The sequence below is a fragment of the Bifidobacterium sp. 7101 genome, from assembly GCF_000499285.1.
Taxonomy (GTDB): domain Bacteria; phylum Actinomycetota; class Actinomycetes; order Actinomycetales; family Bifidobacteriaceae; genus Bombiscardovia; species Bombiscardovia apis_A.
The window spans coordinates 115,343-173,013 of record NZ_AWUN01000005.1; the positions used below are offsets into that span (position 1 = coordinate 115,343).

Genomic DNA, 57,671 nt, shown 5'->3' on the forward strand with positions numbered 1-57,671 from the left:
CCGCAGGACGAGCATGAGGATGGTCCAAATCAGCGCAATGACCAGACAGAAGCAGGGCATCCAAACCAGCTCCTGGGGAGAGCCCCAGCGGTCCACCTGGTTCTGTGCATTCCAATGAAGCGGGACGTTTTCATTCGGCAGACGATTGACCACTAAGCAGCTTACGCCCAGCATGATCATCCCCGGCAACCACTGAGCCACGACCAGGGTCGGGACGAACCGACCCGCTTTGCCACCATTCGCCATGAGAGTCTCCTTAGGACTCGGAAACCGCCGTCGAACCAGTTTCCTTGCTCACAGTCTGCGGCTCGGGCAGACTTCTCTTGTCGCTGGCGCTTGTCCGCAGGCGGTAGAGCCACTGAATGGTACTGTCCAGCACGCTCAGATTGAGTTCATAGATAACCCTGGTGCCCTGTTTGTGGCCGACAATCAGGTCGGCTTCTTTCAACTTCCTCAGATGATAGGACAGCTTGGATGGCGTCATTCCCAGCTTTTCTGCCAGACGTCCGGCCTCCATGCCGCCCTGTTCCAAGAGATCCAGCACACGACGACGCAGTGGATCAGCCAGAGCCGCTGTTGTTTCTTGAATAGCCATAAGTCTCCTTTTCGGTGATTTTCTCTAGTATTTGCATGCTAACATTGTTTCAACCAATATTGTATGTATTCTTCGACTTTTATGTGCTTTTCACTCACTGAGCGCAAAATAATTGACAATCGCTTGGATTGGCGTTTTGTATGGCAACATTAAACTGTTGAATATACCTACTTTTCTGAAGTAAAGGCTGATTGGTAAGTGCTTTGGCTCTAACCCACCGGTCCAGACCTGATCTGAAGTCATGTTAGTATGAAAACTTCTACGAATAGGAGAACTTGCTGCGTGGGCGAAACTGGAATAAAAGTCAACATTGGTAAGGCCGCCATTTTCGATCTCGACGGCACACTTCTGGATTCTATGGGAGTCTGGAAGGAAATCGACCAACGATTCTTCGCCCGTCGCAACATCCCCATGCCGGACGATTACGCATCTGCAGTGGCCTCCATGCAGACCGGCGCCATCGCAAGGTACACCATTGACCGCTTCCACCTTGACGAGCGCCCAGAAGATCTTGTGGAGGAGTGGAACGAGGACGCGCTCCTGCTCTACGCCACAGCTGTGCAGCCCAAGCCCCACGCACTCGATTACCTGCAAGCGCTAAAAGTCAGCGGTGCCGCCCTGGCGGTGGCAACCAGCCTCCCGCCGCGTCTGCGACAGGCTGCTCTGAAGCACGCTGGGATGACCGATTGTTTCGACCAGGTCTGCAGCGTGGATGACGCCAAAAGCATCGGCAAGGAGGAGCCGGAAATCTACCTGTTGGCTTCGCGGATGCTGGGCGTTCCACCTGAGCACTGCACAGTGTTCGAGGATCTTCTGGTCGCTGTCGATTCGGCCAAGCGCGCTGGGATGAAGGTCTGGGCCATGTACGACCAGTCCTCGGCCAAGGATTGGGATTCCATCCGCTCTGAGGCCGATGGTGCTATCACTGACTTCGCCCAGGCGCCTGCCATTCTCTGACTCGCTCCGCACCAGCTGGAGCCAGCTGTTACCATGAAAGCGTCAAATAATTTGGTGGAGGCTTTATGGGCAATTCAGGCAAGGTAAATGCCGGTTGCTCAAAGTGGCTGTACTCACGTTTGCTCGCTCGTCTGGGATTGCAAAATTGGTGGCCGGCAGAGACTGACTTCGAGATGATGATCGGAGCGGTGCTGGTCCAGCATACGGCCTGGGGGAACGCGGCCATGTCCATCGAGCAGCTGCGCAAGGCCGATCTGCTCGACCCCTGCAACATGGCCGACGTCGACCTGGCAAGGCTGACGAACTTGATCAGATCAAGCGGCTTTATGAAAGCCAAGGCACGCACATGCAAGGCCCTGGCTCAGTGGCTGCTGGCTCATGGCATCCGCACGGCCGATGTGGAGGACTGCGCGGATGAAGGTCTGCGTGACGACCTGCTCACCATTACCGGGGTTGGACGCGAGACGGCGGATGTCATACGGCTCTATGCCTTCGGCCAGCGCTGCTTTATCTGGGACGCCTATGCACGCCGGATGCTGGACGGTCTGGGGTGGGCCTCCTTGCGGTCATACCAAGAGGGTGAAGAGTACGAGGCGGATTTTATTCGGGTTGATCAATGGCCACTGAACGATCTGCGTGAATATCACGGGCTGATCGTTCAAGCGGGCAAAAACCATCGCAACCCCCAGGCCTACGCTGCCTTCCTTAAGGAACTTGCCGGTCCTGAAAGCTCCTCCAAGTGAGCTGAATCGTTGCGGTTCGCCCTATGACGTGCATGCCAAGATGCATACGATTTGTTACAAGGTGTGTCACAAGGTGTATGACAATACCTCAATACGCGACCTCATACATAGCAAGTCTTATACGGCCTATAAAGCACCTATATATGACTGCAACTAATGACCGTATTCCCATGCGACCATCTTGTCCGTACCTCTGTGAATCGCGCACAATAAGGATTTAACTTGACTTCAAGCGGATTGAACTCCGTAGACTATGTTTCATCCGCATACTTGGCAGACGGATACGCCAGGTAGTGAAGAATGGGGAGCATGAGCATGAAGGCAGCAAAGTTTGTGAAGCCAGGCCGCATCGAGCTGGAGGAAGCGCCGATGCCGACCATCGAAAAGCCCGGAGATGCCGTGATTCGGGTCATCCGGGCCTGCGTGTGCGGATCCGACCTGTGGTGGTACCGTGGGATTTCCTCAATGCCCTCAGGCAGTCACGTAGGGCACGAGGCCATCGGCCTGGTCGAAAAGGTGGGCTCCGATGTCACCCACGTCAAGCCAGGGGACTTCGTCATAGCGCCTTTCACCCATGGTTGCGGGCACTGCGCCGCCTGCAGGGCCGGCTTCGACGGTGACTGCCTTGATCCAGACAGGCGGGGGAGCGGCGGCTATCAAAGCGAGTATCTGCGATTCACCAACGCGGACTGGGCCTTGGTGAAGATTCCAGGCCAACCTGAGGACTACAGCGACGACATGCTTGACTCTCTGCTGACCCTCTCCGACGTGATGGCCACCGGTTATCATGCAGCCGCTACAGCCCAGGTCAAAGAAGGCGACACGGTCGTGGTCATGGGTGATGGGGCGGTGGGTCTGTGCGGAGTCATTGCGGCCAAGCTGCGTGGGGCCGAACGCATCATCGCCATGAGCCGGCATGAGGACCGACAGAAGCTGGCTCGTGAATTCGGGGCCACTGACATCGTGGCTGAACGCGGCGACGCTGCTGTGGAGCAGGTCATGGCTCTCACCGACGGAGCCGGAGCCGATGCCGTCCTGGAATGCGTGGGCACCGAACTGTCCACCGACACTGCTGTCAGAGCAGCCCGGCCCGGCGCAGTAGTCGGCAGGGTCGGCGTACCGCAGCAGGCTACCATGGACACCTCTAAACTCTTCTGGCGCAATGTCGGGCTGCGAGGAGGCACGGCCGCAGTCACCACATATGACAGGCATCTGCTGCTTGAAGAGGTGCTCAAGGGCAGCATCCAGCCAGGCAAGGTCTTCACCAAGCGCTTTGACTTGGATCACATCCAGGAGGCCTATGAGGCCATGGACCAGCGCACCGCCATCAAATCCCTGCTGCTTGTTGGCGAATGAGGCTGCAGCAGTAATCAGCTGACCTCGGCGCCGCTGACATAGTCGGTGGCGCCGCGTAAGCATGCCTGCCTAAACATGCCCCTTTTTTCGAAAAATCAGGGCCGAGTCAGGGATAATTCAGGGTAAATCAGGGTATTTCATCCCTTCTTCGCTGATATCAATGGAATTGACTGATGACGACAAGGATGACCGTCATACAGGGTCAAGCGACGAACGAGGGCACATGACATCTGCGAGGCGAATCAGCATTACTGAGCGTAGATGCCTCGGTCTGGAAGGTCGTCGATGATCATCCAAGGGAAAGATGCTACTATGAATAACCCCAACGTAAGCGTGAGCAGAGGACCGACACCAACGATTGAAGCTATGGGGCTGTCCATGGTGGTCTCCCCGCGCCGTGGCGATTCACTGACCATTCTCAATGACATCGCATTCACTGCCTATCCGGGGGAGATGACCGGCATCATCGGGCCGTCAGGCAGCGGCAAATCGACGCTGCTGTACTGCCTGGCTGGGCTGGAGAAGGCCACTAGTGGAACTGTGCTTCTGCTGGGCAAGGACATAACCCGTCTGGGGCTGTCGGCCATGACCAAGTTCAGACGCCAGCATCTAGGCTTCGTATTCCAGTCCTACAACCTGATCACCAGCATGACGGTCGAACAGAATCTGGCTCTGCCATTCACCCTTCGCGGAACCCGCTTTCCCAGAAAGACGGCGGATTCCCTCTTGAAGTACTTTGGCCTGATCGATCAGAAAAAGAAAAGCGTCACCCTACTGTCGGGCGGCGAGCAGCAACGTGTTGCCCTGGCCCGCGTCCTGTTATCCGACGCAGACGTGGTGTTCGCAGACGAGCCGACTGGCGCCCTGGATCAGGAATCCGGAGAAAAGGTCATATCGGTGCTGAAGGAACTTGCCAACCACGAAAAGAAAACCATCGTACTGGTGACGCATAACAATGAGGTGGCGGGTCAGTGCGATCGGCTGTTTGCCGTGCGCGATGGCCGTATTAGCCAGTCATTCTCTGCGAAAGCGCCCATGGCATGAGAGGCGCCCTGTCCGAACTCAAAGCAGCGCCCATGGTCTGGAGCGCGGTCTTGCTGGCCATGGTCGTATCCCAGACCGTCATCTGCTCCCTCTTTGCGGTCGCCGCAATCATTGATCAGGACTATCAGGGCCCGGAGCAGGAACTTGGATCCGCATACACTGGTCCCGCCTTAGCATTCAGCGTGATCATCACCGTAGCTGTGTTGCTATGGGTCATGAACTCAGCACTGAATCAACGACGGCATCAACTGGCGCTCATGGTTTTGCAAGGCGCTCTGCCTTGGCAACTGCTGGCCTGGAATCTGCTGATTGTCATGGGATTATTCATCCTGTCTATTGCAGCCACCTGCCTTTTGCTGCCAGTGATTACGCCCTTGATCTTCGCCATGGTGACAAATCCACTCGATTTGCATTTGACATATGCCAGCAGCCACCTGTTCAATTCGCTGGGCAAAGGCCTCGCTTTCAGCGCTGCGCCCATCCTCATAAGCACCCTGTTGACTATCCGTTCGCTCTCGAAAATACGACCAATGGAAGCACTCAGGCAATCCCAGAATCCGCCAAAGCGGATAGGCGTCTTCCGCTTCCTCCTGGGAACCATATGCTTGATTGGCGCGGGCTGTATGCTGCTGATTCCAGCTTTTACACTTGCAACCAACCCTCGTGCCAGTCAGATGAGCAGCGATGCCGTTCCAGATCAGATGACGGTATTTCTTGCCTTCGCCATGGGCGGCATGTTCCTCCTGATATTCTCGCTGGCGGCTTTCGCGCCATACCTCCTGCCCAGATTCACGGCGATATGGACGCGTATTGTGGCGTTGCCATCCAGAACCTGGAGGCTGGCAGGCCAGCAGGCTGTCGGCAGCATACAGCGCCAGGGAGCGGCGATCATCCCGATGACTGCAGGTCTGTCATTGCTGATGACCGTCAGCGGAGGATTGAGCACGATGATCACCACCATGCAAGTCGCTTTGCCCCCCAAACCAGACAGTACTGTTCCGGCGACCGCAGACATGTTTGCGAGTCTCTTGGCGCTCACTGGACCGCCACTGATCATCGCGATAACAGGTGCAATTGCAGGCACCTTGATCACTTCCAAAGGCAGAGGACTTGATCTGGCGCTGACCTACGTATCAGGTGCTGGAATCGGCCAGCTCAGAGTATTGGGCGCACTTGACGGCATCATCACCATGATTACCAGCACACTGTTCTCCCTGGTCATCACCTTGCTCTGCACCTCATCCCTTACCTTCATGCTCTCGCGCTTCATGGGCAAAGCACAGATGAGCGTGCAATGGGTCGCTTGGATCGTAGTGGTGCTCATCGCATCCGTGCTTGGTGCCGCAGCCACAGGAATCCAAGCTCTGACCACCAGATTCGAGAACTCTGTCAGTGTCATATCGCATGCCATAGGCGAGTAATAAAGTCCTGCTGTATGCACCCGAATACATATTTGAGCCAAGCAAAGCCTGCCGACATCTGCCATTCCCTCATGCCTCTTGTTAAATAAATTAAGTCGGGTATATGCAGAGCTTGGCTTGATGAATTTAATTGTTAGGTAGGTGCAACTGTGAGCACTTGATGGTTTCCCGCCAATACAGGTAAACACTGAAGTATGCGACGATTTCCTACACACGAGCATTTGCAAGGCCCATATAAGGTACAGTCAATAACAAACCGCGACAGGTGACGATGAACCAGTCAAATCTTGTCAACAATAGACAAATGGAGGACCGTCATGGCGCGACCTACCACCAAGGAAGAACTCATCAAGGCGGCTGATGATGGCTTCGACAAACTCGTGGCGCTGCTTGAGCCGCTGACACCTGAAGAACGCAATGGCCGCTTTTCCTTCGATCTGAGCAAGGAGAAGGGGGCCCATTGGGCACGCGACAGGAACATCAAGGACGTGCTCGTCCATCTCTACGAGTGGCATCAGCTGCTGTTGAACTGGGTGGAGGACAACCAGCAGGGCAGGACCCACGACTTTCTTCCGGACGGCTACAACTGGCGTAATTACGGCGAGATGAATGTGAAGCTGCGGGACAAGCATGATGACACCACCTACGATCAGGCCTTGAACCTGTTCGTCGAATCCCATAAGAAGGTCATGGCCTTGGCGCAATCGTTCACCAATGAACAGCTGTTCACCAAGGGCGCCCTCCCATGGACCGGAAACTCTACCTTGGGCTCTGCCTTCATCTCTTCGACCTCCAGCCACTACGACTGGGCCCTGAAGAAGATACGGAAGTACTTGAAAGGGCGTAAATAAGCGCTAGGACACCTGAAAAGAATCAGCTTCATACAAGACAGTAATGGATTGCCCTGCGACCAGATTCACAGTATGGCCGACCCCAGAAGCAGCATCTCAGCATATTCGTAATAGCACTGGAGCATAACCGCGATAACCGCTTGCATAGCCGTAAGCAAGACGATATCTAGGATGTAGACAAAACAGAGAAGGACATCATCAGTGAAACGATCTCGCATTGATCCAGATACTGATGATATAAGGCTGATCAAGATGGTGGCTGACGGAAATGAATCGGCCTTTGAGGCACTTTACAATAAGTATGCTCATACCGTCGAAGCCTTTATTTCCCTGCGAATATCCGACGATGAGGATGCGAGTGAAGTTTTTGCTGACACATGGCTGGGCTGCTGGCGTTCCTCAAAAACCTTCCGCGCAGACAGCAAGGTGCTTACCTGGATACTCAGCATTGCCCGGCGGCAAGTCTATATGAAACGTCGCAAACCAAAACCACCTGACCAAATGGATCAGGTGGAACTTGACTCGATAACCGATGATCAGCTGGAGCCTGTAGAACTGGTCAATAAGGACCTGACGATGGAAATAATACGGCAAAGGATTGATGCACTCCCAGCAGAAATGGCCTATACGGTAACCCTGGCTTGGCTCTACGAGTTACCCTACCCGGAAATAGCCTCCCTGCTCGACGTTCCGGTTGGGACTGTGAAATCTCGCATTGCCCGGGCAAAGCAGATCCTGCGCCCGCAGTTGACCGACCTCGCTCCAGTCAAACCCCATAAGCTGCAGAGCCAGAGGTAATTGAAGGGGTGATTATGACAGACCGATATAAGAGCACAAGCCCAGACAGCACAAACCCGGTTACCGAAGAATACCAGGGTGAGGTTCAAAAGGCGCTTATGGAAAAAGAGCAGAATGCCCAGCCGGCAGTTCCGGCTTTTACTAGCGTAATGAAGGCCATCCACCAGAAGCCGTCGCTGGCAACGGATCAACCGATTCCATTCATGCGCCAAGTACGTTCCTGTGGCCCACTTATTCGGGCCCAATTCCGCCTCATACCGCGATATATCTTACTGGTAGAAATTGCGATAGCAGCGTGCTCCGTCTTAATTGGCAACCTTATGCAAGGTGCACGTTACGGCAGTCTCGGTCTGCATATCTTTTCAAATATGCTCATGCTCAACATGACACTGACGATGATCCTGGTTTTTTCCATTAAAGATGATCATGAATTAATGCTCAGTATGCCCCTGGGACCTCAAGTTGTAGTAGCTACTAGACTGTTGCTGGCCTTTATCTCCAACATTGTCGTCGGGGGAGCAGCCTTGTTGATTGTCACTGCAATCAACCCTGGAATAAGGCCCCTGCCAGTTATTGCCCAAACGATAGCCCCCATAACACTCCTGGCGAATATCGTGGCCCTCTTATGCATATGGCAATGCTCTTGGATTGCACTGCTCCTAGGGATACTTGCACCACTAATGAGAACTTTGCAGAACTTGAGGTCATCATTTTTCCTACCGGCATGGGTCAATTCGGTACCCACTACAACCGCAGCCTGGGCAGGGACCATCCTACTGACAGTGGGACTCCTATCTGCTGTTATCCTTACAGCCCCTCTTGCCTGGCATACTCAACTCGCCGGTGGAGATAAAAATTAATGAACCTTTTCATCCTCTCTCGCTACTAACTAAGCAGACGGAACGAGTAGCGAGCAATGTCTGGCAGCAGCCGAAAGCCAAAACCAGATATGAGGAAGGTGGACGAGGTTGGCTTTCGTAGGTATACAGCTCAAGAGGCTTTATAGGCTGGTATTGCTGCCGTTCATACTGACCGCAGGTATTCTTCTTGCGGGCTCCTTACTGGAGGGCATTTGGTCACCGGACCGCATACGGCCGGTTATAATGGTTCTTACTCAGGTGCCAGTAATTGCTGCTGGCCTATCTACAGCTTTTGTACTCAATGGTGACCCAATCGTTGAACTTGCTGAGTCAACTCCAACTGGATGGCGAAAGGTTCAAGTGACCAGGCTGCTTATCATTACCGGAGCATTTCTTGCTGCCGCAGGCCTTCTTTTTATCGGCTTGCATATGATGCGACTTTGGCCACGTGACATGGGATGGGTGAGCATCATTACCCCGGTTGGCAGTATATTCATTGTCAACTGTCTAGTGTTCCTTATAGCCGTACTCACCATGTCTACGCCAACATCGTCGCTGGCTTCCATAGCTATTTGGCTGTTTTTATGTTTTATATGGGATCCATACATCACCGATCCGGTCCGGCAACGACTCATTCCATTGTTTATTGCAGCAGCAGGCGCAATCTTCGGATGGAACATGTGCGGTGATGCGGAGCGCAATGTCGTAAGGGTGGCAGCCCTATGAGGATAATGAGCCTTGTACGCATCACGATACTGATGTTTTATCGGCGCAAAGCCTTGTGGATAGCCAGCATATCGCTGGCGCTCTTCGCCCTCTTTTTGGCCTATGCTTCTCCTATGTCACCTGGATTCAGCAACACAGATGGTCTTGTCTTTACCGGACAGGTTCTTGCTATGTTCACCCCGTTGGCATACGCAGCATCTTTTAGCGACCTTATGACTGCCGACAGGCGAACAGGTATGGACGAACTTGAATCCACCTCCCCCTTGCCGATGGCAGTCATCCGCGCAGCTCATGTCTTGGGAGCCTGGGTTATCTGCATATCGTCTTCCCTGCTTTTCCTTGTATTGATCGCGGTCCACCAAGCCATCCACGGCAACGGTGAGGCAATACTGGTGGCCCTGGCAGTAGCACTTGTCATACTCTCACCATCAATACTGATTGCTATGGGGATATCCGCCCTGCTGGGAGCCCTGTTGCCCACGATCGTAGCCCGAATTCTTGCCGTCCTGATATGGGCTTGGCTGGCTTTCTATACCCCCCTCTTACCAGTTCCAACGCTCAATGGAGGCCCCCTAGCAGTCATTGGCGATCCCATTGCGCAGGGATGGTTTCATACCGATCCTATGTACATACCGGCGAACGGCCCCTTTACCGTCCAATCAGGAGTCATATCCCTGCTCTGGCAGGTGTGTATTATCTTCCTCCTTTTCACTGGTGCAAATATGGCCTCCAACCACATAAAAGTTCGGGTCTGACTTTCATCTGACTTTGAAAGGAATCACTTACATGTTTATCTCCATTGACCATCTGACCAAGGATTTTCGGGGGAGACCAGCCGCTTTAAACGATCTGACCGTTGATCTTCCACAAGGCATGATAGGGCTCATAGGACCAAATGGTGCCGGTAAAACAACCCTCATGCGCATTCTCACTGGAATAATCAAACCGACTAAAGGTAAAGTTTTTATTGATGGACAAGACCTGTCTTCGCCGGCCAACAGGCGAAATCTAAAACGGCACCTGGGCTATCTCCCACAGCACATCACCCCCTACGAGAACCTGTCCCCGCTTGAATTCCTTGACTATATCGGCATCTTGAAAATGATCGACAATAAACGTGCACGGCAGGAGCAGGCACGTACCCTTTTGGAACAGGTGGGATTGGAAGACATGATGAACCAACCTATCAGAGGGTTGTCCGGGGGCATGAGGCGCAGGGTTGGCATAGCACAGGCCCTTATGGGCGACCCCCAGCTACTGGTAGTCGACGAACCCACAGCGGGGTTGGATCCCGAAGAGCGCATGCGGTTCCGCACGCTCCTTGCCCAGCTGGGACAGGATCGAACCGTTATCCTCTCCACCCACATACTCGATGATGTTGCACAAACCTGCCCTTGGGTGTGTGTATTACGTTGCGGACGCAACCAGTATGACGGGCCGACAGAGGGGCTAATCCATGAAGCTGCCGGTCACACCTGGGTCACGCCCCCCATTGTGGCCCCACCGGATAATGCCACAATCATCAACGCGGAACCCACCCCACAGGGGACAAGATACCGCATAGTTACCGATACACCGCCCGCAGGCTCTGTAGAAACTGCGCCCAACCTTGAGGACGGATATATGGCTTTGGCCAGCGAGCGCTAGAAACAGCCTCCAAGTATGAAAGAACGTCGATAATTATGAAACGAATCAAGCAGAGCCTCAGAACCCTTTTCCTTATATGCGCCACAATTATGCTGACAGTGGGGGTTGTTGGCTGCGCTGATGGCATGAAGCACCCTGAAGAGTATTCCACTGATGGAAGCAATAAAGTCGCAGCTACCAGCAACCCGCAAACAATTTCGAAAGAGGATCTGGGTCACACCTGGCCTCTTAAAGTTGATGAGGGCACCGTGTCGTGCAAGCTCAGCAAGCAGGGAGACCCCATCCTCCGCTTTATCACCTCAGATGGTGAACAGTACGCACTGAACCAGGTACAAGACAATGAGCATCTCAAAAGCATTGAAACATTAAAATCAGATAAGAGTAAGTCAGTAGGAACTCTGATGAGTTTCGCCTTCTCGGTCTGTGACGTCCCAAAATAAACCAGTTTTACAGGGCTTTGCGGCTTGTCCTCTCCAGGTAGCCTACCTGATCTTACCCAGTCCAGAGCAACCTGCCGGATTATGCATCTACATTCTGTTACAAACGTGCCATTCAACTGGCTGGCAGCGTTGTTGGAATGCCCCTTCTTACCACTATGTTCTGCCGGCCATCGAGGCAGGAGCCAACAACTATCTGCTCAAAGATGTAGAGCCTTATGTTTGAACCCACCGACCGTTCGAGACATCTAATCGTTGCTCCCAGAATCAAATCGTGACGGGGGAGGAGGGCTTGATCTTTGCTCATTGACCGTGCGAGTTCAGATAAACTTCAGTCTGTTCCTTGTCGACAGCCAAGGCGGCCGTGAGAGTAAGGACCAGGCCTTCCGGAGTGTGAATCCTGGCTTCGAGCGAGTTCCACGGCTTACGTATTGGAGCTGAAGTGGAGCCCGGACGGAGGCGCTCGCATGCATCCACAATCTTGTCTATCTGCTTTTCCGTGACTGCTACGCTCAGGCTTCCTATGGGCTCCATATCCGCATCAGGGCTGCCGTCATTGGAACCACTCTTACGGATCAGCACATCCTGAAAGGCCCAGCGCCGCAAGTGAATCATCATGCCCGGCATGGTGTATAAATTGATGAAACCCAGTCCCTTCGTCCAAAATAATTCTGATTCTTCTAGATTGTGGCTATACAGGCACATGAACATGGGCATGAGGTAGATGCCACTATAAAGCTCCGGCGGTTCTGCATTCTTTCCGGGCTCCGGCACGGGACTGATGATTGCTCCTGTATAAGCAGAAGCTTTGGTCTGGTCATGGTTGTGCATGGTTACCTCGTTCCTTAGTTGAGGATTTTCAATTGGGTTGTCAAACAGAAAATGTGATATTTGGATGGAAGACACTGACTGCGTCACTCCCATCTGGCGGTGGCTGGATCTATCCCGCTTGCACGCGCTGCAGTTTCGATTGCGACCAGCATCCATTTCGCCAATCCAGGTTCCAGTTGTTCGTAATGGCGTCTAAAACGCGGGTCGGCCACATACATCCGCCCCAAAATGACGTGCATAGACGGCGTCACATGGAACCATGACAAAGCCTGCCGATGCTCGTCAATCAGTTCGAGAACCTCGTCCGAGGTGGGAGCCAGACCTTTCCGTTTGGCTTGCGCGAGCTCACTTCCCACGTCTTTAAGCCGAGCCATGTCCTTTTTCTGCTCTTGTTCAGAGTGGGAAGCTTTTCGCTCGGCATACTCAAGCCACTGCCTGCCGGTACCCCAGCGTTCGTATGCTTCCGAAAAGTACTGGTCCTCCTGATCGGTCTTCGTAGGGGCTGAATCATTGCCTAAATTCCCCTGGGCAAGGGCTATGAGCCGGTCCAAACGATCTGCGGCTTTCCTAAGAAGTTGGATTTTCTCATCAATTCGCGAGCGCTGACCCCGCAACTCGTCCAAGGCAAGCGGTGTCTTGCAATTGAGCAATGCCTTGATTTGCCTGGCATTGAATCCCATCTCCCTGTAGGTCACAATTCGCTCCAGCCGCGCGACGTCATCCTGCATATATTGCCGGTAATTCGCCTGGCCGCGAATGGGAGAAATCAGTCCTTCCTCTTCCCAGTGGCGCAGCATTCTCCGGCTGACCCCCGTAAGCTCAGACATCTGACCGATGCTCAAGCCGCTCTTACTGCCCTCGCCAGTGGATTTGCTCTCTCGTGTCATGTCTTGACCCTAAACCCTGCCATCATGTCAAGGTCAAATCAATTGTTTCCTGAGGACGGGGGTGAGGGAGTGCATGCAAACACCGGCCTCAAGCATTCCAATAACAGGTTCTTAAGAGGACGCTTTTGACCCTGCTTGTTTGCGAAGTATTCCCTGATCATGAAGACGACTAAATTCAGCGAGACCCTTTTCCCATGGGTGCAAATTAGCCTCATCAGCAGCGACTTGTCCCCTACAGGGGACAGTTTCTTTTCCTGCGTTGAAGGATTGTGCCCGCCGAACTTGCATAGGAATCAGTTGAATTCCTATCGGAAGGAGAGGCGCAATGGCATATACGGACGGAAGCAATCACCCACAGCTGGCTGTGGCCACACAGGGGTTGGTCAAAACCTATGGCGGATTTAAAGCCGTGGATGGGCTGAACCTACGGGTGCCGGCTGGCGGAGTCTACGGACTGCTGGGACCAAACGGGGCCGGAAAATCGACCACCATGAAGCTCCTTTTGGGATTGACAAAACCGACTGCGGGGAGCATGTGGCTGCTGGGACAGCAGGTCGGAAAGAAGAGCACGATACAGCCGGGCCGTGTGGGCTCCATGATTGAAGGACCCAGCTTCTATCCAGGCCTGTCGGGACTGGATAACTGCCGCATGGTAGCCGATTATCTGGGTCTGCCAGTTTCAGCTGCCTCAGAAGCGCTAACCAAGGTTGGATTACGGGGATACGAGAAGAGGAGAGTGGGAACCTATTCCCTGGGGATGAAGCAGCGACTGGGCATCGCCATGGCGCTGATATCGCAACCAGAGCTCCTGCTCTTGGATGAGCCCACCAATGGCTTGGATGCACAGGCTGTGGTCGAGGTGCGACAGATGATCATGGACTTGGCCGCTTCCGAGGGAGTCACCGTCATCATCAGCAGCCATATCCTGTCCGAAATCGAAAAGATGGCTCCGGTAGTTGGCATCATTGCCGGTGGTCACCTGCTCTACTAGGGGACATTGGAGAACCGTCGCGAAAAGGGTCATATCGATGTGCGAGTATCCGACACAGGGCTCGCGTCAATGGTGCTCGAAGACCAGAGCATTCACTGCGAATATGTCTGGAAGAGAACTTCCTCGAATTAGTGGAACCCCCAGAACATTATTCCACAGAACACGTAGCGCAGAGCCGTATGAAGCCGCCTGATTCTGAACAGAGGGGCACACGATGAGCACCGTGGAATCAATCTCCATGCGAACCGGAGAATTTCAATCGAAGAAGCCATCAAGTTCGCTCCATCTTGGGAACCTACTAGTTTTGCCTTCCATGGTGCTCAGCAAGTTGATTGCAATGCAGACCAATACAACAAAGAAGAGCGCAATAAGATCAAAAGTTCTTATTTAGTTTAATCTGATGTGATCTGGCCTGCAATGCAGAGTCTTGCAATAATCAGATCTGAATTCCAGCGCGAACTTGTCAATATGAAAATGAGCGGACTGAAGTATTGCCAGTCCGCTCACTACTTTGCACTTTTACTACACACAAAGGAGGCAACTACTCACGACCCACAGATTAGAAGTCTGTAGCTCGTCTCGTCTTTATCTTGTTACCGCAAACCTGGAAGTAACTCTTAGGCGAAAGCTGCTCCCACCGCTCAGCTGGCCTTCTGCTGGGTCAGATCATAAACAGTGACGCCGTCGACCGTGGTTGCGGTGTAGTGCTTGGCCACCCACTGCGAGATTTGCGTGGCGGTGTCGGAACCTCCCATCTGATGGCCGCCCATCTCACCAGCTATGTAGTAATGAATCTGCCTATCCTTCACGTACTGCTTGAACTGTTCCAAGCTGGGGTAGGGGTCGGAACCATTGAACCCGCCAATGGCCATGACCGGCTTTTGAGAAGCCAGCTGATAGCCCGCCGCCTGCTGGGATCCTGTCGTGGCAGCAACCCAGCGGTGGGAGTCGGATGACTTTTCCAGCTTGGCGACGATCTTGGAACTGGACCGGCCTCCACCAAGCAGACTTCCTCCTTTCATCCTTCCTCCTTCTGGTCCACCCTGGAATCCAGATTGGCTTTTGCGCTGTGAACGCATGGAAGGCGCACCCGAAGTGCTGGATTCTCCTTGTGAACCCGAGGAATCCTGGCCCATGGGACCTGGTCCTTGGGAACCCATGCTAGGAGCCTGTTGACTATTCGAACTACCACCAGGCATCTGGCCCTGCTGGCGTGACTGACCTTGCTGATTCATCGGGTCTTGGCCCATTTGGTATGAGCCCACGGGACCGCCGTCACCACCAGGCATACCTTGCTGTTGGATATTGCCAGGTGCCATGCCGCCTGCCTGGCCACCGCCAGGCTGACCGCCACCAGGAGCACCCCCGGGCATACCACCGGGGCCACCACCCATGCTCCCTGAAGTCAGGCTGGGTCCGGCTAGGACGATTGATCCCATGTGTCCTTGGGATACGGTGTACAGCGTCCATGCAGCAGGGCCAGCCATAAGCCCTATGACTGAGAGAAGGAGGGCCGCAAGAGCGAGTCGTCGTATTCGCAACAGTCCAGCCAAGGCAAAACCGAGGGCGCCCATGAGACCGATTATGAGAATGGCCCACTTGAGCCAGGGGAGCCACTGGGATCGACCTGCCAGGCTGAAATCCCAAAAGGCCGTGAAGGCGATAAGAATCGGCGTGACGATCCTGGCCCAGCGCTTGTCCCGGGCAATCCACAGACTGAATGCGCCGATGGACACCAGGGCAGCCAGGGCAGGTGCCAGAGCCACGGTGTAATACTGGTGGAAAATGCCGGCCATAAAGCTGAAAACGAGCCAGGTGACGGTCAGCCAACCTCCGAAAGCAATGACGCTGGCCCTGCGCACATCTGTACGGACAGCTCTGCCGATAACCAGCAAGTTGATGACAATGCCGGCGAAAGCCAAAGGAGCCAGCCAGGAAATCTGCGTACCGAACTCGCCGCTGAACAGACGATTGAGGCCAGTCTGGCCCCACTTGCCGCCGCCGCGAACGCCACCAGCCGGCATGCCACCTCCTTCATGGCCGTGGCCGGGTATGACGGATCCTTCTTCGCTGCCGGTCAAGCGTCCGAAACCGTTGTAGCCAAAGGTGAGCTCAAGGAAGGAGTTGCGCTGGGAACCGCCTATATAAGGTCTGTCGCTGGCTGGCACGATGACCGTCAGCAACACCCACCAGCCGGCAGTGACGATCATGGAGCCAATGGCAGCCAGTGAATCCAGGATGCGACGAACCATGCCTGTAGGTGACGCCAGAAGAAAAGCCAGGGCAAAGCCAGGCAGTACGAGCAGCACCTGCAGTTGCTTAGTAAGGAAGCCAAACCCGATCAGAGCCCCGGCCAGGACCATCCACCAAGTGCGCTTTCGATTGCCAGAGGGATGGTTGACATACTCCAGAGATCTAAGAAGCGCGTGAGTGGCTCCAGTCATCAATAGCACCAGCAAGGCATCGGGATTGTTGAAACGGAACATGAGCGCGGCTACTGGAGTGAGCATGAAGATGAATCCGGTGACAATGCCCGCCCAGTTGCCCCAGTACCGGCGCAAGGTGGCATAGAGCAGGTAGGTGGTCGCCACCCCCATCAGCGCTTCCGGCAGGAGGATGGCAAAGGAACTCAGACCAAAGATGCGCACGGAAAGTGCCATCAGCCAGAGAGCTGCAGGTGGCTTGTCCACGGTGATGGCGTTCCCCGAGTCCAGGGACCCCCAGAGAAAGGCCTTCCAGCTGACCGAACCAGCCTGGGCCGCAGCTGAATAAAACTCATTGGCATACCCGGAGGCCGTGAGGTTGATGAAGAATATTGCACAGGCTGCAAGCAGCATGACACCCAGTGCCACCCAGTCTCCACGAGTCCGTCGGGGCAGAATATACGCGCGGGAAGCGTGCTCATCAGCAACTGCATCTGCACTTGTTGATCGTGGAGGATTGAAAGTCTGTGAATGCGGGGGGAAGCCATAGCTGCTGTTAGAAGCCAATGAAGCGTTCATGATAGGTGAAGTTTGCTCTTTCTGTATGAGATTTCGTTTGCTGTCAGCCGCTCAACAAGCGGCAGCTTCTTTGCCTGGATTCTGCATACATGAATGCGAATCCTCCTCTTTGGCAGGCAAGAGGGATCCGCGCAGCTCATGCTGGCGGATCTGATCCCAGACGGCAGGGGAGTCCAGGTCGACGCGAAGCTCCTCGACCGCTCGGGCCTCCATACCCTCCCTGACCCGATGCATGCCTTCCAGATCCTTTTTTACCGTGTCTGGGATGTCGACCGTCGAGCCGGCATCCTCCACCCAACGGACAGGAAGCTCCAGCATGGTCATCCCTGCCTGCTGGGCACGCACAAGCAGCTCCGTATCGAAGAACCACTCGTTATCCTTTACCTGAGGCAGAAGGACATGCGCAGCTTGGGCGGTGATGGCCTTGAAGCCGCACTGGGCATCATGAAAGGAGACCGCCAGATATGAGCGGAGCATGAGGTTGTAGGTGCGCGAAATGAATTCACGTTTGGGGGAGCGGATGACCTGAGATTGCGGCATAAGACGTGAGCCAAAGGCGATGTCAGCCCCGCCTTGGAGTAGGGGGAGAATAAGGCTGCCCGTAGAACCGATGTCGGTAGATAGATCCACATCCATATATGCGACGACTGCTGCCCTGGAGCTGAGCCAGGCCTGTTTCAGAGCATACCCGCGACCCTTTCTCGCGAGGTGCAAGGCACGCACCGTGGTTGGGGCACCAGTCGCACAAAGACATGGCGATCTGCCAACTGGCGTCTGTGCTGGCGTTGTCTGCAATCACGATATTCCAGCTGAAGGGTGTCAGATCTCTGGCGTGACGATCCAGAAAGCTGCATAAATTGGATACGGAATCAGCCAGCTGAATCTCCTCGTTGTATATGGGAATGACAATATCGGCGTCGACCGGTTTTGGACTGCCGTAAAAGACAGGCGAATCAACCTCACCTTGTGGGATTTGTCTGTTGCTAAAGGAGTACCTGTCAGGCACATAGGGCTGCCCAGCAATGTTTCTTTCGAGAATATTCGTTGCGTTCATGCCTCATAGTAAACAGCGGCTTCTTGGGATATTCCTCGAACTTGTCTTTATAAACTGATTGGACTCCTTAAAAAGAATCATGAGGATTTCTCAATGTTTGCTGACATGGCTGCGCCAGTTTTGTAGTCAATATCCTCATGGGAATCGCTCTGATCAGCCTTACATGACCTATCAGCATTAACTCTCGCTTGATTACATAAGACAGGCAAAGGTCGATATTGGCGAACATATCTGAACCGAATCTATATCGCATAAGATCACGAAAGTACCTAGTGTCAAAGTTGGGTATTTTTTAATCCACCTACATCAATGCAACTGCTGCAATGCACCTAATCCGTCCTATATAAAACACAATTAGTTTTGTAACTTAGGGTTCGTTTCCTTGCCTGCGTAGGAGACAACCAGGTTCATGCTCAGATAAAGCTGTCCTGGATTCCAGAATGAACAGCATGTCGGAAATTGCTTGTCCAAAACCTGGTGTCTTCCATCTCATTCATGGTCAACACTTTGATCAGAAGTATTGACGGAGCAATATATCTTGCTGCTTGGTTTGTGGCATGAATTATACCGATTACTACTGAGTACTTTTGCAACTATCAGGTCTTGCGAAGAGAAGAACGTCTAATAATGCATTGCATTCGACTATGACCATGTCCAGCACATATATAAAAAGCTACGGAACCAGTGGCGTACAGACTTGACGAAAATGGCATCTACTCCTCAAGTACGAAGGTACCAGATAGCCGAGTAAATCCAATATTTGCTAAAAGACAAGCACAATCATCTAGGTACCAAGGTGCATTATTCGACATGCACAAGCATATCTTGCATATCCTGAGTCTTCAGCAAGCCCTGAAATGCCTGCGGAGTCATGGCGTTGATCATGAGACGACCGGAAATATCCGCCTTGATGTACTCGACGGCCAGCAAACACATTACGGGGTTGGTAGTACGCACGGCCTCGTCAGGTGTACGGTCACCGAAAGAAGCGACCAAGGTATGGTCATCATCGGCCACCACTACAGCCAAACGTCGGCCAGAGAGTCGCAATCGGGCAGAGGCGCCGCATTCGTTCATGTCGTAGGTGTGCGGGTGCGTCAAAGTACTGGTGCCATAGATGGCGACATGCACGTCGAGACCTCGGACGGCAGCTTTGTCGAGCAGCGGACCAAGATCGTCCATCTCCTCATCCCAAACCCCAGCGAATACGCTATGCTTTGCCTCGTTGATGAGCCGGATTGAAGCCTGCACAATTGCGTCGCGGCTGTGCAGTGACCACACCAGGCCCGGTTCTTTATTCTTCGGCAAATCGGCGAGCTCCTCTTGAGCGGTTGATAGGTCCGCCTCGAACTTGTCCTTGAGGAAGGTGAGAACATCCTTAGGGGATACGGCCGTATATCGGACTGGTTCAGAGTGATTAACCAGAACGGCGCCCTTTGTCTCAAGGCGAGCCAGTGTTTCGTATATTTTCGATGGCGGCATGTCTGCGCGACGGCTCACCTGAGAACCATTCATCGGCGCTTGACCAACCAAGGCAACGTATGCCTTCGCTTCGTAGCGGCTGAAGCCTAGTCGGGTGAGAGCTGAAATGAGATTTGTGGTATTAGACACTTACTCAAACTTACCAGTTAATCAACACTAGTACTACTTTAGTAGTTACACTAAATTAACTACCAAAGTAGTGTGTATTGCTGAAATAAGGGTGCAAATTAGTGAACACATCAGTTTTATTTCTCCTGGCAACGGCACCGCCGGTTACTCGCAGATAATAATTACCGTTAACGCGACTTCCATCTCCAACGCATATGAGCTAGCCCGATCAGTGGAGGAGGTGCTTGTATGACTGAACCATCCTCGGAAGAAGAAAAGCAGCAGGATACATCGAACCACGGAGACTGTGGAATCATCACTGTGCTGGGAGCCACAGCACTTGCTTTGGCTTCTGGCACGTCGCTGGCGACACAATATGCGGTATAATCGGCACTCGGCAGCATCGCCGCTGACTTCGGCGTTTCAGCAGCTGTAACAGGGCAGATTGTCACTGCTGTGATGGCCGGGTACCTTATTGGACTGGTACTGTTGGTTCCGTTGGCTGATCGCTTTTCGCCAGGTCGATTAGTTCCCATTCAACTGGCAGGACTTGCCATCGTGCTAGCCGCCGCAGCCAGCGCTCCTACTGCAGGAGCACTGGTAGGCGTATTCGGACTTGTCGGGGTCGCTTCCACAGTCGCTGCAGAAGCCGTCTCCGCCGTCAAGCGGTTCATGCCGCTAGAGGTTCGTGGCAGCCGAGTAGGAATCGTTCTTGCGGAAAGGCTGGATTCTTCTCAGCTGTTTCGTCGGAGGAGCCTTGACGAGCTTGCTTGGCTGGCGTGGCATGCTCGTCTGCCTCGCAATTCTGCTCGTAGCGACAGGCGTGCTGTGCGCAATCGTATTGCCTCGGCATCAGAAACAAACCGGAAACAAAGGTTCGTACTTTACCACTCTGCGAGTGCTTCCTCGATTGCTGTGCATCTATCCAGCATTTCGACTGGCATCCGAAACCGGCATGCTCTGATTTTCTGCTTTCAATCTCATTTGAGTCGGCCTTTCAATAGCGCTCTCCAAACCGCCCTATAGTCTGAATCTTACGCAGATTGAACTCTTAGCCTCGCCAGGGTCTTTGGATTGCTCGTAACCAGGTGGGCCGGAAGTCTGACCGACCGTCACGATCCGCATGTCGTCGTCATCGATTGTCTGATCGTAGCTGCAATCGGCGCTGCCATCCTGCTCATCGATATCGGTAACCCCATACTTTGCATAACCGGGCTAGCCATCTTTGATGCCGGTTGCTTCGGCACCCAAACAGCCAACCAGGTTGCTGTAGTATCCATCAATCCACCCCAGTCCGGTAAATTACAGCAGCGTGTATCTCACTCTCTATTAAGCGGCTGGTGCTATTCTTAGTGACGTTAATCCTGTCATTTTGGTGATGGACCAGAGTGACCCTCGTAGGAGTTGTTTTGCCCGCCGTTGGCGCGCTCATCCAATTGCGGAGACGTAGATTGAGAAGCTCGGTTAGGTAGCGATCTATCAGCTCAACGAGATTCATTAGAGATCCCGCCCAATTTGTGATGCAAGCCATTTATGAATTGGGCAAGAAACTCCAACTTCCGGCGTAGCATTGCGCTTACAGAACTCGCGGTGTTGAGCAATTCGACGAAGGGCTGTTCTGAGCGAATCGAGAAGTAGACCCCGACACTATATACACACGACCTGTGCCATCTGAGCGGTTTTCCTGTCAATTTTCGCTACAATCTGGGTTTTGTAGAACTGCGACGTGATTGGATCTGCCGCCTACCGGTTTATTGCAATCAGAAAGTAATCACGTTATTTAATTAGTCCCATTACATTTGCAACCTATAGCATAATCACAGCAACGAGACGACCGCATACGGGCTCTAGTTCCGCTATACGAATCGGCCAGCTTCGTCTTATATTACTTTCCGCAAAGACATATACACCAAAGAAGATCCTCTTCAATTTCAGTAAGGTGTCAACAATGGTCATGCATACTTGATCTGACCTGTACCATAAATAATCAAAGAGCAAGGATAATGAAGATGGCAACGGTTAAAGTTGAATGTTCTCCGATCTATTTACTCCAAACCCACATTTTGTTTCATTAGAGTGGGGAGCTGTCAAAAGCTTCAATGTCGGCACTCGTTCCCTTGCAAAGGTCAACAGGGTTCAAAACAATCAGGTTTATCTTAATTTGAGGATAGGTTCACTACCGGAATCGTCCGATCTGACCTTCACTTTTCTTCAGTAATATATGCATACTGCGCACGGGAACCATCGGATGAACGAACCTTAATATTGTTTGGACTCGTAACTGGCAAAACTAAATGTCTTTAAGCTCAGTTGAAAATTACAATCAACACAGACAATCCATAACGGTATGAAAAGTAGTCATATACTTCAAACGATATGAGCTGAATGAGCAAGACAAGGCATATGTTTCGTCAGTATTCAAGCTATTAGTTGCTATCAAGCTCTCAGCGCGTAAGAGGGACAATAAAGGCATGTGGCAATACGCTATTGCCCCGCAAATTAGACCAATCATCGTGTAATGACTTGTTATAGTGTCCTTCCAAGGTCTTCCTACAGCCTAGGAAATCTCCCTTATCTGCAACAGACAGCATCCTCCGCACAACTGTGTAGTCAACAATTCTCTCGTCATATTGGCGAAACGACACCCTTCGTGCGTTGAATCCCGGCAAAAGCACAAATATCAATCTCCTCTGATTAGGGAATGAGCCTGTTAACGTTTGCAAAATAACAAGGGTGCAAAGGATTCACAGATTTTTTTAATAAATAGATCCGTTTCGCTGATACCTATTAATGATTTTCTACCGAGTACCCGGTTGATGACATCCAAAAAGCAGATACCAAGGGGTAGACCCGTTGCCATTGCTTATACGTATGTATAAAATCAAACAGACCTGACGCAAGTTAGCTTTGCTTTATTCTGGTGCTCATCCGGGTCGATAGGTCTGATTTGAGTTCAACAAAAGAGAAACCCATGAAGGACAAGAAGGGCAGTAAAGCAATAGTCGATGAACAACCCAAAATCATATGGTACTGTTCGTTTCGGCTCCCGTTCGCTATCAGCACTCACAGCCGCTTTGATTCCAGGCCTGGTGAACAGCATCTTTCTGGTAGTCATCCTGGCTAGCTTCATGCCGCGGTCAAGGCTTTAATGGATAACTTTGTCTGGTAGCCGTGAGCCTTTGGTGTGTTATTTTGGTGGATCCCAATACCTTAAGAGCCATTGTTATGGAAAACTGAGCAACTTACAGTGTTTTCCTCTGGTCGGTGTCGGTCGTTGCCTGTTGGCCAGTTTGGTGGTGGTGGGGGGCAATCAATGGGCGCTCATGCTCGTGTGCTTTCTAATAGAAATATCAATAGTCCTTTCCTTGACCTGCGATGTCGAGAATTTCTTTAATCATGAATAACCGCCTAGAAAAGACAACAAAAAAACGTGGGTGGTCTCAGATGGAGCTGACAAAACTAAGAGTATAGCAACAAGCGGTAGTACCTGCTGAAAAGGCCATTCCGTTTCTTCACTTCAACTGAGCTGCTACCTGGAGGAGGTATTGGATTTTCTTCACACATTCAAGAAATACTTGAACTCAAAATCGCAGTCTAAACCGTAACTCCGATTGCACTAATAGAATTTGAAAGTTCGTAAGCATGGCCAATTTTCATCAAAATTCAGTTACTGCATAGAATTAGAATTGAAACAAATCTACTTACCATTACTTCTTCGAAATATGGATTTATGTGAATTAAGTATAGCATTTATCTGCTTGCTAGCCAAACTCGAAAAGCGCTTAAAAAGATTGTCAAGTATAATCATGCTTATTTTTTCGAATCGCTCCTGCTGATCCTCTGGTCTGTAAATGAGATCTCCATAAAGAATAAAAGCTATTGCATTTTCAGCTATCACCTTGTAGTCTACTAAAGCTTGTAGTCTTAATTTTTGCTCGCCTTTTTTCATCTCTTTTGGTAGCCACTTCGTTCTTACTTGTTCAAACGTTTTCGGATCAATTGTGGGTTTCGCCTCACCGCCACCATTTACCAATGATGGATTATCTAATTCGAGCATGAAATTATTATCTAACAGTTCCAAATCGTCTGCTGCTGGAGTCAATGGCGTGACTGAATCTTTCACAACATCCAATAATAGATTCATAAGAGCACTCGCCCATTTTGTATCATCTGTTAAGTCTGTTTGTTGGGACCAATGACTGACACTGAGTCGTGACCTCATCAGACTCACTACATTGATTTGTCCATCAAGTGCATGCAGCCAATTTGTCAGTTGAGGCTGTACAGTACTACTAGCCTCGATAGCATTAATCAAAGCAATGGAATTGGAGTGAAACATATCTACTAAATAAGTGGAATCATCTTTTTTCTCAACAATACTTGAAACCAAAGCATGGTATGCAGCATATACCTTATCGCGGCTCTCTTGTAAATCCTTTGCAAGATCCCTATGTGATTCACGTCTATTAAATTGATTAGCTATAAAAGAAATCCATAAGGATGCAAACGCCGTCCCAACAGAAGCTATGTTGTTAATATCATTCAGCCATGAAGCAATATTGATCATTTCTAACCCTTTTCGATACAAGACATCTTAATATTATATCAACTAGTTGTTGACTTATCTGTCTTTCTGAATTTATATATAACCAGCTTGTGACTTTTATAGAATTTTGCAAAATAAATAGAAGGAAAGAAAAATATATCTATACCACAGCAACAAAATTAGGAAATAACAATATTCAGGTACAGAGGAAATAGCGCTGCAATAATAGGCACCTGCAATATTTAATGTAGAGCTTGTATAAATCTAATCATTATAAGCCAATTTGGAACTCTCATAGGTCATAGGAGGATGTTAGGTGCTTTTGAGCACTAGCTTTCTTTCCTTATATGGGATTTTATCCTACAGAGACGTTCAAAAAAGACCAAGAATTAGATGATGCAATATTTCTATTTCTTATTGATTATTATAAATTTTACTCGCTCTGGTCAGTTTCGTCTCTACCCAGATGATGCCTTTTCTTCGTTTTTCTCGAAATCATATACTGCCTTAAACTAGGTTCACTTTATAAAAGCAAGGACAACGGTTACCAAGCAATCATTCCGTATCGGAGTAGTTATACTTCTTGTATAACTACGCGGCATAACTATGAATAGTGGCTATCGTAAAGTCTACATTGCAATTCTTTGTTGCTGTACATGGAAATATCACTGTGAACAAGTAAATATTGCAATAAGATTTCTGTATGCTTATAAAGCATTTGAGCAGATCGAATCAATAATTTACACAGATCGAAAAACTAAATATGTCTTGAATAATCCAATGATAATTTAGTGCTTATAAAGGTCCTGATACCTAGACTCTTTGAACAATAGAACTCAGCAATAATGTCAGGCTGGATGGATTTGAAATCATGACCCATTATTAAGAGAAAGACTAGTAAAGACTAGTATGCATATATAAACTGCTCTTCGTCGCTAATATCTATTGCCATGCTGCAAGTGCTAACAAGTTTCCACTACTAACTGATATGAGCTAAAACCAGTACGTTAGTGTATCGATTTGCCCGAAATGTACCAGATCGGATTCTGTGTGGTGTTTGGATCATAATAGATGAAAATCTGTATTTTTCAATAATTCTTAGTATGGATATGTCCAAATACCTAGAGTCGGAATTATATAAAGGATTAAGAATCAGACGTCTACAGACGAAATTTTTCTCTCTATGTCTGTGGACGATCAGAAAATGAGGTTCAATGAACAAGTCAGTCATATTATATTATCAACATAATAATTAAGTCCTGCACTCTGAGAGAGTAACTTTCGGCTATAGCAATCATTGAAAATTGTAATGGGTCGAATTCGGCGAGCTCTGACGATCTGTATCAGTTCGACCATCCCGCCGCCTGCTCGTCTCCGAACACTACACGCCCCAAAAAAATTTGCCTCTTAAAACTGGTGATATCTTGTAAGAGAAGATTTGCAACTTCATTGCCAGATGGGCAGCTTCTGCCAATTGTTCGGAAAGCCAATCAGTTTGAGAGGAAAGCTGGGATAGCATTTCATAAGGATTAAGAGGTTCCTGAGCCAACGAGTGACGCCCAGCTGCTTCAGCAGGAGGAGTTCCATGGCCAGGAATCCCGCACGGCCCTTTGACTTAGATTGGCAGAAAGGCTCCCATTTGTTGTCTTACCAATCATTATCTTCAGGTTCCAGCACGGGTTTGGTAGGTGTCATCTTTGAGTCCATGTAGTTCCATAATGTCCATGGTGGACGGTCTTGTTATGAGCCACACGCAAATTCCCGAGCCAGCCACGTAGCAGTGTCTCAATGCTGACCCTGGACTTATTGGACATGATTCCCAGATACAGGGCCAATCTGCTTTTGATGGCAGGGTTGGCACCTTTGTAGATGATCTTCTTAATCTACTGTAGGGCAGGCATACACTAGCATCCAGATGGGTGGTAGTGAATCGCAGTAGGTGCTCTGGAAATGCTTGAGCTGTGGCAGCGAAGATCGGAAGATCACTTATAATCCTTGGCGATGCCACACTCGCACTCTTATACTCTTCGGTACTGAATCCAGGCAGACCGACAGGTTCAAGGCAGCCGAACAGGCCAGTTGCTGTGGCAAGTTCAGCAGCCAGGAGCTTTTGATAAAGACCTCAATGCTGATGATGCCATCAAAGATGATGTTGCGCCAGCTCCTGGTTGAACACGTACCATTCCCATATGGGATACTCTGCGGTGCTGGGGAGAAAAGGCAGCTTATGTATTACTGCTACCTGCCATAGGAGTAAGAAAAGGATAACAGTAGCCCTTGAGACGATAATAGCCTACCAACTCCAAACAATCCATGAGGTCCTACACTCTGATGCCTGTCAACCCGCTGTCCAAAAGCAGCTTAGCCACGTCTACAGATTCGTGGTAAGGATGGCTAGAGTAAAAGGGCAGCTTGGTTGCGATTGCGGTTTTCATTTGCTCTCTAGGTAAAAAGATACCGCCATAGTATGCGGTTCTACCCCGAAAAGCAGTAGAGACAGTGCTGGCTTCTAACACAACTAACTGCGCACCGTGCGAGCGCCAAACGCAAAACTCCAAAACTCAATTGTGGCTTAGGGCTAAGGCTGAGCGTAGACGACGCTAAATGAGATAGCGCTTGGGTCAAAACCAGTGCGGTGGATCCGATTGTGACACTCTGCCATGCTCCCACAGTGGCCCTAGTACACTCCTGGTGGTCCCGGTCAGAACGGTAGGAAACCGGCGACATCAGCTCTGACCGTCCACCAGCCCGACCCGCTTTCGAATCCGCGAGGACCCAGCGACGAGAATCAAAATCCTGCCGACATCTCAGACCTATCCGCCACAGGCAACCGGAAATCAGCATCCGGAGGCAGATCCATGCAAAAGAGGAGATTCTAGGTTAAAGTTGTGTGAAGAAAGCTATTCGGGGGGACTGCCCCATGTGCCAAGATAGTCCAAGAGAAAGAGGACTTCGACTTGTGTCTGTGATAAGACAGTTGCCCAGGCGGTCGGTATAGACCGTCGAAATTGGTGAGCTTCGTTTCTAGTCTGCCACCCTACTGTAGCGGCCAAAGCATGAACTTCACAGTTATTTGTGGCGACTGTCCCCCGCAGGGGAGTCATCAGGACAAAACTACCGTCATTCACATTCGCACTATCACCGTGATTATTGCAACATAAGATTGACGACCCGAAGTTGCGCGATGACAGTCTAACCAACCGACCGGTCACAACCAACGATTCCCATGATGATGAATCAGACCGTATCACCATCAGAGGGAAACCCATGCCGAACCCTAGTATCATCACCATTACCGACCTCGGCTTCGCCTATCCAAGCGGCTCATCCGCCATTTTCGAGCTTCTGTCAGCGACCCTTGACCGGGGCTGGACCGCCATACTCGGCGACAACAGTTGCGGCAAAACCACCCTGGCTCTGCTCTTGTGCCGATACCTATCGCCGACCCAGGGACGAATCAGTCCCCGAAACTCAGCATCTTGATCTGCGAATACTGTTCCCAGTCTATCGCCGAGCAACCGCGCAACCTGGACGATTTCACCAACGATTGGTCACGGCGACCCGTTGCCATCAGACGGACCTTGGGCATAGCAGACGGTTGGACCTATCAGTATCCGACCCTCTCCGGCGGCGAAGGCGAAGCGTCTACAACTCGTCTGTTCCCTCAGCCGAGAACCTGACCCACTGATTCTGGATGAACCGACCGATCATCTTGACCTACATTCCCAGTCAGCCCAGGCCGAGGTGCCGGCACCCTACTAGGAAGCCCTAGTGGTCGTCTCTCACGATGAAGGCCTCCTGGACGTTGTAAGTTCGATTTGCAGGGAGATCGAAAGATCACGGGACATCTGACAGCCCGATATTGGTGTGCGGGATAGGATACACGAATTAATGAAATACCGATTGCCAGGTGTCTGTAATATAAAAACGACGCTCCAATCCGCCACAGCGCAGTATGGCTAAAAGAGAGAAGAAATGGGAAGCACCAGCGGCATGTCAAATGTGTGCACAATTCGGAGAATATAAGAATTAGAAGGCGCAGAACCTTGGAATCGTTACTACTCTAGTCGGAACGGCAGGATTTGAACCCGCGATTCCTTGTAAAATAAGCTGCTGTTCTGGTGCATGCGAGCTGCATGTTAATACTGATAATAACCGAAGATTTAGTGCGAATTATAGCATGTTTCAGTTATTGACTGATACCAACTTATGAAGGCATCATTAGCGATGTGCCCAATATGTGTCCGATTTTATTTCACTCCCGCATAAGGCAGTAAGTCAATTGGTACTCAACAGGGTAACGACAAGTAGGTTTAAGGTTACGACCAACAGTATAAGAAGATTTGAGAATAATAGTGAGCATAAAATAGCGACTAAGCATCAAGTCTTCTCTGATTTCAAGATAGGAACCTGTCGCCAGGTGATCAAAGGATGCAGAAAAACATCAAAATGTCGCAGATACTATGGTCCGTGTGAGCCCAAGAGATGTCGCAACCTGTTTCAGTAATAGTACTCAGTGCGTTGTCACTAAGATCTTCGGAGAAGCGGGGGAGTATTAAGTATATTTAACTGGATAAACAAGCAGGGTTTATCCCTAAACAAATGATGTTTACGAATAAACCCTGCTTGTCAGTAGCTCTTCTCCTTTTTACTTATTGCATCTTCCTGTTCAGCCAAGGTCCTATAAACACGATAAAGCAGTATGTCAAAGTTCCACAAACTAAGCCAATTATCGTATATGGGCTTGTCAAAACTACCTTCCATGGCCGCCCTACAACCTCTGCAGTCACCACTGTTAGCAATACGCAAATCACTATATAAAGCGGAATGGAAAGAATCTTTTTTAGCATATCAGGAGACGTCTCTCTTCTCAGCAAACATTGTGCCAAGGAATGTACTCAGCGGCAATTGATTGGCCAATTGTGCAAACGGCACCTGCAGCAACATTCGCAAGACCGAGTGGCATGCAAACACCGATGCCCCATCCTATGTTTGCTGCAATTGACCCTAATTTGCTCTTTGCGCATCGTGGCATCAGGCCCAGCTTGGGAACGATAACTAGTTGACGTGTATCAGCATTCCATTCAAGTGTTGCCTGACGCCCACTCGGAAGCTTGGGAGAATCAATGTGGAAAATCAGATTACCCTGACTATCCTTCCATTCAAACACGTTCCCTTGCTGAGTGACAGCCATTACATCGCCAGAGGCAAAATCGATAGTGAATGTCGGATACATATTTTCATGTTCTGGCCGGATTTCACGGATAATATTATCTGTCCCTTTGACCTGGGTATCGGATCCTAGCACTGATTTTTTAACGATTGCGGACTCTGAATCGGATACTTGTGTTTCCGCTGCATTCGCGGTAGAGGGTGTTAGAACTAGGATGCCAATAAATGTCATCAGTGATACTGATATAGCTGCTAGCTTCTTAGATAATCTTTGTACTTGCATTTTTAGTCATCTTCTTTGATTAATAAATATAGCAACACAACGATGTGTTGGAACCAGTTCTATTAGGTGCTGGTTACGTTCTATTCTACAAAGAAAGGGAAAAATGTCAAAGTTTTGGGTGATTAGTATTAGGTATATTTATTAGTTATCGTATCATTAATCAAGTATTAGTAAATAAGGTTGGAATTGGTTTCATATTGTTGTGAGACTCGTCGCTTTGCCATCTTCAAATATTAATGTGAAGTAGAGCATAGTCAGCTTAACGCCCGACGAATAATACATTAAAACCATTAACATTATCAAACACTGCGACTTCGCCTACGAATAGACGTAAAACGTCAGGGAAGCGCGCATTATTGCATAGTCATTGCAAAAATCAGAGGTATCAACAAATTCACAGAAGACCGTCCTTCGACTCACTTTTGAGAAGAAGTACCTTCTTGTGATTTTGAAGATACATGAGTCTGATTGCTTTCCAGTATGGTCGCAGCTATGAGCAAACTTCCATTGTCAAATTCTGATGTCCTGGCCGAGAACTTCGATCAAAGATCAGCGTAAGTGTCCAGAATCTCAGTGACAGAGGCGTGGTCCAGGACTGCCTGCAGGGTCTCTATGTCCGCACCGGCCCTGATCGCTGGAAGGCGGAGGTGTGGCGCAAAGAACGAATGACCAATTCTTAAATATTCTGCATGCCGGCGTCACGCAGGGCAGACGCCCATATACAGTTCCACCAGTTGATGATGGTCTGCCTATCACCTCGCGGCCCAAACAACCGATAATTCTTAGTGTCCGGGTCCTCCAGCAAAGTCTTGACCATGGGCAACAGCTGGCTGGGTATGGGAATGAACCTGGTTCGGTTCCCTTTCGGAACGGTTTCGGCCAAGTGTAAGTTGGCATTAACCGACTGGGTACGAAGGACGTTGAGCTGATTTCGGCTCAGATCCACGTCTCCGCATCTTAAGACCAAGGCTTCGCCGATACGCGGCACCATGTATTCAAGCAGGTAGACGACCGCGGCATTTGCCGAGTCCATCTGCAGGCAATGGACTTAAGCTTCTGTGGGGTCACATATATCCGCCATTGAAACGCCCTGCCGTGGGGCACTTTGGCCTTCGCCACCGGATTTATTCAATCCAACGGTTCTCAACCGCTACATCCAGAAAATACCCCAGAGCGATCTTACCCGCTGAGCGAATCGATGATGCAGACAGTGGGGAGACGGAACCTCGTTCACTTCCCAATAAGGCACAGTCCCTTCGGCGATGCAGACGCACCAGTACTGGATCTGCACAGCGGTAATATCATTCAAGACCGCATTTCCCAATCGGGCAATGACCTAGACGCGTAGCTCGCGCATGTAGCGTCCCCCGGACGAACTCTTAATCGTAGCGAGATCCTGTCCGCCATAAGTCCGCAGCCTGCCTCAAGGGTTGGCGTGAGTCCCTGGAATCGATCTACCAGTTTGACCGTATCCGGTCCTCAATCTCGGCCATGAAACCCTCAGCTTCGCCGTTGTAGCGGGACAGTATTCTTCGGGTGGTGCCATCAGTCCTCCATCGCACCTCCCAACGAGACCCTTTTTGAAATCCTTGAATCTGTATTGCACAGGGACGTTGGCGTTCTGAGGGTCATCCGTGTATTTGGCAGGGAGTGCTATATATCGACGGCTCCTACTTGCAGACATGGCCTTGCCCAGTCGTAACCTGGGCGGCCTTCGATCACCTATCGTTTATCCGTGCTTTTGCCATGACAACCTCTATGCGTCAGATACCAGCTCATTCCCATCAGCGATAACCAGCATGAACCTGAGTCGCTCTTCGCTGACGAGTAAGAACAGGTATGAGTCAAGCAATGAGCGAAAACCCGGCTACGACTCCGACGAGACTGCTAACGCCTGCAGAGGCGGTAGAAATCCTAGGTGATGTAAGCATCCTCAACGCATGGGGAGCGTGGAAAATCGAACTCCTATACGTGCATATAAGACGAACGGTAAGATGCCGGCCTGAGGATGTGGCGGCCCAAATATTCCGTAACACCATGCTGCCGAATAAGCTGAAGATCTTCCGAATCGGAAGGCGACGTACCTGATATATGCCCGATTCGGGGCAAACAAAATAATTCCAAGGCCTAAGACCTTGGAATCGTTGCTATTTGGTCGGGCCGGCGGGATTTGAACCCGCGACCCCTTGACCCCCAGTCAAGTGCGCTACCAAACTGCGCTACGGCCCGACGGTGCATCAGCACCGAGTAGAGATAGTAGCACAGCGTCACCTGGCCGACAACGGTCCGGCGAGTCCCGGCAAACGAGTCCAGACAGACCGAGCCCCATGATCGACTTGCTATCATTATTCTGAACGGTCGGCGCAACCCGCGTCGGCCGCAAGTCGTCCCAGCCCGGAAGGGGTTCCATGAGCACAGACGTTTTCGACCTTTCGGCCGCGAAGATGCGAGACAAGGGCATGAGCGAAGTCTCCATCAACCAGTTCAGGCATCTTTACGAAACTTGGAAAAGGGGAGATGCCAAGGCCTGCGTGCGCGAGAAGGACGTCACCCCGCTCAAGGATGTGCCCCGCACCAAAGACATCCACGACTCCATGGACATGGACATGGCCTTGGACGCATTCTCCCGCACTGCCTTCATCAAGCTCAACGGTGGGCTGGGCACCTCCATGGGCCTGGAAAAGGCCAAGTCCCTGCTGCCTATCCGTCGCCACAAGGCTCGTCGGATGCGCTTCCTGGACATCATCATGGGTCAGGTGCTGACTGCCCGCAAGCGCCTGGGAGTACCCCTGCCACTGATCTTCATGAATTCCTTCCGCACCTCACGAGACACCATGCGCGTGGTCAAGCAAGACCGCCGCTTCGTCCAGACCGACGTGCCCATGGAGATTATTCAGCACATCGAACCCAAGATCGATGCCGATACTGGCCGTCCTGTTGACTTCCCGGCCAAGCCCGATCTGGAATGGTGCCCTCCCGGCCACGGCGACATCTTCTCGACCATCTGGGAGACCGGCCTGCTGGACACACTCAAGAAGCAGGGAATCGACTACCTGTTCATCTCCAACTCCGACAACCTGGGCGCCAGACCTTCAAGGACCCTGGCCGGCTATTTCGCGCAGTCCGGAGCGCCCTTCATGATCGAGGTGGCCAAGCGGACCGATGCTGACCGTAAAGGGGGCCACATCGTCATTGACAAGACCAGCGGACGCCTCATTCTACGGGAGATGTCCCAGGTGGATCCGCACGACCGCAGCTCGGCCATGTCCATCCGCAAACATCCCTACTTCAACACCAACAGCATCTGGGTCAGGGTGGATACCCTGCGCGACAAGTTGGCCGAATACAACGGTGTGCTGCCCCTGCCCATCATCGAGAACCGGAAGACCGTCGACCCCACCGATCCTTCCACCCGCCCCGTGGTGCAACTGGAGACCGCCATGGGCTCTGCCGCCACGCTCTTCGAAGGTGCCATCTGTGTACAGGTGGACCGTATGCGCTTCCTGCCGGTCAAGACCACCGATGATCTGTTCATCATGCGCTCTGACCGCTTCCATCTGACCGACTCCTATGAGATGGAGGACGGCAATTATGATTTCCCCAACGTCCAGCTGGATGAGCGCTACTACAAGTACATCGCCGATTTCGACGAGCGCTTCCCCTACGGGGTTCCCAGCCTGGCGGCTGCCAACTCGGTCACCATCGAGGGGGACTGGACTTTCGGCAGGGATGTGACCTTGTATGCGGATGCCCATCTAAGCGATCAGGGGCGCTCCTCATACGTACCCAATGGTCAGTATGTGGGACCCCAAGGAATCGAACCGGACGAGTGGGTCTAAGGCCGGGCGCATCAGGGTTCAGCCTGTCAAGAAAAGGGACCATATTTGGGTGTTTGGCTCCCAAGGTTCTGAAAATCAATCTATGATATATAGACGTGCGTTAGGCGCACTGATATACAAAATTTTAACGATACGCGAGGACTGATGGCAGAAGGCACGAACGGAAGACGGCGTTTCTCGGATAAGTGGGGCAAGCACGAACTTGATGTCCTGGCCGTCTTATCGTCCGCTTTCCCGCAATGGCTTACATCACGGCAAATAGCGCAACGGGTCAAGGCCTATGCCGACTCTTATGGCGAGCTGGCCGACCAGGCCGCCAAGGCTGCCTTCGCCAAGCAGTTCCAGCGTGACCGGGCCAAGCTGGCGGCCATGGGCATTGCCATCGAATCCCGTCAGCCCGAGTATTCCTCCAAGTCCGAGGGCCAGGATTTCGCCTCCTACCGTCTGCAGCTGGGGGACGAGCCCCGCATCCGCATGCACTTCAACCAGGAAGACATGCCGGTACTGGCCGCGGCCAACTACCTCGCACGATCCATTGCCATGTCCCAGGAGGCCTGCGAGGAGCCGACCCGACCAGTCTCGCGCACAACGCCCCGAGTGCCACAGGTGCCCATCCCTGGCCTCGGTCTGGACTCCATAGCTCCGGGACTGGGTACTCAGCGCATTCCCGATAACCTGGTCAAGGTCATCGATTCCCGACGCTTCGCCGCCACCGTGGACGTGGACGGGGAGAACCTGAACGTGGCCTATGCCGACTCGGACGATCTGGCCATGTTCGTCCTGGAGCACCCCGATGCCTCCATCGTCAGCCCGCAGGAGGCTGCGGATGCTTTCCGGCGCCGTCTGGATGCAGCCACCCGCTTCAAGCTGGCTGACGAGTCACAGAGCCCCGGCGCGGCGACGGTCATCTCTCCGGAGATTGCACGAACCAGCGTCGAGCATTTCGCCAGTGACCTAAGCGACGACGATACCGACCTTCGGCACGCCCGCCGGGCCAGTGCATCCTCATTCCAGACCGGGTCCGAGGTGGACCGCCGCCTGCGTCTCATGCTCTTCTTGTCCGCACACCTGGGCGAGGAATTCTCCCTGGCCGAGCTGGCCGATCGTTTCATCGGCCACCCTAACAGCAAGGAAGAGCTGCGCAAGTACGTCAACACCATCCATAAGGACATCAACACCCTGACCACGGTCTCGGACGACGGGGAGATGGCCGGCAGCCAGTTCTTCGACATCGACTGGTCCCTGTTGGACGATAGCGGCATCGTCTCGGCCACCAACTCGCTGGGCTTGGAACGGCTGGCTGGCATTTCACCCCAGTATCTGAGCATGCTGACCGCCTCGCTCAACTACCTGGCCCACTCGCCCCTGCTGCCCGAGGAATCCCGCAGCCAGGCCGAGTCGCTCTACCAGCGTCTGCGCACACATGTTGGGCCGGGCGAGACACCCTGGCTCTCCCTCACCGGGTATGAGACAGAACCCAAGAGTTTCTCGGTGGTGCGCCGGGCCATCAAGACCGAGTCCTTGCTGGATATGGAGTACACGGACGCCGCTGGCCGGACCCGCCGCAAGGTTGTGGCCCCAGCCAAGATCTTCGTGGATGAGGGCGTCTACTATGTCGCCGCCTGGACCGACATCGGTGACGCCGCAGAGGGCACAGAGGCTGCAGACGCTCCCTCGGATTCCAGCCGCCACCTCAAACAGGGCACCGGGCGCAACCGGCAGTGGCAGGTTCTACGAATCGCCAGAATCGAGCATGCGACCATCGTCAAACCCAGCCACAAGGTGGAGTTCCCGGACGTACCGGTCAGCGAACTGCGTAAGTGGTCCTTCGACAACGGCACGGCTGCGGTCTTCATCACTGACCGGCCGGACCTGCCCTACATCAAGTCCCTGCCGGGTGCCTCTGTGGAGCCTTGCGGTTCCGGGCAGAAGGTTCACCTGACCGTCTCATCGGACTCCTGGTTCGTAGCCTTCTGCATCGCCCACGCCAAACACATCACCGCAGTGGCGCCCAAGACCCTGCGCACCATGATCCTGGCCCGTGCACAGCGCGAGATCACCATCAGCGACGCTCACGACGAGGAGCAGGACCGGCACTAATTCCGGTCGGAAAGGAGTGCCATGCCTGGATGGATCTGGATCCTTCTTGTGATCTTCATGCTGGCCATGCTGATCTGTGGAGCCGTCTACGCCATCCGTCACGCCATGGCAGCCAGCCGCTCGATCGGACGGGTCTCGGACGATCTGAATCGTCACATGCCGCAACCCCCGGCAGCAGAGCAGTCCCAGGCAACGGATAGGACTAAAGGTCCGGCCTTCGCCCTGCCCCTGTCGCAGTCAACCGAGCGTTACAGTCAGGCTCATGCCCTGGTCCTGCAACGCAAGGAGCAGCGCAGGAGGAACCACGGCCGCATCTGGCGGCGGTGGAAGCAGTTCAATAGGTAGTTCTTGGAGGAACATGTCAGGTCATCGTCACCACGGACAGGATTCATCGACATCCGAACCGGGGCCGGCGGAACGTTACGCCCGTTTCAGTCGTCATCGCAAACGCATGACCGGAGCGCCCGCACGCTTTCAGTCCAAGCTGCCCTTCCCTCTGGACGACTTCCAGCTGGAGGCCATCACCGCCCTGGAGGATGGTGACAACGTCCTGGTGGCCGCTCCCACCGGTGCCGGCAAGACCATTGTGGCCGATTTCGCAGTATTCCTGGCCCAGGAGCAGAACGTCAAGACCTTCTACACCACTCCAATCAAGGCGCTGAGCAACCAGAAATACCATGACCTGGTCGACCGCTACGGAGAGGACCGAGTGGGGCTGCTGACCGGCGACACCTCCATCAACTCCGAGGCGGACATCGTGGTCATGACCACCGAGGTCCTGCGCAACATGCTCTATGAGCAGTCCTCCACCCTGACGGCCCTGAAGTACGTAATCCTGGACGAGGTCCACTATCTGGCCGACCGCTTCCGGGGGCCCGTCTGGGAGGAGGTCATCATCCACCTGCCGGCCTCCACCCGCATTGTGGGACTGTCGGCCACCGTGTCCAACGTGGAGGAATTCTCCGACTGGATCTCCTCGGTGCGCGGACGCACCCATCTGGTGGTCTCCGAGCGCAGGCCCGTGCCGCTGGAGCAGCATGTCCTGGTCCAGGCCGACAGACACACCGAGCCAGAGATCCTGGATCTGTATCGGCATGACGGCTCAGGACGGCAGACCCCAAAGATCAACCCGCGTCTGGTCTCCCGGTTGGCCCAGCTGGACAAGGCCGGACAGGAGCGCATCCAGGCCCGCGACAAGGGGCATCACCATCGCCATGGCCGTGGCGGCAGGCCGGAGCGACGGATGGGGGAGCGGTATCGTCCAAGCCGGGCCGACGTGGTCGATGAGCTTGACTTCATGGACATGCTGCCCGGCATCTACTTCATCTTCTCACGCACCGGCTGCGACCAGGCCGTCCAGCAATGCATCCGGGCAGGGCTGCAGCTGACCACTGACGAGGAAGCCCGCCGTATACGGCACATCGTGGACTCCATGGCCGCCGGCCAGCTCAGCAAGGAGGATCTCAAGGCGCTGGGATTCTCTCAATTCCGCTTCGCTCTGGAGCAGGGTTTCGCCGCCCATCATGCCGGGGTAGTCACCCTCTTCCGGCAGATAGTCGAACATCTGTTTGAGCTGGGCCTGCTCAAGGTGGTCTTCGCCACCGAAACCCTGGCCCTGGGCATCAACATGCCCGCCCGCTGCGTTGTGGTCGAAAAACTGGAGAAGTTCGACGGCACCGGCCATGTAGCCCTGACACCCGGCGAGTTCACCCAGCTGACCGGTCGGGCAGGCCGGCGCGGCATCGATGACATCGGCCATGTGGTGGTGGTCGATCACCGGGACTTCAGCCCCAAGACCATGGCCGCGCTGTCCAGCAGAAGGGTCTACCCGCTCCACTCCAGCTTCCGGCCCACCTTCAACATGGCCGTCAACCTGCTCAACTCCTCCAGCTACAGCCGGGCCAGGGACACCCTGGACCACTCCTTTGCCCAGTGGGAGGCCAATCGATCAGCCTCGGAGCTGGAGGAGCGCATCGAGACCCTGACCAGCGGCCTGGAGGACTACCGGAAGGCGGCCCAATGCAGCCGTGGCGATCTGATCGAGTTTATGCGCATCCGTGCAGCCCTATCCTCGGCCCAGAAGAATGATCGCCGCCGCTTGAAGCGTCAAAGGTTTACCAGCGAGAAGGCTCGTGACCGGGCATTCCGTGACCTTGACCTGCACATCGACCAGCTGCGCGAGCAGGAACGCAACCATCCCTGCCGCCAGTGCCCGGACCTACCCAAGCATCTGCGCTGGGGGAACCGGTGGATCCGCATGGACAAGGAGTTGCAGCGCACCCGGGAACAGTACGAGTCCAAAACCGGATCAGTCTCACGCCAGTTCGACAGAATCTGCCAGATTCTGGCCGATCTGCACTACACCCGCCCAGTGGACCCTGACGACTGCCGGCTGACCAGGAAAGGCCAGCTACTCCGGCGCATCTACAGCGAGCAGGATCTAAGCCTTGCCGAGATCCTGGATCGTGGCATCCTCGACGATCTGGAGCCAGCAGAACTGGCGGCCGCAGTCTCCGGGCTGGTCTACGAATCCCGCCGTGGGGTAGGGGAGCAGCCGGGGGAGAGGGCAGGTTACCGTGCTCCCAGGTTGGCTGAGGCCATGGAGGATATGAAGCGTCAGTGGTCCCAGGTGCAGGAACGCTGTGATCAGGCTGGATTGGAACTGCCCCCGGAAATCGACTTTGGCTTGGGGCCGACCATCTACGACTGGGCCTGCGGCGACTCGCTGACCACCATCCTGCATGACAGCGATTTGACGGCGGGGGACTTCGTGCGCAACGCCAAACGCCTGTCCGATGTGCTCACCCAAATCGTCCAAGTGGAACCCTACCTGGGCAGGGGAGGGCATCACCTGGCCAGGACTGCCAGCATCGCCGCAGACCAGGTAAATCGTGGCATTGTGGCTTACACCGGCGTGGAGTGAACACAGGCCCAATCAGGGAATAAGTTTCAGGTCAACACTGTTCTGTAGCTTGGAGGCAGTGACGGACACGAGTATGGAGGAATCATGGCAGAGCGTAGTCTTCGCGGCATGAGTATTGGGGCGAAGTCCCTGGAATCCGATCAGAATGTGGACTTCGCAGCACGCAGCGAGGTCGCCTACATCTGCCCCAAGGGCCATCGGACCATTCTGCCGCTGGCTGAGGGCGCTGAGGTGCCGCAGGAGTGGGAGTGCCGCTGCGGGCAGATCGCTCACCTTGAAGGACATGACGAGCAGGATTCCGGCAAGACCGGCAAACCGACCAGGACCCATTGGGACATGCTGTTGGAGCGTCGATCCGAGGACGAGCTCAAGGCCGTGCTGGACAAGCGCCTGAAAATGCATCGCGAAGGATGGTTCCCCGACTATGAGTAAATCACCGCGCCGCCTGGTCCTTCTGGACCTCGACGGCACCCTGACTGCCTCACATCCAGGCATTATCGCTTCCGTGGTACAAACCTTTAAAGATCTCGGTTACCCCGTGCCCGATGAAAGCGAGCTTCGCAGATTCATCGGACCAGCCGTGAAAGTATCGTTGCGTCGCAACGGCGTCAGGGAGGAAGACCTCGACAGGGGCGTACAGATATACCGGCGCTATTACAGCGAGATAGCAACATTCGAGGATCCGGAACATCCAGGACAACACATCCCTGGACGCCTGCTCGCCACAGTCTTCGACGGCATCCCCGAACAGCTGAATCGTATGCGCGAGCATGGTCTGACATTGGCTGTGGCCACCTGCAAGCCTGAGTATCAGGCCCTACCGGTCTGTGACCACTTCGGACTGACGCCACTGGTAGATGGCGTCTTTGGCGCCAGCAAGGATTCCACGCGGATTACCAAAGCCCAGGTCATCACCTACGCACTAGAGCAGATTGGCTTCAATGTAAAGCTCGGCGACCGAGCCCTTATGGTCGGCGATCGCTGGACTGATGCTGATGGTGCGCAGGAAACCGGTCTGGACTGCCTGGGATGCGGCTGGGGTTATGCCGAGCCCGGAGAACTTGAGTCTCACGGCTGCTATCGAGTCATCAACCAAGTCAACCAATTGTGCCAGGCTGCCGAGGAATACTTCGGCAAAGACCAGACTCAGCACTGAGTCGACCAGAACTGTATCCTGCCTTTTAGGACCACCTAGGGCCACCCGAGATTACCTGGGTGGCCCTTTGCCATCTGTGAGTGAAGCTAGTGAAACGTCACCAAGTCTGACCACAAGAAATCGACCATGAATCACTGAAAAATGAGAAAATCGTAATCTTGACCTAATAAGCCGATAATGTACGTTATGTCAAATTACTTATCGTTTTTCTCCCCCATTTACGCCGCCACATGCCGTTCGCTCAATGCTGTCCTCGTCGATTCATGCAGCCCGCTGACGCTGCTCATGCTGGTGCTCCAGACGCTGGCGCAGGCGCATGGCCGTCAGCTCGTCAATGGGCCGCTCGGGCAGTCCTGGGGTCAGCTGTCCGGTAGTCAAATCCACGTGATCGCAGGTCTGCAATTCCAGATCCATCCGATGCCAGATAGCGCCCACAGAGACAGCAAAAACGGCGCGCCCGGACTGCATCAACGCGAAGACCTGATCCGGGCCTGAGCATTCGGTGACCTGATCACCGTCGCAAACCACGGTCACATGCTCAAGCTGACCCACAGTTCGACGCTCAAGGTAAGCCACAGTGCTCGTAGCGTTGACCAGGTTGACACCGGCATCCAGAAGGCGCTTGAGAACAGCCAGAATAACCACATCTTTGAAGGAATAAAGTCTACGGGAGCCTGAGCCATGCGAGGCCTTGATCGAGGGCTCTACAATCCGCTTCCGAGCCCAATAATCCAGCTGTCGATAGGTGATGCCTGCCACCTTGGCCGCGACCGTGCCCCGGTAGCCTCGAGTTGTGCCCTCGGCCTGCTCAGCCGAAAAGAGTTCACCTTGGACCAGCGCCGGCATCTCATCGGCCATGTCATTGCCCCCTGTCAGCTCTTGGCGATGACTGCCCGGTTATCGAAGTAAACCAGCCTGAACTTGCCGATCATGATCTCATCTCCGTTGTGCAGGTCGGCCTGATCCACGCGTTCGCGATTGACGTAGGTGCCGTTGAGGCTGCCCGTGTCCTCGACACGGAAGCCATGATCGGTCCGTACGAATATGGCGTGCGCCCGGGAGACCGTCGAGTCGTCCAACAGAATGTCCGCCTTCGGATCGCGGCCCACACTGACCTGGTCTTCGTCCAGCAGATAGCGCGATCCCGACACCGCTCCCCTGGTGGAGATCAGCAGGGCTGTACCCTCAGGCAATCGGGCCATGGTCTCCAGATCGTCCTTGGTAAGTGGACGGTCACCGTTGGAGGTGACTGGAATGTTCAGGGCCGGCATGCCGATGATGGTCGTCTCGCCCGCAGTGGGAATAGGATCTGTCATAATTGCCTATTCTACAGGCTTTGCATACTGATAGTCCTGCACGCGTCGAACCTGGTCGATTCTGACACTATCGGACTGGTCCACCGATACGGATGCATGGAATTGCACCTTGATCCGCGAGCCCACTCCCCCGGCGATCTGAATGGCGTTCTGTAGGCTGTCCGGGTCCCCGATGGCCTTGACGACATAGGGGCTGTGCAACTTGGCGTGGTCGCACTGCAGGCCGGTGCGGGTATCCAGCAGATAGGTGTTGGTGACCACCCGGACATCATTGAAGGATATGACCTCGGCCCCGGCGTTGCGCAGCTCCTCAATCAGGTTGAACATGGTGGAGGCATCCACACGATCACTGTCCTCGGTGACCCTCACCACCACTCCCCTGCCCTGTGCAGGCAGCCGTCCGGACAGAATGCCACTGCTCTGTTCGTTCTGCTGGGCGATGCGGGCGGCCTCCTTTTGCTTGTCGGCGGCAGATTTAATCGAGGTAAGCTGCTGGTTGAGCTGGCTCTTGCGCTCCTCCAGCTTATCGACCTGATTGCTGGTCTCGTCCAGCACCCGCACCAGCTCTTCCTCGGACAGACTCTGGTAGGAGGACTGGTTATTGCGCACCTGCACGGCGTACCCGAAGCCCAGCAGGGCGCACATAAGGGCAACCAGGACGCTGGTGACCAGCCTGACCCTGGTGGCGTTGGAGTTGAGCGTGCGCAGAGGCCGCCGACGAACCACTGGGAAAGCGCCGGTCTGCGTATCGTCCGATGGGGCCCTGACCCGTCCAGGCCTCCTGGGCGGAATGCTCTTGGGCATCTGTTCATCGCGTTTCTTCCTGAGGGTGTGTCTCATATGCTCACCCCTTGAAAATGAACCGTCGAATAGCGGAGACATTGGAGAAGATGCGGATGCCCAGGACCACGATGACGGCCGTGGACAGCTGGGAGCCCACACCCAGCTGGTTGCCCAGGAAGACCAGAAGTGTGGCCGTAATCACATTGGAGATGAAGGAGACCACAAAGACCCGGTCCGAGAAGCTGCGCTCGAAATAGGAACGGACCGCGCCCATCAACGCATCCAGTGCGGCCACCACCATAATGGGCAGGTAGGGCTGCAGGACGATGGGAATGTCGGGCTTGAGGAAGATGCCCGCCACCACGCCTAGAATCAGGCCGAGAATTGCCGACATGTCAATGACTCCTTCCGGCATAGGACAGATTGGGCAGACCGACGGCATCCAGGTTCAGGCGTCGCTGCTTGTTCACATTGACGGTGATATTCGCATTCTTCAGGTCACGCAGACGACTCTGCAGATCACTGCGAGACATCAGATCAGACAGGGCACCCTGGTCGCCTATGGCTTCGATCTTGTAGGGGGCCTCGATGGAGGCGGTCCCCACCAGGATGGTCTGACCAGCCGTGCGCACGGAGGTCTGCGTTCCTATTCTATTGCCGTTGATGGCGATGGCCTCGGCTCCCGCAGACCAAAGCTTGGTCAGGAACCACTGCAGGTCCTGGTCGGTGACCAGTTTGATCTGATCGGCATTGTCCCGGGAATCCTTGGATGCTATAGGGTTTGCCAGAGTGATGACGATGCCCTGGCCCTGCACCTTGCTGGTGCCGTTGGTCAAATCGTCGGCCGTCTGCGTGCCGTCCTGACCTTGGCCGCCCACTTGACCCGAAAGCGTGTCGATATTGCCGTTGAGGTCCGAAATCTGCCCGTTAAGATCGTTGGCACGCTTGCTGACTGCTTCCACCTGGGTAATCAGCTTTTCGCGCACCTTCTGACGCGGGTCCCTGTGGAGCACTTGCACTATGCCCGTGCCGGCCAAGCCGACAAGCACACAGATGACAAAGACCAGAATCCTGTTCACCCACACACTTACCGGTGATCTACGCTCAGCGGGCAACAGGCGGGCATCCTCGAACATGGGATCCATGGGGCGGTTGGTCAGGTCATCGATCAGCCTCAGGGATTCATCGGCCATGCGCCGACGTATGGACTCCTGGGCAGGCTCGGAGCTCTCCTGATCCACATAATGACGCTCCAGGCCAGCAGTGGAATGCGAAAAAGCCGCCCGGCGGTGAATCAGGGCACGGTCGGGCGGCACGGGGAAGGATTCAGGCGTCATCTGTGGCTCAGTCATGATGGCTGTCCTGACGAAGCAGTCCAATACCTTGACGTGCGTAGATCAGCCCCGCCAGCCAGTAAAGCGCCACACCCCAGATGACAGCCGCTAGAGCCACCAGATGGAAGACACGGAAGAAGGAGGAAGTGCCCACATCCGCAAAAATCAGGGCAGGTATGGCCAGCATGAGCACGGCCGTCCCAGTCTTGCCCGCGAAGTGCACCGGCAGAGGGCCGTAATTATGCTGGGCCAGCGCAAGAACCAGCAGGCCCATGAGCACATCCCTTGCACCGACCAGGGCCAGAAGCCACCAGGGCAGTATGGAGGCGATGCTCAGAGCCAGGACGGAGCAGAGAATGAGCAGGCGATCGGCCACAGGGTCCAGAATCTGGCCCAGCTTGCTGACCTGGTTGAACCTGCGGGCAATGATCCCGTCCACACCGTCCGACAGGGCCGAAATCAGCATGACCACCAGGGAAATGATCAGATGGCGGTTGGCCACCAGGTAGGCAATAAGGGGTATGGAAAGGATGCGAAGCAGGCTGATGACATTCGGTACAGTGAGAATCACGGACCGCGGCTCAGGGCTGTACCTGCTGCGTGAAATTCGATCGATCAGTGCCATCCGACTACATTCTAGAAGCTTGAAGGGCGGTTACAAGGATGGCGCGCGCACCAATCTTGTAGAGCCGGTCCATGAGATTGTTCACCTGGTCCCTGGGTACCATGGCCCTGACAGCCGCCCACTGCTTGTCATGCAGGGAGGAGACTGTCGGCGATTCGTACCCGGGCGTGATGCCTACAGCCATGGCTACACGCTCGACCGGGATGTCGTAATCCATCAGTACATAGCGGCGGGCTGTCAGTACACCCTCCAGCCTGCGGGACATGACCGCCAACCGTTCATCATGCGGATCCAGGCGGGGCGACCTGATGAGAATCCCCTCCGATTTCAAGATGGGATCGCCGAAGACCCTGAGCCCTGCATTGCGCAAGGTGGTACCGGTGGAGACCACATCGGCAATCAGGTCGGCGACTCCAAGCTGAACCGACGACTCCACTGCCCCGTCCAAGTGGATCAGTTCGGCCTTGAGTCCCTTGCTGGTCAGATAGTCCTCAAGAAGCCGGTCGAAGGTGGTGCCAATCCGCTTGCCGTCCACGTCCTGCAGACTCCTGATGGCGCTGGCTTCGGGAGCGGCGAACCTGAAAGTGGAAGCGCCGAATCCCAGCTGCGTGACTTCGACGGCCCCGGTACCGGAATTGAGCAGAAGATCACGCCCGGTGATGCCCAGATCGATGGTTCCCAGGCCGACATAGACGGCTATATCATTGGGCCTTAAGTAAAAGAGCTGGATGTCGTTATCGACATCATCGACCACCAACTGCCGGTCGTTGGAACGCAGACGATAGCCGGACTCTGACAGCAGCCTCCATGCGGGCTGGGACAACATGCCTTTATTGGGCACCGCGACCTTCAACACGGCAACCTCCTAATTGCGGAAGCGAATCTACTGCGGGATGGGATTGGGAGTCACAGGTACCTGTAGACATCCTCCAGGGTGATGCCCCGATCAATCATCATGACCTGGATGTGATACAGGAGCTGGCTCATCTCCTCAGCCGTCCGCTCCTTGCCCTCATACTCAGCGGCGATCCAGGTTTCCCCGGCCTCTTCATTGATCTTCTTGCCGATGAAATGCGTGCCCTTGTCCAGCTCTTCAACAGTCAAGGATCCTTCTGGGCGCTCCTTGGCCTTGGTCATGAGCTCCTCAAACAACCCATCGAAGGTCTTCATCTGGCTATCTCCATTCTTCCTGCAAAACCTGTCAGTCCTTGTAGCTTACCTGCGCGGCCTGCCTGATCTGGTCAATGGCCTTGGCCGGGTCGTCAGCACCGTACACTGCTGATCCTGCCACCAGGACATCGGCTCCGGCCTCTGCCACGATGGGAGCCGTGGTGGGGCTTACCCCGCCATCCACCTGGATGTGGGTCTTAAGGCCCCGGGCAGTGATCTGGTCACGTAGACGACGGGTCTTGGGCATCTGATTGTCCAGGAACTTCTGGCCGCCGAAGCCTGGCTCCACGGTCATGACCAGAATCATGTCAAACTCATCGAGAATATCGAAGATCGGCTCCACAGGCTCGGCAGGGCGCACGGCCAGGCAGGCCTTGACCCCCATGTCGTGAAGCTGGCGGGCCAGACGGACCGGGGCATGGACGGCTCCGGTATGGAAGGTGACGGAGGCGACACCCAGCTTGGCGAATTCAGGGGCCCAGCGGTCAGGGTCCTCGATCATCAGATGCACGTCCACCGGCAGATCGGTCACCTGGCAGATGCGCTCCACCACAGGCTCGCCAAGCGTCAGGTTGGGAACGAAATGGTGGTCCATCACATCCACGTGGACCATATCGGCATTGGCAATAGCCTTGAGATCCCGCTCCAAGTTGGCGAAATCGGCGGAAAGAATGCTGGGTGCTATCTGAATGCTCATGGAGTTTATTCTATGTTGTACGGAAGACCGGCCGCAGCGGTTTGTGGCTTGATTGCACAGGTCCCGGCCCTTGGGTGGCCGACCCCTGACCTACTTGCTCTGAGCCTCGGATTCCTGACGGACCTCGAGCTCGGTGATGGTCCTTAGTTTTTCGGACAACAGGGAGGTCGGCTTGCCCTTGCGCGCTATGAGGACGAAGGCTGCAGCAGCCAGGAAGAAGACCGTCATGGACACCCAAACGTTGACTCTGACCCCCAGAAATTCATGGGCGAAGTCGATGCGAAGGGCTTCGATCCAGGTGCGCCCCAGGGTATACCACATGACATAGAGGGCGAAGAGGGAGCCAGCCTTGAGCACGTTCACCGCCTTGTGGCCAATCCAGACCAGGAGGGCTGCGCCGATCAGATTCCAGATCATCTCATACAGGAATGTGGGCTGGAAGAGAGTGCCGGTCGGGCAGGTGGCCCCGTCGTAGCACTGTTCGCTGCTACCGATGGCGGAACCTGCCGCGTCGATCTTCAGACCCCAGGGCAGCGTGGTGGGAGCTCCGTAGAGCTCCTGATTGAACCAGTTGCCCAGCCGGCCGATGGCCTGGGCCACCAGAAGGGCAGGAGCCACGCTGTCTGCCAGCAGGGCAGTCGGGTAATTCTTGTGACGGCACCAGGCCCAAGCTGCCAGGGCTCCCAAGAGGACCGCACCCCAGATGCCCAGACCGCCACGCCAGATGCGCAGGATGTCTGCTGGATTGCCATTAGCTCCAAAGTAGCGTTCGGGTGTGGTGATGACGTGATAGAGCCTTGCGCCGACGATGCCGGCCGGCACCGCGCAGATGGCGATGTCCAGAATCTGGTCGGTCCGGCCACCCTCCTTCTTCCAGCGCCTGGCCGTGATCCAGGCAGCCACGATGATGGCCAGGAGCATGGTCAGGGCATAGAACCTGATGGTGACCGGCCCCAGTTGGAAGCTGGATATTCCCGGCGATGGAATGTAGGCAAGCGTCATAAAGCCCCAATCTAGCCCCTGGACCTTACAGCCCCGCTCACTTCCTGGACTGGGAGATGCCCCAACGTAGATCTGAACAAATCTCAGCCAGTGACTCCAGTGCCTTTCTGCGGTCCTTCCGCGGCCTGCCCTCGTCATCCAGAAGGCAGTGGACCAGAGCCGAGCCGACGATGACCCCGTCCGCGTAGGCGCCGACCTGGGAGGCCTGCTGGGCGGTCGAAACCCCGATGCCCACGCAGACATAAGGAGCGCCCGCATTCCTGACTCTCGCCACCAAATTCTGGGCTGAATTGGACATGCTGGTCCGTTCGCCGGTCACGCCCATCCGGGAAGTCGCGTAGACGAAGCCCCTGGCAGCACGGGAGGTGATCTGCAGACGAGCATCGGTGGAGTCGGGCGAGACCAGATAGACCCGATCAAGGCCGTAGCGGTCAGACTGCTCTATCCATTCCCCGGATTCGTCGACGATCAGATCGGGGGTGACCAGCCCGGCCCCACCGGCCTCGGCCATGCGCTGTGCAAAATCCGCCACCCCGTGATGCAGGATCAGATTCCAATAGCTCATGACCAGAGCCCTGGCACCGTCCGCCTGGACCTGACGCACCGCATCGAAAACACCCTCGACCTTGACGCCATTGTCGATGGCGCACTTGCTGGCCGCCTGAATGACCGGACCATCCATGACCGGGTCGCTGTAGGGCAGTCCGATCTCGACGATATCGACCCCGCTTCGCACCATGACCCTCATGGCCTCCAGGGATGTGGGCACATCGGGGAATCCATAGGGGAAGTAACCGATGAAGGCCGGCCTGCCCTGCTGGCGGAGGGCCTGCAGCGTGGACGCCACCGGGCTGCTCGCGCGGCTGAACCCCTTGGGCTGGACGGGCTGGACAGACTGGACGGGCTGGACGGGGGCTTTCTGCCATTGCCATTGCTGGTTGACCATCAACGGGCCTCCTCTTCTGCTTGATCGCTCTTGTCGTGCCCGGCCTGGGCTTCCAGAGCGCTGGCCTCCTGCTCGGACAGGTAGCCGAACCATCTGCCCGCCGTGGCCACATCCTTGTCGCCCCGGCCCGAGATGTTGATCAGAATGACAGGATTCCTGATTCCCTTGCGCAGAAGGTCCGTTGCCGCCTTGCTGGCTCCGGCCAAGGCGTGCGAGGACTCCAGGGCAGGGATGATGCCCTCGGTCCGGCAGAGATCGCTGAAAGCCTGCATGGCCTCCTTGTCGGTCGCATAGTCATACTTGACCCGGCCCATGTCGTGCAGCCAGGCATGCTCAGGCCCCACCGAAGCGTAATCCAGGCCGGCGGAGATGGAGTAGGTATCCATGGTCTGGCCCTGGTCGTCCTCCAACAGATAGGACTTGGTCCCCTGGAAAACGCCGACCTGACCGGTGCCGGGCGACAGACGGATGGCGTGTTTGCCTGAACTGGGACCGTCTCCACCGGCTTCGTATGCGTAGAGGGATACCCGGGGATCGTCCAGGAAGGTGTTCATGATGCCGATGGCGTTGGAGCCTCCGCCGACGCAGGCCACAACTCCGTCAGGATGGTCGATGCCGTATGCGGAAAGCTGTGCGGAGGCCTCTTCGCCGATAATCTTCTGAAAGTCCCTGACGATGGTCGGGAAGGGATGGGGGCCGGCCACCGTGCCCAGCAGGTAGTGGGTGGACTCCACGTTGGTCACCCAGTCGCGCAGGGCCTCATTGATGGCGTCCTTGAGGATCCTGGTCCCGGTGGTCACCTCGACGACTTCGGCTCCCAGCATTCGCATCCTGGCAACGTTCAGGGCCTGTCTGCGGGCGTCGACCTGCCCCATGTAGATTCGGCACTTGAATCCCAGGAGGGCGCAGACCGTAGCCGTGGCCACGCCGTGCTGCCCGGCACCGGTCTCCGCGATGACCCGGGTTTTGCCCATGCGCTTGACCAGGAGCCCTTGGCCCAGGGCGTTGTTGATCTTGTGGGCGCCCGTGTGGTTCAGATCCTCCCGCTTCAGGAAGACCCTGACCTGGCCGCCGACACGATCGCTGATCAGCTTGGCGAACCTGGGAGCCGGCGTCAGGGCCGAGGGACGCCCCACATAGACCCGGTTGAGCCTGTTCAGCTCCTCCCGGAAGGCCGGATCGGCCTTGGCCTCCTTGTAGACCCGCTCCAGCTCGTCAAGGGCGCCAACCAGGGCCTCAGGTACAAAACGTCCGCCATAGGGGCCGAAATAGGGACCGTCATGGGTCGACAGGGGCCTGGCCTCGGCGGCCTTGAAACGGTGACCAGCCTGAACCAGCAAGCGAACCGTACCCTCCTGGTCCTGGGAGGTGACCAGCCCCTCTCCGATCAGGACCGCATCGGCCCCAGCCCGGGCATAGCGCTCCAACTCGACAGTCCCGAACACTCCGGACTCGGCCACCTTGACCACATCCTTGGGCAGGTTGGAAGCCAGCCGGGCATACTGGTCGACGTCAACGCTCAGGTCCTTCAAATTCCGGGCGTTGATGCCGATCACCCTGGCGCCGGCCGCAATTGCCCGCTCGATCTCCTGACGATCATGGGTCTCCACCAGGGCGGTCATGCCCAGGCTCCCGGCCAGATCGAGCAGATGCTTGAGGCGGGTGTCATCCAAGGCCGCCACAATCAGCAGAATCATATCAGCTCCGTTGGCCCTGGACTCCCAGACCTGGTAGTCGGAGACGATGAAGTTCTTGTTGAGCACGGGAATGCCCACGGCTTGCCTGACCTCCCGCAAATCCTCCAAGGACCCCAGGAAGCGCCTGCCCTCGGTCAGGACCGATATAGCCGAGGCGCCCCCATTGGCATACTGCCGGGCCAGGGCGGCAGGATTCTTGATGTCGGCAAGATACCCCTTGGAGGGCGAGGCGCGCTTGATTTCCGCGATGATCGGAATACCAACGCTCTCCCGGAGCAGTCGGCCGGCGTCCAGAGGTTTGCGCTTCATGCTCCTGACCTGTTGCTTGAGGCTTTCCAAAGGAATCTTCTGTACCCGGCTCCTTGCATCCTCCACGGCGCCGGCCACCAGTTCATCCAAGACGGTCATAGAGCCCTTCCCTCCAGTTTCCTGTATGTTCCCTGCCACAACCTTAGCGTCTTTCTGCACAGGATTACCCTTCATCGCTCTGCATTTGTGCCTGTGTACGGTTGCCTTGCACCGCTGGCAAGGGTCCTCCGGCTTCAAAACACGACCTGTGTCCGGTGTGGCAGGCCGCCCCCACCTGGTCTACTTCGATAAGCAGCGCATCCCCATCGCAGTCAATGCTGACTCCCTTGACGTATTGGACATGCCCGGAGGTGTCTCCCTTACGCCAGTATTCCTGTCTGGAGCGTGACCAGAAGGTGACCCTACCCGTGGTCAGCGTTCGTCTTAAGGCCTCCTCATCCATGTACCCGACCATGAGGACCTGACGGCTGTCATACTGCTGGACCACAGCTGCCACAAGTCCCTTGGCATCCTTCTTGAGCCTGGCCGCTATGCTCGGATCCAAACGTGCTTCCTCGTTCTTCGAAAACTGTGACATTGATCCTCATTCTCCTGATTTGTCCGACTTAACTTTGTCGCTTGATTGTTTAAGGTACGGGTATGGTTTTCCGATGGCTGCCAACCGGGCCTGCAAAAGCCATGCACCACGTAGTGCCGGAATTATCTACGGGATTGGTTCAGGCCTGCCATCGAACCGGATACCCGGCCGCATGGAGCGCCTGCTTGACGTCCTTGATGGACACCTGGCCGAAATGGAAGACGGAAGCAGCCAGGACAGCATCGGCCCCGGCCTTGACCGCAGGAGGAAAATCAGCGGCCTTGCCTGCGCCGCCGCTGGCGATGAGCGGAAGGGATACGGCCTTGCGCACGTCGGCGATCATCTCAAGATCGAATCCTTGACGGGTGCCGTCCGCATCCATGGAATTTAGGAGAATCTCGCCGGCTCCGAGCACCTGGGCCTGCTTGACCCAGTCGATGGCATCGATGCCGGTGGACTGATGACCGCCCATAGTGGTCACCTCATATCCCGATGTAATGCCCTGTGCATCGGATCGGCGGGCATCGACCGAGAGCACCAGCACCTGGCGACCGAACCGCTGGGCGATGTCGCCGATGACCTGCGGATTGGCGATGGCTGCCGTGTTGATCCCGACCTTGTCTGCCCCGGATCTCAGGAGAGTGTCGACATCCTGCGGGGTGCGCACACCTCCGCCGACGGTCAGCGGAATGAAAATCTGGTCGGCAGTGCTCTTGACCAGGTCAACCATGGTGGCCCGCCCGCTGCCCGAAGCGGTCACATCCAGAAAAGTCAGTTCGTCGGCTCCCTGTTGGTAGTATGCGGAAGCCAGTTCGACCGGGTCACCCGCATCGCGCAGATTCTTGAAGTGGACGCCTTTGACCACACGGCCCTGGTCGACATCAAGGCAGGGAATGACACGAACCGCTACAGTCATGCGACCTGCCTTCCTGCCTGAACCGAATTGTTTGAGTCACGACCTTAGCTTCTGCGGTGTCTGAAGACCATGGCATGTCCACACTATGGCATGGCCACATTGCAAATGCTGAATCAGGCCTGAAGCTTGACGGCCTTGGCTGCCAGCTGTCCGCAGGCGCCGTCGATGTCCGATCCGCGGGTGTCCCTCATGGTTGCAGTGATGCCGGCCTTGTGAAGAATGTCCAGGAAGCGCTGCTCATCCTCGGGCTTGGAAGCCGTCCAGCGGGATCCCTCAATCGGATTCAAAGGTATGGGATTGACGTGCGCCCAGTCGTCCCCGTAGTGGTTGAGGCGCTTGGCAAGGAGGTGGGCATGCTCGGCCTGATCGTTGATACCGCGCATCAGGGCATACTCGATGCTGACCCGTCTGCCGCTGGCCAGGTAGTAGTCGTGGGCCGCATCCAGGACCTGCGTGGTGCTGAAGCGGCGGTTCATGGGAACCAGCTCGTCGCGCAGCTTGTCGCTGGGAGCATGGAGGGAGACGGCCAGACGGACCGGGATTCCCTCCTTGGTCAGCTTGCGGATGCCGGGGACCACGCCGACCGTGGAGACGGTGATATTCCTGGCAGAGATGCCGAATCCCTTGGGCGGTAGGGCGCTGATCTGCCTGACGGCGGACAGGACAGCCCGGTAGTTGCCCATGGGCTCGCCCATCCCCATGAAGACGATGTTGCTCAGGCGACCTGGACCTCCGGCGACCTGTCCGGATCTCATCATCCGGGAGGCGGCCCTGACCTGTTCCAGAATCTCACCGGTCGACATGTTCCGGGTCAATCCAAGCTGACCTGTGGCGCAGAAGGGGCAGCCCATGCCGCAGCCGACCTGGCTTGAGATGCAGAGGGTGGCCCTGGAGGGGTAGCGCATGAGCACGGACTCGATCCGGGACCCATCGAAGAGCTTCCAGAGGGTCTTGATGGTGGTTCCCTGATCCGCCTTCTGAACGGTGACCGGGGTGATCAGTTCAGGGAAGAAGCGGTGTGCGGCTGCTTGGCGGCTGGCTGCGGGAAAGTCCGTGAAGTTATCCGGGCTGGTGGACAGGTGATTGAAGTAATGGTTGGCCAGCTGCGAGACACGGAACTTCGGCAGGCCCAGTTGAGCGCAGACCTCCTGGCGCTCCTTCTGGTCCATGTCAGTAAAGTGGCGCGGCGGCTTGCCTCGTCGGGCATGGTCGGCCGCCAGAACGTCCCTGAAGGCGCCTTCCTTGCCCCCGGGGGTGATGCCGGTCTCAGGCTCGGCACCGGTCAATTCGACATCTGTCATACCCCTACCTCATCCTGTATCAGCAATCAATTCCGGTCACAGGCCTGTGACCAAAAGGACCAGTGTGATGAATGGTGCGGACATGAGGATGGAATCCACCCTGTCCAGCACCCCGCCGTGACCTTTGAGCAGGTGGCCCATGTCCTTGATCCCCAGGTCGCGCTTGATCAAGGATGCACTCAGGTCCCCGAGTGTGCCTGTGGCTCCGACCATGACGCCCATGAGCAGGGCAACCCACCAGATCCGTCCCCAATCCGCCACGGGGTAGGTAGCCGCAAAGATGACCAGGGCACCGACCAGGCAGCAGAGCATGGAGCCTGCAAGCCCCTCCAGCGACTTGCCGGGCGAGATGCGGGGTGAGATCTTGTGCTTGCCGAAGAGCGAGCCGAAGAGAAGTCCGCCGATGTCGCTTAAGGCGGGCAGGAAAATCACCATGAAGGCATGTGCGGCAGGATGCCCGCCGAAGGTGGTGGGCAGGGTTATCAGGCAGGCCAGGAGGGTGATGTAGACAACGGTCAGGAGGGTGACGCCGACATTGGCCAGGCTGCTTGACCGGCTCTCCCCTTCTGCGGTGCCGTAGGAGGCATCGGCCATGGTCTGCGCGTCCTTGCCAGAGAGCTTGGCGCTCACCGCCTTGACCAGCCGACCACCCAGGCGATGGTTGCGGGTGGCCGCAAGAGCCCCGACCAGGGCAGTGACCAGAACTCCGGCGGTCATGACCACCGCATGGTCCGGTGCATAGAAGGAGGCCAGCATGGTGGCCGCCGAGCAGATCCAGAGCTCCACCACCGGTATATGCAGACCCGCCGTGGCAAAGTCCACCCTGAGCTCCCAGAGCCCCAGGGTCATGAAAATCACGATCAGGTAGATGAATGCGTCGATGCGCACCAGGATGCATGCCAGGATGATGACCACCAGAAGCGCACCAGTGGCCACCGCCTGCGGCATGTTTCGCCCGGTCCGCTTGTTCAGGGTTGCAACGGCATCCTGACCGGCCTTCTCTACGGAGCTTTCCTTAGTACTCATGAAGTGTGGACCCTCCCCGGGCGGATCAGACCTCGAGGATCTCCTTCTCCTTGGCATCCAGGAGCTGGTCGATCATGTCGTTCTTCTGCTTGGTGACGGTCTCCAGCTCCTTCTGCAGCCGGTTGCCCTCATCCTCACCCAGGTCGCCATCCTTGACCTTGGCCTCCAGCTCCTCCTTGACCTTGCGCCGGATGTTGCGGACAGCCACCTTGCCCTCCTCGGCCTTGTTCTTGGCCAGCTTGACGTAGTCCCGGCGACGCTCCTCGGTCAGCTCGGGCATGGTGACCCTGATGACGTTGCCGTCACGGCTGGGGTTGACGCCCAGGTCCGAGTCGCGGATGGCCTTCTCGACTGCACCTGCCTGGGAGGGGTCGAAGGGGGTGACAGCCAGGGTGCGAGGCTCCGGGACGCCGATGGACGCCAGCGACTTGATGGGCGTGGGAGTGCCGTAGTACTCAACCATGATGTCGTTGAGGAAGGAGGGGTTGGCTCGCCCGGTCCTGATCCCCGAGAAGTTCTCCTTGGTTGCCTCGATGCTCTTGTCCATCTGCCTTCCGGCCTGGTCCACCACTGTGGTCATCATCTGCTCCTTGCTGTATGGACCATCCGCCTGTGCGCGCGAGGTCCGTCATTCTTATACTCTACGGCCATGGGGCCACAGGGGCCAAGCGGCGCGGGGTGTGCCCTCAACCGGTCACAGGGTACGATCAGGACCGCCATGGACCAGGGTGCCCAGACGCTGGCCCTTGAGCGCTCCGGTCACGTTGCCTTCACCTTCCAGTCCGAAGACTCGGATGGGCATGTCGTTGTCACGGGCCATGGACAGGGCTGCCGCGTCCATAACGGCCAGATTGTCCACCAGGGCCCGCTGGTAGCTCAGATTGGTGAACATGCGCGCAGAAGCCTGCTTGTGCGGATCAGCCGTATACACGCCGTCCACACCGTTCTTGCCCATCAGAACCTCGACGCAATGAATCTCCAAGGCCCGTTGGATGGAGACGGTATCAGTTGAGAAATAAGGCATACCGGATCCGGCGCCGAAGATGACCACGCGCCCCTTCTCCAGGTGACGTATGGCCTTGAGCGGGATGTAGGGCTCGGCCACCTGGCCCATGGTGATGGCTGTCTGCACCCTGGTGGCCTGACCATCCTGCTCCAGGAAGTCCTGCAGGGCCAGGCAGTTCATGACCGTGCCCAGCATACCCATGTAATCGCCGCGCGAGCGTTCGATTCCGGCCTGGCTGAGCTCCGCACCGCGGAAGAAGTTGCCGCCACCCACCACGATGGCCACCTGAACGCCGCTCTGCACCGCCTGGACGATCTCCTTGGCCACCCGCTTGACCACCTGCACGTCGATACCGACTTCGCCTCCCCCGAAGGCCTCTCCGGAGAGCTTGAGCAGCACACGACGAGGCGATGCTGGGGTTTGCGCTGAATCGGATCCGGTCATAAAAGCCCTTTCTCCAAACATGATGACAGGCGGAATACGCCGCTAACCAGGGTATCGAGGCTGGACGACAACCCCCCCACCCGAGAGGCCCAGGACAAAAGTAGGGGAGCGACCACGAAAGCCACTCCCCTACCATCAATGCCGGTCGCCTGCCCATCCTTTAGACAGGATCAGGCGAGATGACCCAAGACATTTCCGTGCTGCTTACTACTCCTCGTCGCCCTTGCCGACCTCGAGCCGGGCGAAGGCCAGGGCCTTGCCGCCAGCCTGCTTGAAGAGGTCGCCAATGGTCTTGGAGGTGTCCTTGACGTACTGCTGCTCCAGCAGGACGGTCTCCTTGAAGAAGGCGTTCAGACGCCCCTCGACGATCTTGGGAATGATCTTCTCGGGCTTGCCTTCGGCCTGGGACTTCTCGGTGGCCACGCGACGCTCGGACTCCACCACGTCGGCCGGCACATCCTCCCGGCTGAGCCACTTGGGGCTCATGGCGGAGATCTGCAGGGCCACCTCATGGGCGACCTGGGCACCGGCCTCATCAGTGGCGATCATGGCCACGATGGAGGGGGGCATCTCCACGGACTTGCGGTGGGCGTAAATCTCCACACGGGGACCTTCGACCCGGGCCACCTGGCCGACCTTGACGTGCTCGTGGAAGAGCGCGCCGGCCTCCTCAACGGTCTCCTTGACGGTGCCGGACTTGGATGGAGCGGCATCGACCTGCTCGGCGTTGGAGGCATCAGCCTTGGCCACGTCGTCGATGACCTCCTGGCCGAACTCGATGAACTGAGGGGTCTTGGCCACGAAGTCGGTCTCGGAGTTGAGCTCGACGGCGTAGCCGATCTGGCCCTGTCCACCCTCGACGACGGTGGAGGCGATCAGGCCCTCCTGAGCCTTGCGGCCCTCACGGGCGCCTGCGGCCTGGATGCCGGTGGCGCGGATGATCTCCTTGGCGCGAGCCATGTCGCCCTCGGCCTCGGTCAGGGCCTTCTTGACGTCCATCATGCCGGCGCCGGTCTGATCACGTAGCTCCTTGATCAGTGCAGCGGTGATTTTTGCCATGAAACTCTCCTATCTAGACGTCAGATTTCAGGCGGCCTGATCGGCAGCGGGGGTCTCCTGCTGCTGCTCTTGCGCAGGCTGCTCGGCCTGGGCAGTCTCCTGCGCCTGCTCCTGCGGCTGTCCGTCCTTGTTCTCCAGCAGGTTCTTCTCCCACTCGGCCATGGGCTGGTCGGAGGCCTCCTCGGTCTTGGCGGCCTTGCCGGAGCGCTCCAGCAGACCGTCGGCCACGGCATCGGCCATGAGCCGGGTCAGCAGCTCGACGCCGCGAATGGCATCGTCGTTGGCGGGAATGGGGTAGGTGACGAGCTCAGGATCCGTGTTGGTGTCCACCAGGGCCACGACCGGGATGCCCAGCTTGTTGGCCTCGGAGACCGCCAGGGCCTCCTTGTTGATGTCGACCACGAACAGGGCCGAAGGGGTACGGCTCATGTTGCGGATGCCGCCCAGCTGACGCTCCAGCTTGTCCTTCTCGCGCCGCAGGAGCAGCAGCTCCTTCTTGGTCAGCCCCGAGCCATGCACGTCGTCGAAGTCCATCTCCTCCAGCTCCTTCAAGCGGCCGACCCGCTTGGTCACAGTCTGGAAGTTGGTCAGCATGCCGCCCAGCCAGCGCTCGGAGACGTAGGGCATGTTCACCCGGGTGGCCTGTGCCTTGATGGCCTCCTGGGCCTGCTTCTTGGTCCCCACGAAGAGCACGGTGCCGTTGTGGGCCACGGTCTGCTTGATGAAGTCATAGGCCTGGTCGATCAGACCGAGCGACTTGAAGAGGTTGATGATGTGGATGCCGTTGCGCTCCATCAGGATGTACTGCTTCATCTTGGGGTTCCAACGACGGGTCTGATGTCCGAAGTGGACGCCGGCCTTCAGCATTTCGCTCATGGTGATCTGTGCCATGTCCGTACCTTTCATTGTCGGTTATTGCCTGGCCATGTGCACCTGCGTGCAACTCCGAGGAGCCGACCGACACAGGACGTCGCGGACATGGCGCGAATTTGCGGCGTGTGTTCGGGAATACTCTTGGTGCGCCTGCCCACCCGTGACAGCGGACCTACGCAATGACACGCCGAAGTACAATAATACCCGAGGCCAATGACCTCGGGTATCGTGTTCGCCCTCTGCCTACCTGGCTGATCTCAACTGCTGCATGGCCTTGCGGCGGACGTCGCTCTCCAGCCGATCCACGTAGACATGGCCGTCCAGATGATCGCACTCGTGCTGGATCATCCGCCCCATGATGCCATGGCCTTCGAGGGTCACCGTCTTGCCGTCCAAATCGATGCCGTGGGCCCGAGCGTAGTCGGCCCGCCTGGTCGGATACCAGAGGTTGGGCAGGGACAGGCATCCCTCTTCGCCATACTGCTCGCCGGAGGTCTTGTCGATGACCGGATTGATGATGTAGCCTACCTTGCCGCCGATGTTATACGAGAAGACGCGCAGGCCCACGCCGATCTGGTTGGCCGACAGGCCTGCCCTGCCCGGGTCGTCGACAGTGTCCACCAGGTCACGCACCAGACTGCGCACAGCCGGGGTGATGCTGGTCACAGGATCGCAAGGTGTGCGCAAAACCGGATCGGGAACCACTCTGATTGTACGAATCGCCACTGCCTACTCCTCGTCGTTCCGACCGTCGCTGCCGTCGCGGCCGTCCTTCTCGTCC

General features: G+C 55.4%; 51 protein-coding genes, 1 tRNA gene and 3 pseudogenes (2 of these 55 running past the window's edge). 23 read left to right on the forward strand and 32 right to left on the reverse strand.

Going from position 1 to position 57,671, the window contains the following annotated elements; all coding sequences use genetic code 11:
• Together P272_RS0107130 and P272_RS0107135 are read right to left on the reverse strand one after the other, a co-directional pair.
• Positions 1 to 246 carry the start of an SdpI family protein gene (locus tag P272_RS0107130; protein ID WP_029678856.1) on the reverse strand. The gene continues 483 nt to the left of window position 1, outside the view, so 246 of the gene's 729 nt are visible here — the first part of the coding sequence; its start codon is at positions 244 to 246; its stop codon lies off the left edge, out of view.
• Positions 247 to 256: 10 nt separating this feature from the next.
• Positions 257 to 595, reverse strand: a complete 339-nt coding sequence (locus P272_RS0107135; RefSeq protein ID WP_044097886.1) for a metalloregulator ArsR/SmtB family transcription factor — start codon at positions 593 to 595, stop codon at positions 257 to 259.
• A gap of 309 nt (positions 596 to 904) precedes the next feature.
• Here P272_RS0107135 and P272_RS0107140 point away from each other — a divergent pair, with 309 nt between their 5' ends.
• The 12 genes from P272_RS0107140 (at position 905) to P272_RS0107200 (ending at position 11,438) form a co-directional block, all read left to right on the forward strand.
• Complete coding sequence (locus P272_RS0107140; RefSeq protein ID WP_029678858.1) at positions 905 to 1,552, forward strand: HAD family hydrolase; 648 nt, start codon at positions 905 to 907, stop codon at positions 1,550 to 1,552.
• A gap of 173 nt (positions 1,553 to 1,725) precedes the next feature.
• The gene (locus P272_RS0107145; protein WP_172636723.1) at positions 1,726 to 2,295 is read left to right on the forward strand and encodes a DNA repair protein; all 570 of its coding nucleotides are present in this window, start codon (positions 1,726 to 1,728) and stop codon (positions 2,293 to 2,295) included.
• 300 nt (positions 2,296 to 2,595) lie between these two features.
• Entirely contained in the window at positions 2,596 to 3,651 is a 1,056-nt protein-coding gene (locus P272_RS0107150) for a zinc-dependent alcohol dehydrogenase family protein (RefSeq protein WP_216476241.1), read from the forward strand.
• A gap of 285 nt (positions 3,652 to 3,936) precedes the next feature.
• Positions 3,937 to 4,695: an ABC transporter ATP-binding protein gene (locus tag P272_RS0107155; protein ID WP_029678861.1), complete on the forward strand. Its 759-nt coding sequence runs from the start codon at positions 3,937 to 3,939 to the stop codon at positions 4,693 to 4,695.
• 32 nt (positions 4,696 to 4,727) lie between these two features.
• Positions 4,728 to 6,116 (forward strand): hypothetical protein, encoded by a 1,389-nt coding sequence (locus P272_RS0107160; RefSeq protein WP_029678862.1) that lies wholly within the window; start codon positions 4,728 to 4,730, stop codon positions 6,114 to 6,116.
• A gap of 317 nt (positions 6,117 to 6,433) precedes the next feature.
• Positions 6,434 to 6,967, forward strand: a complete 534-nt coding sequence (locus P272_RS0107165; protein ID WP_029678863.1) for a ClbS/DfsB family four-helix bundle protein — start codon at positions 6,434 to 6,436, stop codon at positions 6,965 to 6,967.
• 201 nt (positions 6,968 to 7,168) lie between these two features.
• Positions 7,169 to 7,765 carry an RNA polymerase sigma factor gene (locus P272_RS0107175; protein ID WP_155805040.1) on the forward strand — a complete coding sequence of 199 codons (597 nt, stop codon included), beginning with the start codon at positions 7,169 to 7,171 and terminating at the stop codon, positions 7,763 to 7,765.
• 14 nt (positions 7,766 to 7,779) lie between these two features.
• A complete protein-coding gene (locus P272_RS0107180; protein ID WP_029678865.1) occupies positions 7,780 to 8,625 on the forward strand; it encodes a hypothetical protein in 846 nt (281 codons plus the stop codon).
• Positions 8,626 to 8,733: 108 nt separating this feature from the next.
• Positions 8,734 to 9,351: a hypothetical protein gene (locus P272_RS0107185; RefSeq protein ID WP_029678866.1), complete on the forward strand. Its 618-nt coding sequence runs from the start codon at positions 8,734 to 8,736 to the stop codon at positions 9,349 to 9,351.
• Positions 9,348 to 10,106 carry a hypothetical protein gene (locus P272_RS0107190; protein ID WP_044097890.1) on the forward strand — a complete coding sequence of 253 codons (759 nt, stop codon included), beginning with the start codon at positions 9,348 to 9,350 and terminating at the stop codon, positions 10,104 to 10,106. The genes P272_RS0107185 and P272_RS0107190 overlap by 4 nt, the downstream gene beginning before the upstream one ends.
• A gap of 31 nt (positions 10,107 to 10,137) precedes the next feature.
• Complete coding sequence (locus P272_RS0107195; protein WP_029678868.1) at positions 10,138 to 10,998, forward strand: ABC transporter ATP-binding protein; 861 nt, start codon at positions 10,138 to 10,140, stop codon at positions 10,996 to 10,998.
• A 35-nt stretch (positions 10,999 to 11,033) separates the two neighbouring features.
• The gene (locus tag P272_RS0107200; protein ID WP_029678869.1) at positions 11,034 to 11,438 is read left to right on the forward strand and encodes a DUF2511 domain-containing protein; all 405 of its coding nucleotides are present in this window, start codon (positions 11,034 to 11,036) and stop codon (positions 11,436 to 11,438) included.
• 300 nt (positions 11,439 to 11,738) lie between these two features.
• Here P272_RS0107200 and P272_RS0107210 read toward each other — a convergent pair whose 3' ends face one another.
• On the reverse strand, positions 11,739 to 12,266 hold the full coding sequence (locus tag P272_RS0107210) for a VOC family protein (RefSeq protein WP_044097891.1): 528 nt from the start codon (positions 12,264 to 12,266) through the stop codon (positions 11,739 to 11,741).
• Between the two features lie 83 nt (positions 12,267 to 12,349).
• Entirely contained in the window at positions 12,350 to 13,153 is an 804-nt protein-coding gene (locus P272_RS08930; RefSeq protein ID WP_052323234.1) for a MerR family transcriptional regulator, read from the reverse strand.
• Between the two features lie 325 nt (positions 13,154 to 13,478).
• On the opposite strand from P272_RS08930, the gene P272_RS08725 reads away from it, so the two are divergent.
• Complete coding sequence (locus P272_RS08725) at positions 13,479 to 14,144, forward strand: ABC transporter ATP-binding protein (protein ID WP_172636724.1); 666 nt, start codon at positions 13,479 to 13,481, stop codon at positions 14,142 to 14,144.
• A 641-nt stretch (positions 14,145 to 14,785) separates the two neighbouring features.
• Here the strand turns inward: P272_RS08725 and P272_RS0107225 are convergent.
• The 3 genes and pseudogenes from P272_RS0107225 to P272_RS0107235 all read right to left on the reverse strand — a co-directional run bounded on the left by P272_RS0107225 (position 14,786) and on the right by P272_RS0107235 (position 19,811).
• Positions 14,786 to 16,996 (reverse strand): ArnT family glycosyltransferase, encoded by a 2,211-nt coding sequence (locus P272_RS0107225; protein WP_253269684.1) that lies wholly within the window; start codon positions 16,994 to 16,996, stop codon positions 14,786 to 14,788.
• A gap of 201 nt (positions 16,997 to 17,197) precedes the next feature.
• Positions 17,198 to 18,200, reverse strand: a pseudogene (locus P272_RS09685) (dolichyl-phosphate beta-glucosyltransferase).
• An 801-nt stretch (positions 18,201 to 19,001) separates the two neighbouring features.
• Complete coding sequence (locus P272_RS0107235; protein ID WP_029678874.1) at positions 19,002 to 19,811, reverse strand: TrmB family transcriptional regulator; 810 nt, start codon at positions 19,809 to 19,811, stop codon at positions 19,002 to 19,004.
• A 228-nt stretch (positions 19,812 to 20,039) separates the two neighbouring features.
• Here P272_RS0107235 and P272_RS09335 point away from each other — a divergent pair, with 228 nt between their 5' ends.
• Both P272_RS09335 and P272_RS09645 read left to right on the forward strand, forming a co-directional pair.
• Positions 20,040 to 20,177 (forward strand): hypothetical protein, encoded by a 138-nt coding sequence (locus P272_RS09335; RefSeq protein ID WP_155805041.1) that lies wholly within the window; start codon positions 20,040 to 20,042, stop codon positions 20,175 to 20,177.
• A 15-nt stretch (positions 20,178 to 20,192) separates the two neighbouring features.
• Positions 20,193 to 20,816 (forward strand): MFS transporter, encoded by a 624-nt coding sequence (locus P272_RS09645; RefSeq protein WP_367379056.1) that lies wholly within the window; start codon positions 20,193 to 20,195, stop codon positions 20,814 to 20,816.
• A 2,671-nt stretch (positions 20,817 to 23,487) separates the two neighbouring features.
• Here the strand turns inward: P272_RS09645 and P272_RS09340 are convergent.
• Positions 23,488 to 24,357, reverse strand: a complete 870-nt coding sequence (locus tag P272_RS09340; protein WP_155805042.1) for a hypothetical protein — start codon at positions 24,355 to 24,357, stop codon at positions 23,488 to 23,490.
• A 3,246-nt stretch (positions 24,358 to 27,603) separates the two neighbouring features.
• On the opposite strand from P272_RS09340, the gene P272_RS09650 reads away from it, so the two are divergent.
• Positions 27,604 to 27,819 (forward strand): ATP-binding cassette domain-containing protein, encoded by a 216-nt coding sequence (locus tag P272_RS09650; RefSeq protein ID WP_155805043.1) that lies wholly within the window; start codon positions 27,604 to 27,606, stop codon positions 27,817 to 27,819.
• A 1,387-nt stretch (positions 27,820 to 29,206) separates the two neighbouring features.
• On the opposite strand, the gene P272_RS09345 is transcribed toward P272_RS09650, so the two are convergent.
• Both P272_RS09345 and P272_RS0107260 read right to left on the reverse strand, forming a co-directional pair.
• Positions 29,207 to 29,791 carry a hypothetical protein gene (locus P272_RS09345; protein WP_155805044.1) on the reverse strand — a complete coding sequence of 195 codons (585 nt, stop codon included), beginning with the start codon at positions 29,789 to 29,791 and terminating at the stop codon, positions 29,207 to 29,209.
• A 2,152-nt stretch (positions 29,792 to 31,943) separates the two neighbouring features.
• A tRNA-Pro gene (locus P272_RS0107260) sits at positions 31,944 to 32,020 on the reverse strand.
• Between the two features lie 179 nt (positions 32,021 to 32,199).
• On the opposite strand from P272_RS0107260, the gene P272_RS0107265 reads away from it, so the two are divergent.
• The 7 genes and pseudogenes from P272_RS0107265 to P272_RS0107290 all read left to right on the forward strand — a co-directional run bounded on the left by P272_RS0107265 (position 32,200) and on the right by P272_RS0107290 (position 39,809).
• The gene (locus P272_RS0107265; RefSeq protein ID WP_029678878.1) at positions 32,200 to 33,630 is read left to right on the forward strand and encodes a UTP--glucose-1-phosphate uridylyltransferase; all 1,431 of its coding nucleotides are present in this window, start codon (positions 32,200 to 32,202) and stop codon (positions 33,628 to 33,630) included.
• A 144-nt stretch (positions 33,631 to 33,774) separates the two neighbouring features.
• Positions 33,775 to 34,558 (forward strand): annotated as a pseudogene (locus P272_RS09690) (helix-turn-helix transcriptional regulator); the annotation flags it as partial.
• 74 nt (positions 34,559 to 34,632) lie between these two features.
• Positions 34,633 to 35,730 (forward strand): annotated as a pseudogene (locus tag P272_RS09695) (helix-turn-helix transcriptional regulator); the annotation flags it as partial.
• Positions 35,731 to 35,751: 21 nt separating this feature from the next.
• Complete coding sequence (locus P272_RS0107275) at positions 35,752 to 36,075, forward strand: hypothetical protein (RefSeq protein WP_029678880.1); 324 nt, start codon at positions 35,752 to 35,754, stop codon at positions 36,073 to 36,075.
• 13 nt (positions 36,076 to 36,088) lie between these two features.
• Positions 36,089 to 38,653 (forward strand): DEAD/DEAH box helicase, encoded by a 2,565-nt coding sequence (locus P272_RS0107280; RefSeq protein WP_029678881.1) that lies wholly within the window; start codon positions 36,089 to 36,091, stop codon positions 38,651 to 38,653.
• Between the two features lie 84 nt (positions 38,654 to 38,737).
• A complete protein-coding gene (locus tag P272_RS0107285; protein ID WP_029678882.1) occupies positions 38,738 to 39,085 on the forward strand; it encodes an RNA polymerase-binding protein RbpA in 348 nt (115 codons plus the stop codon).
• A complete protein-coding gene (locus P272_RS0107290) occupies positions 39,078 to 39,809 on the forward strand; it encodes an HAD hydrolase-like protein (RefSeq protein ID WP_029678884.1) in 732 nt (243 codons plus the stop codon). The genes P272_RS0107285 and P272_RS0107290 overlap by 8 nt, the downstream gene beginning before the upstream one ends.
• 261 nt (positions 39,810 to 40,070) lie before the next feature.
• On the opposite strand, the gene P272_RS0107295 is transcribed toward P272_RS0107290, so the two are convergent.
• From P272_RS0107295 to P272_RS0107400, 22 genes are all read right to left on the reverse strand, one after another.
• On the reverse strand, positions 40,071 to 40,667 hold the full coding sequence (locus P272_RS0107295; protein ID WP_029678885.1) for a MerR family transcriptional regulator: 597 nt from the start codon (positions 40,665 to 40,667) through the stop codon (positions 40,071 to 40,073).
• Positions 40,668 to 40,681: 14 nt separating this feature from the next.
• Positions 40,682 to 41,125, reverse strand: a complete 444-nt coding sequence (locus P272_RS0107300) for an FHA domain-containing protein (protein ID WP_029678886.1) — start codon at positions 41,123 to 41,125, stop codon at positions 40,682 to 40,684.
• Positions 41,126 to 41,131: 6 nt separating this feature from the next.
• A complete protein-coding gene (locus tag P272_RS0107305; protein ID WP_081709102.1) occupies positions 41,132 to 41,965 on the reverse strand; it encodes a DUF881 domain-containing protein in 834 nt (277 codons plus the stop codon).
• A gap of 4 nt (positions 41,966 to 41,969) precedes the next feature.
• Positions 41,970 to 42,302 carry a small basic family protein gene (locus P272_RS0107310; RefSeq protein WP_015021764.1) on the reverse strand — a complete coding sequence of 111 codons (333 nt, stop codon included), beginning with the start codon at positions 42,300 to 42,302 and terminating at the stop codon, positions 41,970 to 41,972.
• Position 42,303: 1 nt separating this feature from the next.
• Positions 42,304 to 43,260: a DUF881 domain-containing protein gene (locus tag P272_RS0107315; RefSeq protein WP_029678888.1), complete on the reverse strand. Its 957-nt coding sequence runs from the start codon at positions 43,258 to 43,260 to the stop codon at positions 42,304 to 42,306.
• Positions 43,253 to 43,867, reverse strand: coding sequence for a CDP-alcohol phosphatidyltransferase family protein (locus P272_RS0107320; RefSeq protein ID WP_029678889.1), 615 nt, complete (start codon positions 43,865 to 43,867; stop codon positions 43,253 to 43,255). The genes P272_RS0107315 and P272_RS0107320 overlap by 8 nt, the downstream gene beginning before the upstream one ends.
• Before the next feature lie 4 nt (positions 43,868 to 43,871).
• The gene (hisG, locus tag P272_RS0107325; protein WP_029678890.1) at positions 43,872 to 44,723 is read right to left on the reverse strand and encodes an ATP phosphoribosyltransferase; all 852 of its coding nucleotides are present in this window, start codon (positions 44,721 to 44,723) and stop codon (positions 43,872 to 43,874) included.
• A 50-nt stretch (positions 44,724 to 44,773) separates the two neighbouring features.
• On the reverse strand, positions 44,774 to 45,037 hold the full coding sequence (locus P272_RS0107330; protein WP_029678891.1) for a phosphoribosyl-ATP diphosphatase: 264 nt from the start codon (positions 45,035 to 45,037) through the stop codon (positions 44,774 to 44,776).
• 31 nt (positions 45,038 to 45,068) lie between these two features.
• Complete coding sequence (rpe, locus tag P272_RS0107335) at positions 45,069 to 45,734, reverse strand: ribulose-phosphate 3-epimerase (protein ID WP_029678892.1); 666 nt, start codon at positions 45,732 to 45,734, stop codon at positions 45,069 to 45,071.
• Positions 45,735 to 45,824: 90 nt separating this feature from the next.
• The gene (lgt, locus tag P272_RS0107340; RefSeq protein WP_029678893.1) at positions 45,825 to 46,736 is read right to left on the reverse strand and encodes a prolipoprotein diacylglyceryl transferase; all 912 of its coding nucleotides are present in this window, start codon (positions 46,734 to 46,736) and stop codon (positions 45,825 to 45,827) included.
• 37 nt (positions 46,737 to 46,773) lie between these two features.
• A complete protein-coding gene (trpA, locus tag P272_RS0107345) occupies positions 46,774 to 47,682 on the reverse strand; it encodes a tryptophan synthase subunit alpha (protein WP_029678894.1) in 909 nt (302 codons plus the stop codon).
• Positions 47,682 to 49,787 (reverse strand): tryptophan synthase subunit beta, encoded by a 2,106-nt coding sequence (gene trpB, locus P272_RS0107350; RefSeq protein WP_029678895.1) that lies wholly within the window; start codon positions 49,785 to 49,787, stop codon positions 47,682 to 47,684. Before trpB ends, trpA begins: the two co-directional genes overlap by 1 nt.
• Before the next feature lie 64 nt (positions 49,788 to 49,851).
• A complete protein-coding gene (gene hisI, locus P272_RS0107355) occupies positions 49,852 to 50,265 on the reverse strand; it encodes a phosphoribosyl-AMP cyclohydrolase (RefSeq protein WP_029678896.1) in 414 nt (137 codons plus the stop codon).
• Positions 50,266 to 50,404: 139 nt separating this feature from the next.
• Positions 50,405 to 51,181 carry an imidazole glycerol phosphate synthase subunit HisF gene (gene hisF, locus P272_RS0107360; RefSeq protein WP_029678897.1) on the reverse strand — a complete coding sequence of 259 codons (777 nt, stop codon included), beginning with the start codon at positions 51,179 to 51,181 and terminating at the stop codon, positions 50,405 to 50,407.
• Positions 51,182 to 51,294: 113 nt separating this feature from the next.
• Positions 51,295 to 52,482 carry a 23S rRNA (adenine(2503)-C(2))-methyltransferase RlmN gene (rlmN, locus tag P272_RS0107365; RefSeq protein ID WP_029678898.1) on the reverse strand — a complete coding sequence of 396 codons (1,188 nt, stop codon included), beginning with the start codon at positions 52,480 to 52,482 and terminating at the stop codon, positions 51,295 to 51,297.
• A gap of 36 nt (positions 52,483 to 52,518) precedes the next feature.
• Positions 52,519 to 53,508 (reverse strand): phosphatidate cytidylyltransferase, encoded by a 990-nt coding sequence (locus P272_RS0107370; RefSeq protein WP_029678899.1) that lies wholly within the window; start codon positions 53,506 to 53,508, stop codon positions 52,519 to 52,521.
• A 25-nt stretch (positions 53,509 to 53,533) separates the two neighbouring features.
• Positions 53,534 to 54,088: a ribosome recycling factor gene (gene frr, locus P272_RS0107375; protein ID WP_029678900.1), complete on the reverse strand. Its 555-nt coding sequence runs from the start codon at positions 54,086 to 54,088 to the stop codon at positions 53,534 to 53,536.
• A 114-nt stretch (positions 54,089 to 54,202) separates the two neighbouring features.
• Positions 54,203 to 54,958, reverse strand: a complete 756-nt coding sequence (gene pyrH, locus P272_RS0107380; RefSeq protein WP_029678901.1) for a UMP kinase — start codon at positions 54,956 to 54,958, stop codon at positions 54,203 to 54,205.
• 207 nt (positions 54,959 to 55,165) lie between these two features.
• Positions 55,166 to 56,017, reverse strand: coding sequence for a translation elongation factor Ts (tsf, locus tag P272_RS0107385; RefSeq protein ID WP_029678902.1), 852 nt, complete (start codon positions 56,015 to 56,017; stop codon positions 55,166 to 55,168).
• Between the two features lie 27 nt (positions 56,018 to 56,044).
• Positions 56,045 to 56,908: a 30S ribosomal protein S2 gene (gene rpsB, locus P272_RS0107390; protein WP_029678904.1), complete on the reverse strand. Its 864-nt coding sequence runs from the start codon at positions 56,906 to 56,908 to the stop codon at positions 56,045 to 56,047.
• 225 nt (positions 56,909 to 57,133) lie between these two features.
• Complete coding sequence (locus P272_RS0107395; RefSeq protein WP_015021747.1) at positions 57,134 to 57,616, reverse strand: peptide deformylase; 483 nt, start codon at positions 57,614 to 57,616, stop codon at positions 57,134 to 57,136.
• A gap of 3 nt (positions 57,617 to 57,619) precedes the next feature.
• On the reverse strand, positions 57,620 to 57,671 hold the 3' end of the coding sequence (locus P272_RS0107400) for an AMP-dependent synthetase/ligase (RefSeq protein WP_044097892.1). It continues 1,940 nt past the right edge of the window; the window shows 52 of its 1,992 coding nt (coding positions 1,941-1,992); its start codon lies off the right edge, out of view; the stop codon is at positions 57,620 to 57,622.

Excerpts from the sequence above, each read along its gene's own strand:
- P272_RS0107135 (WP_044097886.1), bottom strand. The coding sequence starts at position 595 with ATGGCTATTCAAGAAACAACAGCGGCTCTGGCTGATCCACTGCGTCGT.
- P272_RS0107145 (WP_172636723.1), top strand. The coding sequence starts at position 1,726 with ATGATGATCGGAGCGGTGCTGGTCCAGCATACGGCCTGGGGGAACGCG.
- P272_RS0107150 (WP_216476241.1), top strand. The coding sequence starts at position 2,596 with ATGGGGAGCATGAGCATGAAGGCAGCAAAGTTTGTGAAGCCAGGCCGC.
- P272_RS0107155 (WP_029678861.1), top strand. The coding sequence starts at position 3,937 with ATGATCATCCAAGGGAAAGATGCTACTATGAATAACCCCAACGTAAGC.
- P272_RS0107160 (WP_029678862.1), top strand. The coding sequence starts at position 4,728 with ATGGTCTGGAGCGCGGTCTTGCTGGCCATGGTCGTATCCCAGACCGTC.
- P272_RS0107165 (WP_029678863.1), top strand. The coding sequence starts at position 6,434 with ATGGCGCGACCTACCACCAAGGAAGAACTCATCAAGGCGGCTGATGAT.
- P272_RS0107180 (WP_029678865.1), top strand. The coding sequence starts at position 7,780 with ATGACAGACCGATATAAGAGCACAAGCCCAGACAGCACAAACCCGGTT.
- P272_RS0107190 (WP_044097890.1), top strand. The coding sequence starts at position 9,348 with ATGAGGATAATGAGCCTTGTACGCATCACGATACTGATGTTTTATCGG.
- P272_RS0107195 (WP_029678868.1), top strand. The coding sequence starts at position 10,138 with ATGTTTATCTCCATTGACCATCTGACCAAGGATTTTCGGGGGAGACCA.
- P272_RS0107200 (WP_029678869.1), top strand. The coding sequence starts at position 11,034 with ATGAAACGAATCAAGCAGAGCCTCAGAACCCTTTTCCTTATATGCGCC.
- P272_RS0107210 (WP_044097891.1), bottom strand. The coding sequence starts at position 12,266 with ATGCACAACCATGACCAGACCAAAGCTTCTGCTTATACAGGAGCAATC.
- P272_RS08930 (WP_052323234.1), bottom strand. The coding sequence starts at position 13,153 with ATGACACGAGAGAGCAAATCCACTGGCGAGGGCAGTAAGAGCGGCTTG.
- P272_RS08725 (WP_172636724.1), top strand. The coding sequence starts at position 13,479 with ATGGCATATACGGACGGAAGCAATCACCCACAGCTGGCTGTGGCCACA.
- P272_RS09335 (WP_155805041.1), top strand. The coding sequence starts at position 20,040 with ATGACTGAACCATCCTCGGAAGAAGAAAAGCAGCAGGATACATCGAAC.
- P272_RS09340 (WP_155805042.1), bottom strand. The coding sequence starts at position 24,357 with ATGATCAATATTGCTTCATGGCTGAATGATATTAACAACATAGCTTCT.
- P272_RS09650 (WP_155805043.1), top strand. The coding sequence starts at position 27,604 with ATGCCGAACCCTAGTATCATCACCATTACCGACCTCGGCTTCGCCTAT.
- P272_RS09345 (WP_155805044.1), bottom strand. The coding sequence starts at position 29,791 with ATGCAAGTACAAAGATTATCTAAGAAGCTAGCAGCTATATCAGTATCA.
- P272_RS0107265 (WP_029678878.1), top strand. The coding sequence starts at position 32,200 with ATGAGCACAGACGTTTTCGACCTTTCGGCCGCGAAGATGCGAGACAAG.
- P272_RS0107275 (WP_029678880.1), top strand. The coding sequence starts at position 35,752 with ATGCCTGGATGGATCTGGATCCTTCTTGTGATCTTCATGCTGGCCATG.
- P272_RS0107280 (WP_029678881.1), top strand. The coding sequence starts at position 36,089 with ATGTCAGGTCATCGTCACCACGGACAGGATTCATCGACATCCGAACCG.
- P272_RS0107285 (WP_029678882.1), top strand. The coding sequence starts at position 38,738 with ATGGCAGAGCGTAGTCTTCGCGGCATGAGTATTGGGGCGAAGTCCCTG.
- P272_RS0107290 (WP_029678884.1), top strand. The coding sequence starts at position 39,078 with ATGAGTAAATCACCGCGCCGCCTGGTCCTTCTGGACCTCGACGGCACC.
- P272_RS0107295 (WP_029678885.1), bottom strand. The coding sequence starts at position 40,667 with ATGGCCGATGAGATGCCGGCGCTGGTCCAAGGTGAACTCTTTTCGGCT.
- P272_RS0107300 (WP_029678886.1), bottom strand. The coding sequence starts at position 41,125 with ATGACAGATCCTATTCCCACTGCGGGCGAGACGACCATCATCGGCATG.
- P272_RS0107305 (WP_081709102.1), bottom strand. The coding sequence starts at position 41,965 with ATGAGACACACCCTCAGGAAGAAACGCGATGAACAGATGCCCAAGAGC.
- P272_RS0107310 (WP_015021764.1), bottom strand. The coding sequence starts at position 42,302 with ATGTCGGCAATTCTCGGCCTGATTCTAGGCGTGGTGGCGGGCATCTTC.
- P272_RS0107315 (WP_029678888.1), bottom strand. The coding sequence starts at position 43,260 with ATGACTGAGCCACAGATGACGCCTGAATCCTTCCCCGTGCCGCCCGAC.
- P272_RS0107320 (WP_029678889.1), bottom strand. The coding sequence starts at position 43,867 with ATGGCACTGATCGATCGAATTTCACGCAGCAGGTACAGCCCTGAGCCG.
- P272_RS0107330 (WP_029678891.1), bottom strand. The coding sequence starts at position 45,037 with ATGAAGACCTTCGATGGGTTGTTTGAGGAGCTCATGACCAAGGCCAAG.
- rpe (WP_029678892.1), bottom strand. The coding sequence starts at position 45,734 with ATGAGCATTCAGATAGCACCCAGCATTCTTTCCGCCGATTTCGCCAAC.
- lgt (WP_029678893.1), bottom strand. The coding sequence starts at position 46,736 with ATGACGCTTGCCTACATTCCATCGCCGGGAATATCCAGCTTCCAACTG.
- trpA (WP_029678894.1), bottom strand. The coding sequence starts at position 47,682 with ATGGTCAACCAGCAATGGCAATGGCAGAAAGCCCCCGTCCAGCCCGTC.
- trpB (WP_029678895.1), bottom strand. The coding sequence starts at position 49,787 with ATGACCGTCTTGGATGAACTGGTGGCCGGCGCCGTGGAGGATGCAAGG.
- hisI (WP_029678896.1), bottom strand. The coding sequence starts at position 50,265 with ATGTCACAGTTTTCGAAGAACGAGGAAGCACGTTTGGATCCGAGCATA.
- hisF (WP_029678897.1), bottom strand. The coding sequence starts at position 51,181 with ATGACTGTAGCGGTTCGTGTCATTCCCTGCCTTGATGTCGACCAGGGC.
- rlmN (WP_029678898.1), bottom strand. The coding sequence starts at position 52,482 with ATGACAGATGTCGAATTGACCGGTGCCGAGCCTGAGACCGGCATCACC.
- P272_RS0107370 (WP_029678899.1), bottom strand. The coding sequence starts at position 53,508 with ATGAGTACTAAGGAAAGCTCCGTAGAGAAGGCCGGTCAGGATGCCGTT.
- frr (WP_029678900.1), bottom strand. The coding sequence starts at position 54,088 with ATGACCACAGTGGTGGACCAGGCCGGAAGGCAGATGGACAAGAGCATC.
- pyrH (WP_029678901.1), bottom strand. The coding sequence starts at position 54,958 with ATGACCGGATCCGATTCAGCGCAAACCCCAGCATCGCCTCGTCGTGTG.
- tsf (WP_029678902.1), bottom strand. The coding sequence starts at position 56,017 with ATGGCAAAAATCACCGCTGCACTGATCAAGGAGCTACGTGATCAGACC.
- rpsB (WP_029678904.1), bottom strand. The coding sequence starts at position 56,908 with ATGGCACAGATCACCATGAGCGAAATGCTGAAGGCCGGCGTCCACTTC.